At 42.1% G+C, this 57,044-nt stretch carries 66 protein-coding genes and 1 other annotated feature (1 of these 67 running past the window's edge); of the genes, 16 read left to right on the forward strand and 50 right to left on the reverse strand.

Annotated features, from left to right (window positions below; translation table 11 throughout):
• The 23 genes from lysA to MHH40_RS18080 form a co-directional block, all read right to left on the reverse strand.
• A partial coding sequence (gene lysA, locus MHH40_RS17970) for a diaminopimelate decarboxylase (RefSeq protein WP_340901456.1) occupies positions 1–894 on the reverse strand: 894 nt, incomplete at its 3' end.
• A 116-nt stretch (positions 895–1,010) separates the two neighbouring features.
• Positions 1,011–2,483, reverse strand: coding sequence for a spore germination protein (locus MHH40_RS17975; RefSeq protein ID WP_050943818.1), 1,473 nt, complete (start codon positions 2,481–2,483; stop codon positions 1,011–1,013).
• The gene (locus MHH40_RS17980) at positions 2,437–3,045 is read right to left on the reverse strand and encodes a stage V sporulation protein AE (protein WP_003216039.1); all 609 of its coding nucleotides are present in this window, start codon (positions 3,043–3,045) and stop codon (positions 2,437–2,439) included. Before MHH40_RS17980 ends, MHH40_RS17975 begins: the two co-directional genes overlap by 47 nt.
• 6 nt (positions 3,046–3,051) lie before the next feature.
• Entirely contained in the window at positions 3,052–3,402 is a 351-nt protein-coding gene (spoVAE, locus tag MHH40_RS17985) for a stage V sporulation protein AE (protein WP_003215479.1), read from the reverse strand.
• Positions 3,402–4,418 carry a stage V sporulation protein AD gene (gene spoVAD / locus MHH40_RS17990; protein ID WP_003215736.1) on the reverse strand — a complete coding sequence of 339 codons (1,017 nt, stop codon included), beginning with the start codon at positions 4,416–4,418 and terminating at the stop codon, positions 3,402–3,404. Before spoVAD ends, spoVAE begins: the two co-directional genes overlap by 1 nt.
• Before the next feature lie 12 nt (positions 4,419–4,430).
• Positions 4,431–4,883 (reverse strand): stage V sporulation protein AC, encoded by a 453-nt coding sequence (gene spoVAC, locus MHH40_RS17995; protein WP_003215687.1) that lies wholly within the window; start codon positions 4,881–4,883, stop codon positions 4,431–4,433.
• A gap of 19 nt (positions 4,884–4,902) precedes the next feature.
• Entirely contained in the window at positions 4,903–5,319 is a 417-nt protein-coding gene (locus MHH40_RS18000; RefSeq protein WP_044141069.1) for a stage V sporulation protein AB, read from the reverse strand.
• Positions 5,309–5,929: a stage V sporulation protein AA gene (locus tag MHH40_RS18005; RefSeq protein WP_034661143.1), complete on the reverse strand. Its 621-nt coding sequence runs from the start codon at positions 5,927–5,929 to the stop codon at positions 5,309–5,311. The genes MHH40_RS18000 and MHH40_RS18005 overlap by 11 nt, the downstream gene beginning before the upstream one ends.
• Positions 5,930–6,043: 114 nt before the next feature.
• The gene (gene sigF, locus MHH40_RS18010) at positions 6,044–6,811 is read right to left on the reverse strand and encodes an RNA polymerase sporulation sigma factor SigF (RefSeq protein WP_003215778.1); all 768 of its coding nucleotides are present in this window, start codon (positions 6,809–6,811) and stop codon (positions 6,044–6,046) included.
• 13 nt (positions 6,812–6,824) lie between these two features.
• Positions 6,825–7,265, reverse strand: coding sequence for an anti-sigma F factor (gene spoIIAB, locus MHH40_RS18015; RefSeq protein WP_012010447.1), 441 nt, complete (start codon positions 7,263–7,265; stop codon positions 6,825–6,827).
• Positions 7,262–7,615 (reverse strand): anti-sigma F factor antagonist, encoded by a 354-nt coding sequence (gene spoIIAA / locus MHH40_RS18020; protein WP_044141066.1) that lies wholly within the window; start codon positions 7,613–7,615, stop codon positions 7,262–7,264. Before spoIIAA ends, spoIIAB begins: the two co-directional genes overlap by 4 nt.
• A gap of 162 nt (positions 7,616–7,777) precedes the next feature.
• A complete protein-coding gene (locus MHH40_RS18025; protein WP_371475137.1) occupies positions 7,778–8,932 on the reverse strand; it encodes a D-alanyl-D-alanine carboxypeptidase family protein in 1,155 nt (384 codons plus the stop codon).
• A 157-nt stretch (positions 8,933–9,089) separates the two neighbouring features.
• Positions 9,090–9,902: a purine-nucleoside phosphorylase gene (locus tag MHH40_RS18030; protein ID WP_050943816.1), complete on the reverse strand. Its 813-nt coding sequence runs from the start codon at positions 9,900–9,902 to the stop codon at positions 9,090–9,092.
• 13 nt (positions 9,903–9,915) lie between these two features.
• On the reverse strand, positions 9,916–11,100 hold the full coding sequence (deoB, locus tag MHH40_RS18035) for a phosphopentomutase (RefSeq protein ID WP_003215717.1): 1,185 nt from the start codon (positions 11,098–11,100) through the stop codon (positions 9,916–9,918).
• A gap of 151 nt (positions 11,101–11,251) precedes the next feature.
• Positions 11,252–12,142: a site-specific tyrosine recombinase XerD gene (xerD, locus tag MHH40_RS18040; protein ID WP_003215982.1), complete on the reverse strand. Its 891-nt coding sequence runs from the start codon at positions 12,140–12,142 to the stop codon at positions 11,252–11,254.
• Between the two features lie 6 nt (positions 12,143–12,148).
• The gene (locus MHH40_RS18045) at positions 12,149–12,376 is read right to left on the reverse strand and encodes a YqzK family protein (protein WP_003215798.1); all 228 of its coding nucleotides are present in this window, start codon (positions 12,374–12,376) and stop codon (positions 12,149–12,151) included.
• Between the two features lie 118 nt (positions 12,377–12,494).
• A complete protein-coding gene (gene fur / locus MHH40_RS18050; protein ID WP_003215577.1) occupies positions 12,495–12,947 on the reverse strand; it encodes a ferric iron uptake transcriptional regulator in 453 nt (150 codons plus the stop codon).
• Positions 12,948–13,065: 118 nt separating this feature from the next.
• On the reverse strand, positions 13,066–13,713 hold the full coding sequence (gene spoIIM, locus MHH40_RS18055; protein WP_050943815.1) for a stage II sporulation protein M: 648 nt from the start codon (positions 13,711–13,713) through the stop codon (positions 13,066–13,068).
• Between the two features lie 116 nt (positions 13,714–13,829).
• A complete protein-coding gene (locus tag MHH40_RS18060) occupies positions 13,830–14,960 on the reverse strand; it encodes a S8 family peptidase (protein ID WP_080984737.1) in 1,131 nt (376 codons plus the stop codon).
• 109 nt (positions 14,961–15,069) lie between these two features.
• Positions 15,070–15,291, reverse strand: a complete 222-nt coding sequence (locus MHH40_RS18065; RefSeq protein ID WP_003215884.1) for a hypothetical protein — start codon at positions 15,289–15,291, stop codon at positions 15,070–15,072.
• A gap of 68 nt (positions 15,292–15,359) precedes the next feature.
• Positions 15,360–15,812: a GNAT family N-acetyltransferase gene (locus MHH40_RS18070; protein ID WP_340901443.1), complete on the reverse strand. Its 453-nt coding sequence runs from the start codon at positions 15,810–15,812 to the stop codon at positions 15,360–15,362.
• Complete coding sequence (locus MHH40_RS18075; RefSeq protein WP_050943814.1) at positions 15,799–16,980, reverse strand: TIGR00375 family protein; 1,182 nt, start codon at positions 16,978–16,980, stop codon at positions 15,799–15,801. Before MHH40_RS18075 ends, MHH40_RS18070 begins: the two co-directional genes overlap by 14 nt.
• A complete protein-coding gene (locus tag MHH40_RS18080) occupies positions 16,977–17,534 on the reverse strand; it encodes an NUDIX hydrolase (RefSeq protein WP_003215785.1) in 558 nt (185 codons plus the stop codon). The genes MHH40_RS18075 and MHH40_RS18080 overlap by 4 nt, the downstream gene beginning before the upstream one ends.
• Before the next feature lie 167 nt (positions 17,535–17,701).
• On the opposite strand from MHH40_RS18080, the gene MHH40_RS18085 reads away from it, so the two are divergent.
• Positions 17,702–18,625 (forward strand): aldo/keto reductase, encoded by a 924-nt coding sequence (locus MHH40_RS18085; protein WP_050943975.1) that lies wholly within the window; start codon positions 17,702–17,704, stop codon positions 18,623–18,625.
• A gap of 80 nt (positions 18,626–18,705) precedes the next feature.
• Here the strand turns inward: MHH40_RS18085 and MHH40_RS18090 are convergent, their stop codons facing one another.
• Positions 18,706–19,221: an antimicrobial peptide LCI gene (locus tag MHH40_RS18090; protein ID WP_233421703.1), complete on the reverse strand. Its 516-nt coding sequence runs from the start codon at positions 19,219–19,221 to the stop codon at positions 18,706–18,708.
• Entirely contained in the window at positions 19,184–19,405 is a 222-nt protein-coding gene (locus MHH40_RS18095; RefSeq protein ID WP_003215614.1) for a YqkE family protein, read from the reverse strand. Before MHH40_RS18095 ends, MHH40_RS18090 begins: the two co-directional genes overlap by 38 nt.
• Before the next feature lie 125 nt (positions 19,406–19,530).
• Between MHH40_RS18095 and MHH40_RS18100 the strand changes: the two genes are divergently transcribed.
• The gene (locus tag MHH40_RS18100; RefSeq protein ID WP_050943813.1) at positions 19,531–20,463 is read left to right on the forward strand and encodes an alpha/beta hydrolase; all 933 of its coding nucleotides are present in this window, start codon (positions 19,531–19,533) and stop codon (positions 20,461–20,463) included.
• Positions 20,464–20,489: 26 nt separating this feature from the next.
• Here the strand turns inward: MHH40_RS18100 and MHH40_RS18105 are convergent, their stop codons facing one another.
• The 3 genes from MHH40_RS18105 to MHH40_RS18115 form a co-directional block, all read right to left on the reverse strand.
• The gene (locus MHH40_RS18105; RefSeq protein WP_003215654.1) at positions 20,490–21,752 is read right to left on the reverse strand and encodes a response regulator aspartate phosphatase; all 1,263 of its coding nucleotides are present in this window, start codon (positions 21,750–21,752) and stop codon (positions 20,490–20,492) included.
• 305 nt (positions 21,753–22,057) lie between these two features.
• Positions 22,058–22,297 carry a YqkC family protein gene (locus MHH40_RS18110; RefSeq protein ID WP_003215790.1) on the reverse strand — a complete coding sequence of 80 codons (240 nt, stop codon included), beginning with the start codon at positions 22,295–22,297 and terminating at the stop codon, positions 22,058–22,060.
• A gap of 12 nt (positions 22,298–22,309) precedes the next feature.
• Positions 22,310–22,636, reverse strand: coding sequence for an iron-sulfur cluster biosynthesis family protein (locus MHH40_RS18115; RefSeq protein WP_003215572.1), 327 nt, complete (start codon positions 22,634–22,636; stop codon positions 22,310–22,312).
• Positions 22,637–22,848: 212 nt separating this feature from the next.
• Here MHH40_RS18115 and MHH40_RS18120 point away from each other — a divergent pair, with 212 nt between their 5' ends.
• Complete coding sequence (locus MHH40_RS18120) at positions 22,849–23,556, forward strand: expansin EXLX1 family cellulose-binding protein (RefSeq protein WP_050943812.1); 708 nt, start codon at positions 22,849–22,851, stop codon at positions 23,554–23,556.
• 17 nt (positions 23,557–23,573) lie between these two features.
• Here the strand turns inward: MHH40_RS18120 and MHH40_RS18125 are convergent, their stop codons facing one another.
• Both MHH40_RS18125 and MHH40_RS18130 read right to left on the reverse strand, forming a co-directional pair.
• The gene (locus tag MHH40_RS18125) at positions 23,574–24,548 is read right to left on the reverse strand and encodes a GNAT family N-acetyltransferase (protein WP_050943811.1); all 975 of its coding nucleotides are present in this window, start codon (positions 24,546–24,548) and stop codon (positions 23,574–23,576) included.
• The gene (locus MHH40_RS18130) at positions 24,545–25,024 is read right to left on the reverse strand and encodes a GNAT family N-acetyltransferase (RefSeq protein ID WP_034620502.1); all 480 of its coding nucleotides are present in this window, start codon (positions 25,022–25,024) and stop codon (positions 24,545–24,547) included. Before MHH40_RS18130 ends, MHH40_RS18125 begins: the two co-directional genes overlap by 4 nt.
• Positions 25,025–25,301: 277 nt before the next feature.
• Here MHH40_RS18130 and MHH40_RS18135 point away from each other — a divergent pair, with 277 nt between their 5' ends.
• From MHH40_RS18135 to MHH40_RS18150, 4 genes are all read left to right on the forward strand, one after another.
• Positions 25,302–25,751 (forward strand): YfmQ family protein, encoded by a 450-nt coding sequence (locus MHH40_RS18135; RefSeq protein WP_050943810.1) that lies wholly within the window; start codon positions 25,302–25,304, stop codon positions 25,749–25,751.
• Between the two features lie 150 nt (positions 25,752–25,901).
• Positions 25,902–27,134: a DNA polymerase IV gene (locus MHH40_RS18140; protein ID WP_050943809.1), complete on the forward strand. Its 1,233-nt coding sequence runs from the start codon at positions 25,902–25,904 to the stop codon at positions 27,132–27,134.
• Between the two features lie 15 nt (positions 27,135–27,149).
• Positions 27,150–27,494, forward strand: a complete 345-nt coding sequence (locus MHH40_RS18145) for a YolD-like family protein (RefSeq protein WP_050943808.1) — start codon at positions 27,150–27,152, stop codon at positions 27,492–27,494.
• A 188-nt stretch (positions 27,495–27,682) separates the two neighbouring features.
• Entirely contained in the window at positions 27,683–28,918 is a 1,236-nt protein-coding gene (locus tag MHH40_RS18150) for an MDR family MFS transporter (RefSeq protein WP_003215590.1), read from the forward strand.
• Between the two features lie 30 nt (positions 28,919–28,948).
• On the opposite strand, the gene coaA is transcribed toward MHH40_RS18150, so the two are convergent.
• Positions 28,949–29,908 (reverse strand): type I pantothenate kinase, encoded by a 960-nt coding sequence (coaA, locus tag MHH40_RS18155; RefSeq protein ID WP_034620396.1) that lies wholly within the window; start codon positions 29,906–29,908, stop codon positions 28,949–28,951.
• A 187-nt stretch (positions 29,909–30,095) separates the two neighbouring features.
• Here coaA and MHH40_RS18160 point away from each other — a divergent pair, with 187 nt between their 5' ends.
• On the forward strand, positions 30,096–31,424 hold the full coding sequence (locus MHH40_RS18160) for a CoA-disulfide reductase (RefSeq protein WP_050943807.1): 1,329 nt from the start codon (positions 30,096–30,098) through the stop codon (positions 31,422–31,424).
• A 66-nt stretch (positions 31,425–31,490) separates the two neighbouring features.
• On the opposite strand, the gene MHH40_RS18165 is transcribed toward MHH40_RS18160, so the two are convergent.
• Positions 31,491–32,267: an SDR family NAD(P)-dependent oxidoreductase gene (locus MHH40_RS18165; protein WP_050943806.1), complete on the reverse strand. Its 777-nt coding sequence runs from the start codon at positions 32,265–32,267 to the stop codon at positions 31,491–31,493.
• Between the two features lie 12 nt (positions 32,268–32,279).
• Entirely contained in the window at positions 32,280–33,230 is a 951-nt protein-coding gene (locus MHH40_RS18170; protein WP_050943973.1) for an MBL fold metallo-hydrolase, read from the reverse strand.
• Between the two features lie 169 nt (positions 33,231–33,399).
• Positions 33,400–33,611 (forward strand) — a binding site (T-box leader).
• Between the two features lie 41 nt (positions 33,612–33,652).
• On the opposite strand from MHH40_RS18170, the gene proC reads away from it, so the two are divergent.
• The gene (proC, locus tag MHH40_RS18175) at positions 33,653–34,480 is read left to right on the forward strand and encodes a pyrroline-5-carboxylate reductase (RefSeq protein ID WP_050943805.1); all 828 of its coding nucleotides are present in this window, start codon (positions 33,653–33,655) and stop codon (positions 34,478–34,480) included.
• A 152-nt stretch (positions 34,481–34,632) separates the two neighbouring features.
• Positions 34,633–34,905 (forward strand): antimicrobial peptide LCI, encoded by a 273-nt coding sequence (locus MHH40_RS18180; RefSeq protein ID WP_050943804.1) that lies wholly within the window; start codon positions 34,633–34,635, stop codon positions 34,903–34,905.
• Between the two features lie 157 nt (positions 34,906–35,062).
• Here the strand turns inward: MHH40_RS18180 and MHH40_RS18185 are convergent, their stop codons facing one another.
• Positions 35,063–36,676, reverse strand: coding sequence for a M20/M25/M40 family metallo-hydrolase (locus MHH40_RS18185; RefSeq protein ID WP_050943803.1), 1,614 nt, complete (start codon positions 36,674–36,676; stop codon positions 35,063–35,065).
• A 140-nt stretch (positions 36,677–36,816) separates the two neighbouring features.
• Between MHH40_RS18185 and namA the strand changes: the two genes are divergently transcribed.
• Together namA and MHH40_RS18195 are read left to right on the forward strand one after the other, a co-directional pair.
• Positions 36,817–37,833, forward strand: a complete 1,017-nt coding sequence (namA, locus tag MHH40_RS18190; protein WP_080984736.1) for an NADPH dehydrogenase NamA — start codon at positions 36,817–36,819, stop codon at positions 37,831–37,833.
• Positions 37,834–37,952: 119 nt separating this feature from the next.
• A complete protein-coding gene (locus MHH40_RS18195; RefSeq protein WP_003216052.1) occupies positions 37,953–38,717 on the forward strand; it encodes an alpha/beta fold hydrolase in 765 nt (254 codons plus the stop codon).
• A gap of 44 nt (positions 38,718–38,761) precedes the next feature.
• Here MHH40_RS18195 and MHH40_RS18200 read toward each other — a convergent pair whose 3' ends face one another.
• The gene (locus MHH40_RS18200; protein WP_050943801.1) at positions 38,762–40,069 is read right to left on the reverse strand and encodes an aminotransferase class I/II-fold pyridoxal phosphate-dependent enzyme; all 1,308 of its coding nucleotides are present in this window, start codon (positions 40,067–40,069) and stop codon (positions 38,762–38,764) included.
• A gap of 139 nt (positions 40,070–40,208) precedes the next feature.
• Positions 40,209–41,138: a ribonuclease Z gene (gene rnz, locus MHH40_RS18205; RefSeq protein ID WP_050943800.1), complete on the reverse strand. Its 930-nt coding sequence runs from the start codon at positions 41,136–41,138 to the stop codon at positions 40,209–40,211.
• A 221-nt stretch (positions 41,139–41,359) separates the two neighbouring features.
• Between rnz and zwf the strand changes: the two genes are divergently transcribed.
• Positions 41,360–42,835: a glucose-6-phosphate dehydrogenase gene (gene zwf / locus MHH40_RS18210; protein WP_003216112.1), complete on the forward strand. Its 1,476-nt coding sequence runs from the start codon at positions 41,360–41,362 to the stop codon at positions 42,833–42,835.
• A gap of 46 nt (positions 42,836–42,881) precedes the next feature.
• Here zwf and MHH40_RS18215 read toward each other — a convergent pair whose 3' ends face one another.
• The 9 genes from MHH40_RS18215 to MHH40_RS18255 all read right to left on the reverse strand — a co-directional run bounded on the left by MHH40_RS18215 (position 42,882) and on the right by MHH40_RS18255 (position 51,895).
• Positions 42,882–43,604, reverse strand: coding sequence for a GntR family transcriptional regulator (locus tag MHH40_RS18215; RefSeq protein ID WP_003215808.1), 723 nt, complete (start codon positions 43,602–43,604; stop codon positions 42,882–42,884).
• Positions 43,605–43,757: 153 nt separating this feature from the next.
• Positions 43,758–45,164: a glycoside hydrolase family 1 protein gene (locus tag MHH40_RS18220; RefSeq protein WP_050943799.1), complete on the reverse strand. Its 1,407-nt coding sequence runs from the start codon at positions 45,162–45,164 to the stop codon at positions 43,758–43,760.
• On the reverse strand, positions 45,148–46,494 hold the full coding sequence (gene celB / locus MHH40_RS18225; protein WP_050943798.1) for a PTS cellobiose transporter subunit IIC: 1,347 nt from the start codon (positions 46,492–46,494) through the stop codon (positions 45,148–45,150). The genes MHH40_RS18220 and celB overlap by 17 nt, the downstream gene beginning before the upstream one ends.
• 25 nt (positions 46,495–46,519) lie before the next feature.
• Positions 46,520–46,852 (reverse strand): PTS lactose/cellobiose transporter subunit IIA, encoded by a 333-nt coding sequence (locus MHH40_RS18230; protein ID WP_012010488.1) that lies wholly within the window; start codon positions 46,850–46,852, stop codon positions 46,520–46,522.
• 3 nt (positions 46,853–46,855) lie between these two features.
• Entirely contained in the window at positions 46,856–47,167 is a 312-nt protein-coding gene (locus MHH40_RS18235) for a PTS sugar transporter subunit IIB (RefSeq protein WP_003215713.1), read from the reverse strand.
• A gap of 144 nt (positions 47,168–47,311) precedes the next feature.
• On the reverse strand, positions 47,312–48,097 hold the full coding sequence (locus MHH40_RS18240; RefSeq protein ID WP_003215568.1) for an SDR family oxidoreductase: 786 nt from the start codon (positions 48,095–48,097) through the stop codon (positions 47,312–47,314).
• A 12-nt stretch (positions 48,098–48,109) separates the two neighbouring features.
• On the reverse strand, positions 48,110–48,958 hold the full coding sequence (locus MHH40_RS18245) for a GRP family sugar transporter (protein WP_199852778.1): 849 nt from the start codon (positions 48,956–48,958) through the stop codon (positions 48,110–48,112).
• 172 nt (positions 48,959–49,130) lie between these two features.
• A complete protein-coding gene (gene gndA, locus MHH40_RS18250; RefSeq protein ID WP_003215871.1) occupies positions 49,131–50,540 on the reverse strand; it encodes an NADP-dependent phosphogluconate dehydrogenase in 1,410 nt (469 codons plus the stop codon).
• Between the two features lie 98 nt (positions 50,541–50,638).
• The gene (locus tag MHH40_RS18255) at positions 50,639–51,895 is read right to left on the reverse strand and encodes a DNA polymerase IV (RefSeq protein WP_050943796.1); all 1,257 of its coding nucleotides are present in this window, start codon (positions 51,893–51,895) and stop codon (positions 50,639–50,641) included.
• 97 nt (positions 51,896–51,992) lie between these two features.
• On the opposite strand from MHH40_RS18255, the gene MHH40_RS18260 reads away from it, so the two are divergent.
• Both MHH40_RS18260 and MHH40_RS18265 read left to right on the forward strand, forming a co-directional pair.
• The gene (locus tag MHH40_RS18260) at positions 51,993–52,274 is read left to right on the forward strand and encodes a hypothetical protein (protein ID WP_050943795.1); all 282 of its coding nucleotides are present in this window, start codon (positions 51,993–51,995) and stop codon (positions 52,272–52,274) included.
• Positions 52,275–52,300: 26 nt separating this feature from the next.
• Entirely contained in the window at positions 52,301–53,122 is an 822-nt protein-coding gene (locus MHH40_RS18265; RefSeq protein WP_050943794.1) for a membrane protein insertase YidC, read from the forward strand.
• Positions 53,123–53,158: 36 nt separating this feature from the next.
• Here the strand turns inward: MHH40_RS18265 and MHH40_RS18270 are convergent, their stop codons facing one another.
• From MHH40_RS18270 to mce, 4 genes are read right to left on the reverse strand one after another with little or no spacing between them, the layout of a single operon-like run.
• Positions 53,159–53,623: a chemotaxis protein CheW gene (locus MHH40_RS18270; RefSeq protein ID WP_003215942.1), complete on the reverse strand. Its 465-nt coding sequence runs from the start codon at positions 53,621–53,623 to the stop codon at positions 53,159–53,161.
• 14 nt (positions 53,624–53,637) lie between these two features.
• A complete protein-coding gene (locus tag MHH40_RS18275) occupies positions 53,638–54,759 on the reverse strand; it encodes a M20/M25/M40 family metallo-hydrolase (protein ID WP_050943793.1) in 1,122 nt (373 codons plus the stop codon).
• Between the two features lie 16 nt (positions 54,760–54,775).
• Positions 54,776–56,245: an acyl-CoA carboxylase subunit beta gene (locus tag MHH40_RS18280; RefSeq protein WP_050943792.1), complete on the reverse strand. Its 1,470-nt coding sequence runs from the start codon at positions 56,243–56,245 to the stop codon at positions 54,776–54,778.
• Complete coding sequence (gene mce, locus MHH40_RS18285) at positions 56,232–56,654, reverse strand: methylmalonyl-CoA epimerase (RefSeq protein ID WP_050943791.1); 423 nt, start codon at positions 56,652–56,654, stop codon at positions 56,232–56,234. Before mce ends, MHH40_RS18280 begins: the two co-directional genes overlap by 14 nt.
• Before the next feature lie 114 nt (positions 56,655–56,768).
• On the opposite strand from mce, the gene MHH40_RS18290 reads away from it, so the two are divergent.
• Positions 56,769–56,849 (forward strand): hypothetical protein, encoded by an 81-nt coding sequence (locus tag MHH40_RS18290; RefSeq protein ID WP_257736823.1) that lies wholly within the window; start codon positions 56,769–56,771, stop codon positions 56,847–56,849.
• Between the two features lie 38 nt (positions 56,850–56,887).
• Here MHH40_RS18290 and MHH40_RS18295 read toward each other — a convergent pair whose 3' ends face one another.
• On the reverse strand, positions 56,888–57,044 hold the 3' end of the coding sequence (locus MHH40_RS18295) for a L,D-transpeptidase (RefSeq protein ID WP_012010502.1). Its footprint extends 353 nt past the window's final position; the window shows 157 of its 510 coding nt (coding positions 354–510); its start codon lies beyond the right edge, outside the window; it ends in the stop codon at positions 56,888–56,890.

The following is a 57,044-nucleotide window of genomic DNA, read 5'->3' on the forward strand; positions in this document are numbered from 1 at the left end:
GTCACCAACAAGAGAGCGGCCTGGCTCAATCCAAATCTCCGGTATATCAAACTCATAGCGTGTCACGTTCTCTTTTACAGCTTGGATAATTTTCTCGACGTATTCTGTCGCAGGAAGTGGTTCATCTTCTTCTGTATAACGGATGCCAAAGCCGCCGCCTAAGTTTAACACGGTCGAAATAAAACCAAATGATTCTCTCCATTCATCCAGCTTCAAAAAGATCTTGTCTGCTGCAAGGACAAAACCAGCTGTATCAAATATTTGTGATCCGATATGGCAATGAACGCCTAACAGTTCGATCACTTCTGATCCAAGCACTTGTTTCACCGCTTCATCTGCTTGTCCATTGTGAAGGTCAAAGCCAAATTTGGAATCCTCTTGGCCTGTTGTAATGTAATCATGCGTATGCGCTTCGACACCTGGTGTGATACGGAGCAGCACTTTCACCTGTTTTGACAGCTCTTGACCAAGCTCTTCAATGAGCTTCATTTCGTAGAAATTATCTACAACGATACAGCCGATCTCGTGCTCTAACGCCATTTTTAATTCATCTCTACTTTTATTGTTGCCATGGAAATGAATTTTTTCTACCGGAAACCCAGCGCAAATGGCTGTGTGAAGCTCCCCGCCTGATACGACATCAAGAGATAATCCTTCTTCCTTGGCAAGCTGAAACATCGCGATGGAGGAAAATGCTTTACTCGCATATGCTACCTGCGCTTTTAACTCTTCTTCTATAAATGCTTTTTGAAAGCTTTTTGCACGCTCCCGTATTAAAGCCACATCATATACATAAAGTGGTGTCCCATACGTTTCAGCTAAAGAAACGGCATCAACACCACCAATTTCTAAATGACCGAGTTCATTTTGTCTGCAAGTGCCGTGTAAATACAATGTCATTCCCTCTTTCTCCGCCTCGGCTGAAAAAAGACAGCTGCGTGAGCTGCCTTTTTGCCGTTTCTCAAAGTTAAAAATACAATATCACAATCTTCAGCCACTTTCAATGAGCGTTAAGAATTTGGCGGAATTTTTGATCTGTTTTGAGGGTGAACAATGCTTGGCCTTACTTTTGAGCCAGGAACAGACGTCCGAATCAGCACTTGCCACAAAGCCTTCCCGTTAAAAGGAAGAAATGGCCACATATAAGGCGTCTGCAATGAACGAATGGATGTTAAGTAGATGAGTAACAACGTAAAACCAATGATGAGTCCATTCAGCTTAAAGATCGCCACGAGCGCTAATATGATGAGTCGTACAATCTTATTGGCGACACTCAGCTCATAGCTTGGGGTTGTAAATGTACCGATTGCCGCTAGTGAGACGTATAAGATGACCTCTGGTGTAAATAAACCGACATCAATGGCAATTTGCCCAATTAAAACAGCCGCAATCAGCCCCATGGCGGTCGACAATGCAGTTGGCGTATGAATTGCAGCCATCCTTAAAAATTCTACCCCAAAATCAGCTAGAAATACTTGTAAAATCACTGGGATATGGGATGGTTTGTTAAAGCCAATATAGCTTAAATTATCTGGCAGAAGACTTGGTTCAAGGATAAACAGAAACCAAATTGGTAAAAGAAACGTTGAACATAAAATGCCTAAAAAGCGTACCCATCTTAGGAACGTACCAACTGCAGGTGCTTGGCGGTATTCTTCTGCATGTTGAACGTGGTGAAAAATGGTGGTTGGCGTAATGATGACACTAGGAGATGTATCCGTAATAATGATGACATGCCCTTCTAGTATATGGTTAGCAGCGACATCTGGACGCTCGGTGTAACGTACAAGGGGAAAGGGATTGTATCCTTGTTTAATAATGAATTCTTCAATCGTTTTATCAGACATCGTCAGCCCATCGACTTTGATTCCTGATACTTCTTTTTCTATAATATCTACAAGATCCGGGTCTGCAATATCTTCAATATAGCAAACACAGACATCCGCTTTTGAACGTTCGCCTACTTTGAGCATTTTGTATCGCAGCTTTTCATCCCGTACTCTTCTTCGAATCAGCGCTGTATTCACAATAATGTTTTCAACAAAGCCGTCCCTTGCTCCCCGGACAACCTTTTCTGTATCCGGCTCCTCAGGCATTCTGCCAGGATAGCTTCTAACATCAATGATAAATGCGTAGTTTTCACCTTCAACTACAACTGCCACAAGGCCCGACAGCACTTGGTCTACCGCTTCATCAAGTGTTTCAACCTTTGAGACCTGCTGATTGACAAGACGATTCTCAATCACACGGGCCATGTCATCTGATTCAGGTTCGTTGTCATTGATTTCAACTAGCTCTTTTAATAAGTAGATGACATACTGTGTATCACACAGTCCATTTACATAGTAAAGTTGGATTTCCTGATCGTGTATATAAATTTTCCGCACGCCAAGGTCAAAGCTGAGACCCATTCCGACATTTTCTTTAAAGTAATCTTCATTTTTCTTCGGATCTCGGTACACGTTTACCTTGTCTTTCTTCATGGAAACCACTCCTTTCTAAAATTAATTCAACTGCTTTCATTGTGATCGGAGATCCTTTGCTCAGATCATCTTTCCGTCCCATTTTGCCAATATCTCCAATTCCAACAACAAACGGCAGATCGAGCGAGTCAAGACAATACACGGTATCTCCGCTCATTTTATGAGGCTCCATTTCGGGAAGACCATGCTTGTCGACACCGTATTCTGTCAGTTCACCCTCCCGGTCAATGGAAACATGAACCTTTGTCCATTCAGCTTGATGCGTTTTGGATGCAACGGCGATCGCCCCAATGACTTCAATTTCAGGATGACGCGCCACATGCTTCATCGCTATCTCCCCTGTTCCTTCACCTGTCAGGCCAGAATCATCAAACATGACAAACACTGGATCATTCGGCGTTTTTAAAATCATCTGCACAAGTTCAGGTCCTGTTCGTTTGCTTGGATTTCCTTTTGAGCTGGAAATACATCGCCCACCGACATTTTTAGCAGCAAGCTCAATGGTTTTGGCAGCATATATATCTCCGTCTGTCACTAAAATGACTTTTCGTCTTTGCCCCATATTAGGTTATCCTTTCGGTTTAAAGATAAGAGCGATAATAAATGAGAATAGAATCGCAGCTGAAATTCCAGCAGAAGTTAATTCAAAAATACCGATCCCGATTCCGATGAACCCGTGTACATCTGCCTGATGCATCGCTCCATGAAGCAAGCTATGACCAAAGCTGACGATTGGTACGGTTGCGCCCGCACCCGCAAATTCAATAAATTTATCATAAATACCGAATCCGTCTAAGATGGTGCCCGCCACAACAAAAGTGGTCATGACATGTGCAGGCGTAAGTTTGAGTATGTCTAGTAAAAGCTGGCCAATGACGCAAATAAGTCCGCCTGCAACAAAAGCGATAAGATAATCCATTAGCTCTCTCCTCCTGCACGCTCAAATACGACACCGTGCGCAATGGTTGGAATGGTCTCTTTTTGCTGGACCATCATTGGACTTAGAAGCGCTCCGGTTGCCACAACGAGTACTCTTTGCAGATTTCCTGCTTTCATTTCTTGAAAAATGTGACTAAATGTCACAACAGCTGAACAAGCACAGCCGCTCCCACCAGCGAATACATTTTGATCGGGTGTATAGATGATTAAACCGCAATCATCATGCTTTCTCCCAAGCTGAATGCCTTCTTCCTTCAGAAGATCCTTTAAGATTGGTGAACCAATACCAGATAAATCACCTGTTAAAATCAGATCGTAATCGTCCACCGTTCTTCCGAGGTCTTCTAAATGCTGCTTGATGGTATCTGCCGCTGCCGGAGCCATGGCCGATCCCATGTCAAATGGATCTGTAATTCCAAGATCCATCACCCTGCCTACTGTAGCGCTTGTAATTTGAATTGGAGAGGTCTCCTGGCTAATAATAACGGCCCCGCTCCCAGTGACGGTACTTGTGGCTGTATCTGGCTTTTGTCCGCCGTATTCTGTTGGATTACGAAATTGGCGTTCTGCCGTTGCATTATGACTGCTTGTCGCTGCAATGGCTCTATTGGCAAAACCGCCATCAATGAGTGCTGACGCAATGGCGACCGATTCCATTGAGGTTGAGCATGCCCCAAACAAACATAGAAACGGGATTTTTAGTTCTCTCGCCACATAGTTTGCTGTGACGTTTTGATTAAGTAAATCTCCTGCCAGCAATAGATCAATATCGCTTTTTTGCAAATTTGCTTTTGATAAAGCACTGGATATCGCATCTTCCATCAGTTTTCTTTCAGCCATTTCCCAGTTCTTTTGATCACAATGCATTTCGTCATACGTTTTATCAATTAAATGACCAATCGGTCCTTCTTTTTCTTTCGGCCCTGCAGCTGTTCCCTCTGCATTGACGTAAAGCTTATGCTCAAAAACCCAAGATTGTTTACCTGTTAGTTTCACGTTTCATTCCTCCTACGAAAACATCTTTTCCAAGACGTATCGAATGATCCCTACGACATATGCCGAGACGACACCAAATACAATGACGTTCCCAGCGAGCTTAAACATATTTGTGGCAACCCCTAAAACAAGCCCTTCACTTCTATGCTCAAGGGCAGCACTTGTCATACTGTTTGCAAATCCTGTCACCGGAACAGCCGATCCCGCTCCGGCAAACTGGCCGATTCTATCGTAAATACCGATACCAGTTAATATAGAAGAAATTAAAATGAGGGTCGCCACTGTTGGGTTCCCTGCTGTTTTTTCATTAAAATCAAAAAAGTGAATATAGAAATGTTGCAGCCCCTCGCCTATGGCACAGATCAATCCACCAACAAGAAAAGCCTTGATGCAGTTGAGGACATAAGGAGGTTTAGGCTGATACGTTTTCACCTTAGATGGATAGTTCTCTTTTAAACTCGACACGGTTGTTCCCTCCAAATTTTTAAATATAAATCAGCCAATGGAATAGTGAACCAAATACTTTGCCTAAGACAATGGCCATGAGAAGCAAAACAATTTTCCCGTCCATTCCAATTCTTTTCGTTAATATAGGAAGTACATTTAATACTTCAGTCAGCGCAGCTGCAAGCATGCCGACGAAAATGCCTGCTAAAAGACCGATCGGGAGCGCCAGCCATTTGGATAAATGCAAATGCACCTCGCTCAAGGTTGCCCAGCCGCCAACGACCGCCCCGGTGATGACAGCTGCCTCGTATCCTTGTATGAAGCGCTGCGTTTTCGTTAATTGCATTAAACGAGGGATGATGCCAAGCACTGTGAGAAATGCCACAAAACCTGCTCCTACCGTTAAACCGCCGCCAAGTCCAACTAACGCGACAAAAAGCCACTTACCGATCATGGATATCTTTCATTGTCTCTTTATTTTCTTTAAGGGCGACATAATGATCGAGATCGAGCTGATATTTAAACATCTCCACTTCGAGCGGGCTTGGTTCTTCATTTAAACGCTTTTTAAATACATGATTGAAAAATAAAATCATGCCAAAGCCTAGTCCGAAGCTATATGGAATTTGCAATAAATAAGGATGCTCAACCGTTTTTCCTGTGATCATTTCATATAGGCGGATATGAACGAGCCGCATACTGACATCCTCGTGGAAATTCATAATGGCAAGCGCCGCTCCGACAAATAATAGGAGCCACACGAACACAAATAAAACGGGAGAAAGCTGGCGTTTGCCTGTATCAATTTCAACAATGGCTTCAGCGCCTCCGACGGTTTGAATGTCGATGTCTGGCCATGTTTTTTTGATCGTTTTGACCACATGCATGATATCAAGAACGGCGATGTGACGATCCTTTTTACTGACATGATATATCGGCATCTTGCTAAGCTTTTGTACAGCAAACTCATCACCAGTGATTTGGGCGATATCTTCTAAATAAATGAGCTGATCATTACCGGTCTTAATGCGATGGCGCAGCCGAAGAAAGATTTGTCCGTCCATCCAAGTCACTTCCTATACGATGGGTTAAAAATAGTATGTGGTGAAAAATGGTTCTCATACCGAGAGAACTTGATTTACCGGTAATTACCACACGAAAAAAGCCAGCCGAATTGGCTAGCTCTCTTTTTGATCCATTTGCATTTGGATTTGTTTTAAAATTTTCTTTTCGAGCCGCGAGACTTGTACTTGTGAAATGCCGAGTCTCTCCGCTACCTCAGATTGTGTTTGGTCTTTATAATATCTTAAGTACACAATGAGTTTTTCTCGTTCTTCTAATTCCTTGATCGCTTCTTTCAGCGCGATTTTATCAAACCATCTTTCTTCTGAATGATCGGCAATTTGATCAAGTAATGTAATCGGGTCCCCGTCATTTTCATACACCGTTTCATGAATCGACGACGGCGTTCGGACCGCTTCTTGGGCGAGGACGACATCCTCTGGTGTTATATCAAGATATTCGGCTATTTCCTGGACGGTCGGCATTCTTCCGTGAGACTTAGACAATTCATCTCTTGCCCGCCGGATTTTATTACCAAGTTCCTTTAGTGACCTGCTGACTTTGACTGTTCCATCATCTCGAATGAATCGCTGGATTTCACCAATGATCATTGGGACAGCATAGGTCGAAAACTTCACATCATATGACAAATCAAATTTATCAACAGATTTTAGCAGCCCAATACAGCCAATTTGAAACAAATCATCTGGTTCATATCCTCTATTTAAAAAGCGCTGAACAACGGACCAAACAAGACGCATGTTTTTTTCTACGAGGAGGTCTCTTGCTTGCTGATCACCGTCTTGGCTTTTTTTGATGAGCTCTTTGACTTCATCATTTGACAGCTGGGCTTTTTTTGCTTGCTTTTTTACCTCCACATCCATATGAGCAGCCCCTTTAATTACAAAGCGCTTTGCTTTTTGATAGATGCTTTGTTAAACGGATGGTTGTGCCCATTTCTGGAGATGAGTCTATCATGACATCATCCATAAAATTCTCCATAATGGTAAAGCCCATTCCAGAGCGTTCTAAGTCTGGTTTTGTCGTGAAAAGCGGCTGTCTTGCTTCCTCAAGATCTGTAATGCCCATCCCTTCGTCACGGATGGTGAGGTACACAACATGGTCATCAAGTGTGACTTCGATATGCACCTTGCCATCTGGATTCCCATCATAGCCATGGATAATGGAGTTTGTCACCGCCTCTGACACAACGGTTTTGATTTCTGTTAATTCATCTAATGTCGGATCAAGCTGGGCGATAAACGCCGCGACTGTTACCCTCGCAAAGGATTCATTTTGACTTAAAGCAGAGAAGGTCAGGTTCATTTCATTCCTCATGATGCCACCCCCAATGTTTGCAATGCCGTTTGCTCTGAAGGCTCCATACGGATGATTTTAAATAAGCCAGACATATCAAATAACCGGTTCACTGCTGGCGAAATAGCACAGACGACCATTTCTCCGCCAAGCTGTTTAATTTCTTTATATCTTCCTAAAATCACTCCGAGACCTGAGCTGTCCATAAACGTTAAATCAGCCAAATTGAGCACGATGTGGCGAATGTCCTCTGTTTCCAAATAATTCGTCACCTTTTGTCTCAATGTTTCTGCGGAGTGATGATCGAGCTCTCCTGTTAATCGAATGCAAAGTACGCTCTCTTTTACTTGAAAATGAATATCAAGGCTCATCTTTTTATTCCTCCTTGCTCTAATTTCGGATAAAGATTGTTTCTCTTTTTTATCAAGTAAATCCTTCACCATGACAAAACTAGTGACCATTCGTCACATTTAGATGTTCTTTTCTTCTTCCTCATAGCAAAAAGACTGCCTGTTTCAGCAGCCTTCTCCTTTTTATTTCCATTTCACAAATTCAGCCATCGCTCGTTTGAAGAATGTCCAAACGCCCGCTTTTTCCATTCCTTCTTTGGCTTGTACAGGGCTTTCATGCAGCACTTTTCCGTCTTTTTTCAAGACAATGGTTCCAAGTTCCGTTCCTTTTGAGAATGGGGCCGTAACATCCTGAGACAATTTGATTTCTTTTTTAATCTGATCCACATTTTCGCCTTTTTTCGTTAAAAGGGAGATTGGTTCAGAGGTGACAAGCTGAATTTTTTTCTTTGTCCCTTTGCTTACCTTGATTTCAGCTACATCTTGTCCTCGTTTGTAAAGTGGGTGTGTGGTGTATTGACTAAATGCATAGTCTAACATTTTGACCACTTGAGCGTTTCTGTCTTTCGGTGTACTTGCGCCGAAGACAACTGCAATGACGCGCATGTTTCCTTTTTTAGCGGTTGCGGTCAAACAGTATTTGGCTTCGCCTGTAAAACCTGTTTTCAACCCATCGACACCTGGATAAAATTTAATCAATCGGTTCGTATTCACCAGCCAGAATTTTTTATCGGTGTTTTGACGGAGATAGTCTTCGTAGACCCCTGTAAATTTGGTGATTTGTTCATATTTCAACAGCTCTTTTGCCATTTTTGCCATATCATGAGCTGAACTGTAATGGTCTTTTTCAGGAAGTCCTGTTGGGTTTTGAAAGACCGTAGAGGTGAGGCCGAGTTCTTTTGCCTTTTTGTTCATTTGCTCCACAAACTGTTCTTCAGATCCTGCAATATGCTCTGCCATGGCAACTGAAGCATCATTTCCAGACGCAATCGCAATGCCTTTCAGCATTTCTTTCACGGTCATTTCTTCTCCAGGTTCAAGGAAGATTTGTGACCCTCCCATTGAAGCTGCATAGTCGCTTGTTCTTACCTTGTCAGTCATTTTCAGCTTTCCTTGATCAATGGCTTCCATGATGAGAAGCATCGTCATGATTTTGGTCATACTTGCGGGTGCCAGCTTTTCATCGCTGTTTTTGTTGTAAAGCACTTTTCCCGTGTCACGTTCTATTAAGATGGCTGATTTGGCTTCGTGCACCAATTCTGATGTTTGTTTTTCTTCTGGTTTTTCAATCTTTTCTTTTGCTATCGCTGATGGTGAAACCATTGAGATAAGGATCATTAAAATAAACAATGCACATATATGACGTTTCAAGTGGCAGACCTCCATTATCGTAATCCTTTCTATTTTTTCCTCATCGAGGCTGTTTTATTCAGAGATCGTATGATTGCCATAAAAAAAGCCTTCTGTCGATAAACAGAAGGCTTCTTAAAACATGCTATGAGAGTTGTTTGACAATGTCTTTTACTAAATCAAGGAAACTCGCTTTCACTTTTTCGGTTACTTCAATGACTTCATCATGAGACAGCGGCTGATCTAAAATACCTGATGCCGCATTAGAAATGCATGAAATACCTAGCACTTTGATTCCTGCATGACGCGCAACAATCACCTCTGGGACCGTCGACATGCCTACAGCATCTGCGCCAAGTGTTCTAAGGAAACGAACTTCAGCCGGTGTTTCATATGAAGGACCTGTCATCCCTGCATAAACACCCTGCTGTACAGATATGCCTAACCGCTGAGCTGTTTCTTCTGCAAGTGCCAGCAAATCTTTATCGTATGGGGCAGACATATCAGGGAAACGAACGCCTTGACTGTCATTTGGACCAATTAATGGATTGGTCCCCATCATATTGATATGATCTGTAATCAGCATGAGATCGCCTGGATGGAATGAAGTATTCACACCGCCGGCTGCATTTGTCACGATGCATGTCTCAATGCCAATTTCTTTCATCACACGGACTGGAAACGTCACTTGCTTCATATCATATCCTTCATAGAAGTGAAAACGTCCTTGCATCGCACATACGACAGTGCCTTTCAGCGTCCCGATGACGAGCTGTCCTGCATGACCCTCTACTGTTGACACAGGGAATCCAGGAATATCTTCATATTTCAATTTGATTGGATTTTCAATCTCATCTGCTAAAATGCCAAGCCCTGAACCTAAGATCAATCCAACTGTTGGTACGTATGTCGATGCTTGTTTAATGTATGCCGCCGCTTCTGAAAACTGTGCTCCCACGAGATTTCCCCCCCTATTTGAGTTTAGATAAAAAGCTTGTGCCGTATTTTGGCATCGTTGTCTTGAAATTGTCTGCGACCGTTGCTCCAAGATCAGCAAAGGTTTTTGGAGTTGGCAGTTCATTTGCTCCTTGATGCTTTTTGCTGTAAGCAATGAGCGGAACGTATTCTCTTGTATGATCTGTTCCGTGATGAACCGGGTCATTTCCATGATCTGCTGTAATGACAAGAAGATCATCCTCTTTTAACAGGTCAAACACTTCAGGAAGACGGGCGTCAAATTCCTCTAGTGCTTTTCCGTAACCCTCTGGATCTCTTCTATGTCCGTAAAGGGCGTCAAAATCAACAAGGTTTAAAAAGCTGAGTCCCGTAAAGTCTGTTTTAAGTGTATCAACCAGCTTGTCCATTCCGTCCATGTTCGATTTTGTTCTGAGAGAAGAGGTGATTCCTTCTCCATCATAAATATCAGAGATTTTGCCAATCGCAATCACATCAAGCCCATCATCTTTCAGCTCATTCATCACTGTTCGGTCAAATGGTTTTAAAGCATAGTCATGACGGTTCGGTGTTCTGACAAACGCACCAGGCTCCCCGACAAATGGACGAGCGATAATGCGTCCAACCATATATTTTTCATCTAATGTGAGCTCACGTGCAATTTCACAAATGCGATAAAGTTCATCTAATGGCACCACTTCTTCGTGCGCAGCAATTTGCAGCACAGAATCCGCAGATGTATAAACGATTAGATCGCCTGTTTTCATGTGCTCTTCGCCAAGCTCGTCTAAAATTTCAGTACCAGACGCAGGTTTATTTCCAATAATGCCTCTGCCTGTTTTTTCTTTTAGTTCATTTAGTAGTTCATCTGGGAATCCGTCTGGAAAAACTCTAAACGGTGTGTCTATGTAAAGACCCATGATTTCCCAGTGTCCAGTCATTGTATCTTTCCCATTTGATGCCTCTTGCATTTTTCCATAATACGCAAGTGGTTTCTCATCCGCTGGAATTCCTTTGATTTCTTTAATATGACTCAGCCCAAGCTTCGCCATATTTGGCATATGAAGCCCGTTCATTTTTTCAGCAATATGTCCTAGTGTATCTGCACCTACATCATTAAATTCAGCAGCATCAGGTGCTTCCCCAATTCCTACTGAATCCATTACGACGAGGAAAATGCGTTTATACTGATAATCAGGCATTAAAAAGCGCCTCCTTCAATATTCTTGTCTTTTAACCTTTCAAAAAGAGAGGTCTGACATCTCAAGTATAAACCGTTTACAAGCCGGTTGACAACCATAAACGGTGCAAACATGAAAAAGCATGACACACGTTCACCGTGTCATGCTTTACTTATGCCCTTGGATGGAATTTGTGATACACATCTTTCAGTCTTGTTTTCGTCACATGTGTATAAATTTGTGTTGTCGAGATATCGGCATGTCCGAGCATCTCCTGCACAGCTCTTAGGTCTGCACCGTTTTCAAGCAGATGCGTGGCAAATGAATGCCTGAGTGTATGGGGTGTGAGTTCCTTTTGAATCCCTGCTTCGAGAGCTCTTTTTTTCAGATTCTTCCAGAAACCTTGCCGCGACATTTTTTTCCCGTGATGATTGAGAAATAAGGCATCTGCCGGCTGTTTTTTTAACAGCTTGCTTCTTCCCTTTTCGAGATATTCTTCAATCGCACTTGCAGCTGCTTCACCAATTGGCACAATCCGCTCTTTTCTTCCTTTACCGAAACAACGGATAAAGCCCATTGTGAGGTGAACATCGGCAAGGGTCAGATCCAGCATTTCACTGACGCGAATGCCTGTCGCATATAAGAGCTCGAGCATTGCTTTGTCACGGTAGTCAAATGGAGTGTGCTGATTTGGTGTATCAAGCAGCTTTTCAACTTCCCCTAGTGAGAGAACTTTCGGTAATTTCCGCTCTGTTTTTTGCGTTTCAATGTTCCATGACGGATCATCTGTTGTCACTTTTTCCCGGAGCAGAAATTGGTGGAAGGACCGGATCGAGGAGAGATGCCGCACTGACGTTTTGCTCGATTTCCCTTCCTCTTTTAGCTTTTTTAAATAATGAATGATATGCAGGCGTGTGACATCTTTTATATCCGTCAGCTGCTCATGTGTCATTAAAAAAGACAAGTAGTTCTGTAAATCTCGTTTATAAGAAACAATGGTATTTTCAGAGAGTCCTCTCTCTACTGTCATAAAATGAATAAAGTCGGATAATTGATCGTTCAATGATTTCTACTCCCCGTTTTGATAAAAATAAATCAATCGGTCTTGCCAGTTGTCTTGATTCGGCTGATCCATTTCCATCACTTTAATTGCTGCACCCTCTGGTTTATCATAACGATGGTAGCTTTCATATTCTGAATTTATCCATATCATAGCATAATAGAACAGGACGGTAAAACCAGTGAACAAGATAAATACCTTCATCACTTCACCTGTTGTTTTGAGCCATTTTCGCATGATTCTCATGTCCTTTCTCGAGCTTCTCATTACTTCAGCATATGCCAGGTGGGACAAGGAATATACAGCGAAAATGCAAAAAACCTCTTCATCTTAAATGAAAAGGTTCCAATTCGGATTATTTGCCGGATTCATCATCATGACACCGGTGGCAAATACCATGGAATGTCAATCTATGATCCTTAATTTTAAATTTCCAGTCACGTTCAATAATCTCTTCAACATCTTCTAATAAATCATCTTCTATCTCATCGACTGTCCCGCATTCCATGCAGACAAGATGATGATGGAAGTGAGCGGCTCCTTCTTTGCGAAGATCATATCGCGAAACGCCGTCTCCAAAGTTAATTTTATCAACAACTTTCAGTTCAGTTAGCAATTCTAACGTTCGATAAACAGTAGCAAGACCAATTTCAGGAGACTTCTCTTTTACGAGGAGGTATACATCTTCTGCACTTAAATGGTCTTCTTCATTCTCAAGCAGTACTCTTACTGTTGCTTCACGCTGTGGCGTGAGCTTATAGCTGGAAGAATGAAGCTGTTTCTTAATTCGATCAATCCGATTTTCCATTGACTTTCCCTCCTACGCCACATTACTTGATCATTATATCAAATGATGTGCTGGGAGCCAACTATAATCATTTTAAATTGATAAATAAATTGATTATTATTTAATAACAATTATAAAATCATAAGAAAAGAACACCTGCCAGCTTTTTCATGAGCATGAAGGAGACGTACGATTCAAAAAAGGACGAAAGTGCAGCAAGTGCTAAAATCATCAGTAGAACAGATGCATACCGGGCGAACCACTGCACAGGTGCTTGACTGATGGTTTTTTTCATGAACAGCTGCCCAATGAGACGGATGGAAAACGCAATCGCACATGTCCCAATCACTAAATAGGCTGGAATAAGTAATATGTTTTGCGGAAGAACCGATACGAACGAAAGGAAAAAACCACTCAGCCCCATTTGATTTACTAGAAAACCAACTGTAAACCCAACGACAATTCCCTTTAAAAAGATCATGAGAAAGATGAGCGGCAGGCCAATGATAGATATCCCTAGTATCCACATAAGACCTAAATATTTCATATGATGCAAAAAGCTTTGCAAAAACATTTCTTTTGACTCTGCTGCTTTCTCATTTGTCAGCTGACCAAAAAATTGATTTAAATAATAGAATAAATCCTCTTTCTGACTAATTGTCATACTATTGACGATGATGGCCCCAAAAATCACGCCCATTAAAAAGAGTACAGAGACAAACAAATAAATCGATAGATGGTCTTTTACGTGCTGAAGAAGATGTTCCTTCCAAGACTTTTTCCGCATGCGTCTTCCTCCCAAATAGTAAAGGTTACTAGATTCTATGAAAGAGATTACGAAACATGACAGTTTTATTGAAAGAAAAAAGAGAAAGCAGCCTAAACACTGCTCTCTCTTCTCATTTATCGTGCCGCTTTTTGTACGTTCACAAGCCCGGCACCATAGTAAAAAGGATCTCCAAGCTGTGTAGCCGTTTTTGAAAGTCTCTCGCGCACTTCATCGTTTGTCAGATTCGGATGTTTTGATAGAATGACAGCCGCAGCTCCTGCTACATGCGGTGATGCCATGGATGTCCCGCTCTTGTAGCCATATTCATTATGAGGAATGGTACTGAGCGTTGAAACGCCTGGTGCTGAAACTTCCACTTCTTCGCCTACAGATGAATCAAAAGCTCTTTGTTTTCTTTGGTCAACAGAAGCAACCGCTATCACTGAGCTGTATTTAGCTGGATAGTCAACCGTGTTGAGAGAGCCATAACTTCCTTCATTCCCAGCAGAAGCCACAATGAGAATACCCTTGTCATATGCTCGATCTACCGCTTCTTTCAGCGCTTCAGATTCACTTGCTCCTCCCATACTAATATTGATGACATCTATGTCATTCTCAATGGCCCATTCAATTCCTTTAATGATCCAGCTATAGTAGCCATCACCATTTTCATCTGCCACCTTGACCGCATAGATTGAAGCTTTTGGCGCAACACCAACGACACCTACCTTATTATCTAACGCTGCAATTGTGCCCGCCACATGCGTCCCGTGTTCATGCGGGTCAACAAGCGGATCTGACTCTGTTGGAACAAAGCTGACTCCCCCGGTGACATGTAGATCTTCATGTTTGCCATCAATGCCGCTGTCAAGAACGGCTACTTTTACATTTTGTCCAGCGTATCCCCGTTTATGTACCTTTTGTGCTTTGATGCTTTTGATGCCATATGGGATCGTTTGACCGCTTGTTTTTGCCTTTTGGTCCTCCTCAATGAAGGTCACTTCTTTTGCCTGATTTAGTTTCTTTTTCGATGCCTCATTCAAGGAAACTTTCATCATATCTATCTGCTCTATGGATTCTTTTACATGTCCACCAGCTTCTTCAACAAGCTGTTTTTGTGTATGATCTTGAACGGAAGAAGAAAAGCCGATCATGTACTCTTTTTTCGCTTGCTCCTTTGCAGAAATATGTGAGGCGCCGAACGTGACCGATGCCAGCATCATACTTGCCATACAAAGCCCTGCTCCAATTGACTTGATGTTCACAATACTCACTCTCCCTTTCATCTTTTTGTCATTTAACTACATTTTTAGACAAAAAGAAACGACCGTTTGTCCTATTTTTTAAAATTTTTCCATTTATTTGAATTGGTTGTCACAAAAAAGCAAAATAAAAATGCTTATGATCCTCTTGATAGTGATCATAAGCATTCCTTCTTTTATGTTTTTTCATCATGTGCTGCAAGGCTTCTTGTTTTGTTTTTGTTTTTCTTTCATGTGTACTAAAGTGCGGCATGTTTCCTCTCGACAGTTCCGGGTTTCGGCTGTGCTGCCTTTCAATATGTTCTCGTTTTTTCTTTGCATTGCTTTTTCCCATTTGGCAAAACCCCTTTCGTTGACGTTATGATACACGATGTGACATAAAAAAGATAGACGTATACACGCCTATCTTTCTGTTTTCACCATATCAAGATGGGGAATTCCATCTTCATCATAACAATCTGAAACGGCCTTAAAACCAAAGGATTCGTAAAACGACTTCAGGTAGGCCTGCGCCTGAATTTTGACACTTGCTTCACCTAATTCACTCAGCTTTTCCAAAGCCTTGCTAAGTAGCATTTTTCCATAGCCTTTTTTTCGACCTGCCTCTGTCACAAGAACGCGGCCAATGGACGCCTCTTCGTACATGATTCCGCTTTGAAAAATTCGGCAATAAGCCACAATCGTGCCGTTCTCTTTTGCCATCAGATGAAGCGCTTCTTGGTCCCGGTGATCAATTTCAGGGTAAGGGCATGTTTGTTCAACAACAAATACATTGACTCTTTCCATTAAGATTAAGTAAAGATCCTCTTTTGTCAATTCTTCAAACGTTTCACATGTCCAGTTAACTTGATTCATGATTGATATCCACCTTACCGTACACGCCGCCCCCGCCAGCGATCAGTTCGACTTCACCTTTTCTTGCTTTGATGATGTAATTGGCTGTTTTTTCTGGCAGGACAGCTTTTAGTTCTTGTTCTGTAGCTTGATGAAGGATATTCATCTCTGTGTGAAACACGGCTTTTAGCTTCTCCAGCGTTTTGGCTCCAACACCCGGAATAAATTGAAGCGGAAGCTGATGAACATAAGGAGGTCTTGTTCCATTGTCACTTTCCTGGTCGGCAAGCTCCTTTAAACGCTCACTCACTCCTTTTGTCATCCGTGTATGTCCGCATGCGTGGCACTTTTCTTGATCTAGCGCGTGAGGTCTTACTCCGCACTTCTCGCAGGTTGTATGATAGTACTTCCCAAGACGCGGGGCGAGCCCATAATTTCCTATGATGGCTCTCCCCTCTTTCCCTTCAAGGGCTAGTTTGAATTCGGCAAAAGAGGCATGGTCCATGCGGATTTTTGTATATTCTCGCGCGATTTTCCCTAAAGAATGAGCGTCTGAATTCGTTAAAAATGGATAACGGTTCAGTTCGCTTAACTGGGACGCCATTGACGTATCGCAGCTAAGTCCTAGTTCAACAGCATCAATGAGGTCCGGATCGAATACTTCCGTTAAAGACGTGCTGACTCCTTTGCCAAATAAGCTTTTATGCGGCGTGAAAATATGAGCAGGAATAAATAAGCCTCCTAGCTCCTTGACCTTATGCTGAAGTGTTTTCCCATCCACATAGAGGCGCTGTGAACTTAAATGCACATTTTTCATATGTAGCGCGAGCCATGCGGAGAACTCAGTCATTTTGCGCAGTGTGGGCATAAATGCAAGCACGTGAATTGGACCTTTTGAATGGTTATCGTTAATTTCTAATTCACATCCTAAAAGCAGCACGGTCTGTTCAAATGATAGACCGCCATCACTTAGTTCAGTGTACTTGCCTTCTTCTACACCCTCTATTAATTCTTCTAGGACTTCTGGAGATTGTGCATCAATCACACCAATCATCCCCATCCCTTTACTTTGCGTTGCTTCAATGAAAATTTGGTCAATTGTCAGTGACCTTGCACCTGTAATTTTAACAGCTCTGCCTGTTCTTGTTCTGCCGATATGAATATGGATGTCTGCAAAAAACTCCCTCATTTTGTTGACTTAAGTACCTCTTGCAGTTGTAAGTACTGTATGGCATAGGCTGTTTTTGCATCATAAATATGCTGCTTTTCAATGAGGTGCAAGGCTTCTTCTAATGAAACTTCCATCACTTCAACAAATTCATCTTCATCCAGCTCTCTTTTTTCTTCAAGCTGAACTAGCTGATCTGCAAGATACATGTGGACGATTTCATCTGCAAAACCTGGTGATGTATAAAAGGCTGTCAGCTTTTGAAGCTTCTGAGTGGTGTATCCTGTTTCTTCTTCTAATTCTCGTAGTGCTGTATGTGCCGGCTCTTCCCCTGGCTCTAATTTACCAGCCGGAATTTCAACGATGGCTCTCTCTAGTGCTTTACGGTATTGCTTGACCAAGATGATTTTATTTTCGTCTGTCCGAGCAATGACGGCTACTGCACCAGGATGTTTGATGATTTCGCGTTTGCCTTGTTTTCCATTTGGCAATTGTACATCTTCAAGAACCAAATCAATGATTTTTCCGTTGTATAATTCTTTAGTCGATAATGTTTTTTCTTCAAAGTCCTTCAATTTTGTCAGCTCCTCGTTCTACTTTCACTTTTTACTTCATTCATTTTAACATAGATGATTTAAGAGAAGCGAAATGCGGACGCTTGCTTCAATGCGCCACTTGAAGTCACCTAGCTTGAATTCCAGATTTTTTTCACTTAATGTGAAGGAATAGGAGTGTGATGGAATTGAAAAAAAGACGAATTGGTACAACGGATCTTTTGGTGAGCGAAGCGGCTCTAGGATGTATGTCCCTAGGAACAGAAAAAGGAAAAGCGCTCTCTTTATTAGATGAAGCCATTGATCTTGGAATTAATTATTTGGATACAGCCGATTTATATGATTTTGGGACAAATGAGGAAATTGTCGGGGAAGCGATTAAAAACAGGCGGCAAGATTTAATTTTGGCCACAAAAGGCGGCAACCGCTTTGAAAAAGGCAAATCTGGCTGGGACTGGGACCCTTCAAAGGCATACATAAAAGAAGCCGTAAAACAAAGCCTCAAGCGGCTGCAAACAGATTATATTGATTTATACCAACTGCACGGAGGCACGATCGATGACCCTATCGATGAGACGATTGAGGCTTTTGAAGAATTAGTGGAAGAAGGCGTTATTCGCTATTATGGCATCTCTTCTATCCGTCCAAACGTCATTAAAGAATACGCCAAAAAATCAAACATCGTCAGCGTCATGATGCAATATAGTTTACTCGACCGCCGTCCAGAGGAATGGTTCTCTCTTCTTGAAGAACAAGGCATTAGTGTTGTGGCAAGAGGACCTTTAGCAAAAGGGCTTTTAACCGAAAAACCACTTTCACAAACAAGTGCAGCGATTCAAAAAAACGGATATCTTCAATATTCATTTGACGAGCTACAGCAGATCATTCCTTCTTTAAAGAAAGTCGCTTATGACCTATCACTCACAGAGCTCTCCATTCAATATTTGCTTCAGCATTCTGCGATCAGTTCCGTTGTATTTGGCGCAAGCTCGGTGGAACAATTAAAAGAAAATGCGGCAGCGGCCAATGCACGTTCTTTAAGTGACCAAGAAGTAAAAGCATTGACTTACTATACAAAACCATCTGTGTACGAGGCGCACCGGTTTAAATGAGATAAAAAGAGATCATCTGATGTGATCTCTTTTTCATATTCGACAGGCAAAAGCAAGGAGGGGCTAAAGGCCCCGTTGTCTTATCTTGCACTTTCGTAATATGCATAATTTCCAGATTTGCCTTTAAGATAAAATGTCGTACCAAAACGACTGAAACTATTTGCAAAAGAACCATTATCCGAATACATACATAATCGATTACTTGCGTTTTTAAAAGGAGTTACAGAACAATCTACAATTGAAGTAGCCTTTGTACGCAAATCCGCATTCGGTAATTCATTTGTAGCAAGAGCTTGTCCCGAAACAGGTAAAAGCAATCCTAAAGATAAAGCGACTCCAGCCATTGTTTTTCTCATTTTCATGTAAATCATCTCCGTTCCCAAATATTGTAATACACCTTCATTATAAGTAGTACGACCTTCTATCAAAAGGGTCTTAAATACTATATTTGTTATAAAAAGGGATTTGAATGAAGGAGGAATCGAAGGAACCGGAAGCACTTGCGTGTTGATCAACCTCAATGATGACATAAAAAAGGAAGCATCAATGCTCCCTTTTTTAGCTTTTATATTTTCTCCAGTCCAAATGACTTTCATCTAGCAGCTCGGAGAAGCTTTTGTTTTTTTCTTTTTCTTTCTGCTGCCGAAGGAGGTCTTGTCGTTTTTGTTCTTCTCTTTTTTCTGTCTCGGCGGCCAGATTCTGCTTCATTTGAAGGAGCTGCTGTTTGAGATTTTCGTTTATGCCGTCCTTTAATTTCGCTTGATCATTGTTCTTTTTCATTGTGCCTCTCTCCTTTTGCCTCTAAGTGTATCATCCGTTTTATTTCCTGAGCAAGAGTCACGCCAATCTCCCAACATGTGGTATGATCGTCATAGGAAAAACCTCGGAAAGGAAGAATCAGCTAGATGAAAAAATGGATCGCTATACTTGCCTTCATATTATGTCCGCTCGTTGCAATCGGCATTTTTTTCACCAACAAAATGATGTATATTCGAAAATTAACAGATGAAGAGCTCATCAAACGAGAATCAGATGAAGGGCATTATCATCATGAAGAGTTTCAACAGCTTAACAAAGAGAAAGTGTGTATTCCTTCAGCATTTGGTTATGAGCTTCATGGCTATTTTGTGCCGCATCCGCATTCTCATACAACACGCACCATTGTACTTTGTCATGGCGTCACAGTCAGTTTAATAAATTCCGTTAAGTATATGAAATTATTCCAAAAGCTTGGATGGAATGTGATGCTTTATGATCATAGACGACATGGAATGAGTGGCGGGAAAACCACGAGTTATGGATACTACGAAAAAGAAGATTTAGCGAAGGTCGTGAAGTGGCTTAGACAAAAACTTGGGGAAAATGCCATTATCGGTATACATGGAGAATCTATGGGGGCAGTCACGACTTTGTTATATGCCGCAAAGCCGGAAGCAAGCGCCAATTTTTACATAGCTGACTGTCCTTTTGCTTCTTTTGAGGATCAGCTTCTCTATCGATTAAAAACAGATTTTCGTCTTTCAGGTCAATGGATTCTTCCACTAAGTGATCGAGTGTTAAAATGGCGGGATGGATACAGCATTCGGCAAGTGTCACCGCTTGATGTGATCGATCAGGTGAGAGAACCTGTGCTTTTTATCCATAGTCTTCATGATGACTATATTCCATGCGAGCAGAGTCAGCAGCTATATGCTCGAAAAAAAGGTGATAAACAGCTATTTATAGCGCCGCACGGGGCACACGCGATGTCTTTTAGTGAAAATAAAGAAGCTTACGAACAAGAAGTTCAAGTATTCCTTCAACCATTTGAATCAAATGAAGATAAAAGAGGAGAATGAACAGCGGTTCGTCTCCTCTTTTTGAGCTAACTTATGCGATAGTCACTACTGTTGTATGGTGTCTGCCCGCCAGTTCCATATGACTCTCTTCCGATTGCTGCTGACTCATGACCGATAATCCTGCAGTTGCTGCCAATAAAAGAACTATCAAACTCGTTTTCATATAAATGACCCCCATTTTGAATTTTTGATATGGCTTGAATCTTCCGTTCGTAAAACCGTGTCGATGCTTCATACAGTCCAAGCTCATTGTAATAATGAGCCGCATCAAGTGCCAATTCCTCAATGTCTGGGTATAAGCGCTTGTCCTCGAGCAGGTCTAATGTATCGTCTATGATCGTTATTTCTGCATCAACGTATAATGCTTTTAAGAACTGAAATTTGCAGATGTAAATTTCATCTTCTAATTCACAGGCTTTCATAATACCTTTTTGATAGAGGGTTAACGACTCTTCTATTTGTTTTTGTTTAAACAGGATTTGGGTGAGCATAAATAGTGGGTCTAGAGAGCGATTAAGATGGGTTAAATTCTCCTTTTCAAACACTTCAAGAGAGTCTTTCAGATAACGGCTTGCTTCCGCAAGATCGTTCATTTGGTAATAACAGTTACCTAAGTTGAAAAGGGCCGAACCTATGACTCGAGGGTTTCCAATCGATCGTGCTCGATTTAGAGCATTTTTAAAGTAGGGCAATGCATGTTCATAGCATTTCAAATCATCATAGTTTGCACCGATGACAAATTCACAGTGGATGATTCTCAGCGTGTACGTTCTGTAGGCAGAGTACGTATTTAACGCTTGCAAGGCATAGTGCATCGAAAAGTGGGTTTGTTTCATGTGGTAGTATATTTCAGCTAATTTAAAGTAAAATTCTGCTCTTTCTATATCATCTGATATGAGATTGAGCTTTTTTTCTGCTGAACGGTAATAGGCAATGGCACTTAAATAGTTTTGCTGTTCAAACTCAAACATTCCTGTGAAAAAATGAACATAGTATTCAAGCATGTCCGTTAATTTCGTTTGCGAATGTTCGATCGTTTCTAGCAGGTTTTTAATTTCTTCATCATTTGAGGCTTTCTTTGCCGGTTCAAAATATTCAAGCATCACCTTATGGCGAAAATCCATCAGCTGGTAAAACAGCAACAAGTTTTGATCTTGCTCCATCTCCAGAATTTCCTGCTCGATCTCGGCCTTCAGCTTCTCTGCTTTCATGACATGAAATCCGCAAATCTGCCTATACCATTCGTTTATTTTAATTCCAACCTGAGGCGATGACAGCTTGAGCTTCAATTCACTTTAGCACCTCCCTTCTCATATACGATACATGTTGTATTCTATCATATTTCCTCGAATGGAAGAAATATGAAATGTCATTTTTCGCAAAGTTTTCGGTATCCCGCAATAACCGCTTCCATTGCCTATTTTTCGGCATTTATATCCACGATTTTTTCATGTCTATTTTTCTCGTTTTGTCGAATTGGTTGTTATAAAACAGTTTTTTTGCGTTGCAAAAGATCATTTTTCAGATTAGACGTTCCCAGCTGCTTGGTGAGATGATGAAGGCACGAAAAAAACCCTTTTGTCAAAAAGGGCTTTTATAATACATCTGTTACCTGTTCCATATTCTCTTTGATCCAATTGACAGCTAATTCGAGCGTTGGGAATTCTTCCGTTTCAAATGTGACTTCATCCTGAAGAAGCCAAACATCCTTTTTCACCGAATCCATTCCACCTATTGACCAGTGCAAAAGGGTATAGGGATGATTGTTATTTAAAAACGACACCCATGTTTTATTTTGTGCCGTGTTTTGTATCACTCTAAGCTTCTGATCCACTACGTTTCCACCTTACTTTACAAGTATGCCCATTCTTGGACTGAGTATTTGCTGAGGACTTTTCAGCATCAATGTATTGGCTTTTTCATTAAAATCGATGGTCATTTCCTCATCAAAGAATACCTTCTGTGCAATGTGTATATATAGTTTTAAATGTTGGCTATTTTTAAGTTGTTCCCATTCACCTGTTCTTTCACTTGTTAACCAAAGCATTGGTACGCCACTCACTGCACAGCCACAACCTTCTGAATCGTAGCGAAGCAGTAATTCCTTAGTTTCGTTTCCTGTTTGCTGTTTTTCTATATATGTTTTAGCCTGTTCTGTGATGTGAATATACATGGCGAACATCCTTTTTAAATTGATGCTTACATTGTAACACATAAAACACCATAAAACATGACACACGACTAAATCCGAAAGTCATATTCTTTGAAATACACGCTCTTCTCACTATGATTATATCTATCTATTGGCTCTTTTTGCTTCTTGTTTTTTAGAATTATACTTATGACGCTACCAATTTTAAAAGAATAAACAGGAGGTTTTAGATCGTGAAAAAAAGATTATCTCTCTGCTTCATCGGGGCACTGATATTGATGTTGAGTTTCGCTGTGCCAAACATGAAAGCGGCATCTGTCCTTGATGAAGTACGAGAAAGCTATGCGACTTATACGGGATCTGGTTACTCAGGGGGCGCCGCATTATTAGATCCTATTCCATCTGACATGAAAATTACGGCTTTAAATCCCCATGACTATAACTATAAAGGGATAAATGCGGCACTTGCAGGGGCTTACCTTGAAGTAAAGGGTCCAAAAGGAAAAACCGTTGTGTATGTAACCGATAAATATCCAGAAGGAGCGAAAGGAGCTCTTGATCTTTCTCATAATGCCTTTGCCAAAATCGGCAATATGGCAGATGGGAAAATCCTAATTAGTTGGAAAATTGTAAAAGCACCGATTAGCGGAAATGTAGTTTACAGAATAAAAGAAGGTAGCAGTAAGTGGTGGGCTGCGATTCAAGTGCGCAATCATAAATATCCGATTATGAAAATGGAATATTACAAAGATGGACAATGGGTGAACATGGAAAAGACAGACTACAACCATTTCCTTGGATTTAATATGGGGTCTAAATCTCTTCCTGTTCGAATCACAGATATCCGCGGGGTCATCGTAAAGGATAAATTACCCGCTCTTCCATCTACTGCTGCTTCACAGGCCTATACTGTAAAAGGCAATGTTCAGCTTCCTAATTAACGAGGAAAAGAGGTAGCTTATTTAAGAGCTTCCTCTCCTCCTTCTCTATCCCAGCGATATGCCTCATTTTCTATTACTTTTATGATGTCATTCTTTCCTGCCATATAGCTTTGTATATCTTCCCGATACTGATTTGCTAATTGTTCCTTGACAGACGCATACGCTACAGCTCGTTCTGGATGGGCCCTTAAGTAATCTCGAAACAATAAATGCCTTTTCACATCAGGATGATTTCTCTCATAAATATGGACATGATGCGTACGATTCAAGCCACCCTTTTGAAAAAAACGTCTCCCTTTTATGCCATTTTCACCGAGCGCTTGATATCCAAGATGTTCAAAGCTCTCTCTTTTTCTATCGATCTCTTTTATATGACTTACTTCTATTAAGATATCAATAATGGGTTTGGCAACAAGTCCTTCAACTGACGTACTACCAATATGATGTCCTTCTATCCAGCTCTTTTGAATGATTTGCTTGAGTCGCTGCTTTTCTTGATGGAATTCTTCATGCCATTCTTTTTTGAATTCGACAACCGCAACCTTTCGCCTCGGTGTCCATTTCATTTTTGATAAGGTGAGCTCTTTTGCAACATGAATCACATTTGTTTCAACAAATCCTAACTTTTCGTATAGCCTTTTTGCAGGGGTGTTTTTTTGCCCAGTGGTCAGTTCTATAGGGACATTTTTCTCCATAATTGTAGACATAAGTCTTGTTCCAATACCCTGCTTTAGCGCTTTGGGATGCACAGCCAATCGACTAATGATCAAATAATCTTTCTGCTCTTCATAAGAGGCAACACCTAGTAAGATTCCCTTTTGCTCAAAACCAATAAATTGCTCTTTTGCTTTCATTACATCTTGAAAGGTCTCTTTTAATGGCGGAAGATCGGCATAGCCAATTTGTTCAGCTTCTTGTTGGTATGCAGCTAGTTGAATATGTAAGATCTGCTTTGCTACATCTCCTATTGTTTGATCTAAATTGACAATCATGACATCGCCTCTAACTTTTTCACAAATAAAACACGGTCTTCATTTATTCCTTCATATTCTGAAAACACGGAGATTCCTTCTACAGTTTTATCCCCTTTTTCAATTTGAAAGCCCAATTTTGCATGATAGGCAATTGATACTTTATTTACAGGTGCTGTTACCACTTTAATGGTTGTTCTTCCTTCCTGTTTTGCCACATCATAAAAGGCTTGATACAGCATTTTTCCGATCTTTAATTTCCGGTGATCTGGATGTACCCCAACAAAGTGAATATACGCTTCATCTGAACGAGATTGCGATAAAAAACCGACTAAAAAGCCAATCAGTTCACCTTTTTCAACGACGACAAAACTTGTTTGCTGAAAATGTTCAAAAAATAGCTTCGGCAATGTTGCGCGCAAATCTTTACCTCCCCACCAGCTTTGGATGACGGATGTGACGGCGTAAAAATCTGACGGCTTCACTTGACGTATCATGATGACCTCGCCCCTTTTCATTTTTGGCTTACCGCTCTCTTTTTTTACAAAAAACTGTTGTTTCAATAGTCTACCTGTCCGATTAATTGTTTGTAAAGATTACGTGGCAGCCTTTTTTCCTTTCAGCTTTGTTGATTTCGTTCTTTCGCCGTCATCTCCTTGTAAATCTTCACACTTATTTCAAAAAGTTCACTTTTTGTGCGAAAGTTTCATTCTTTTGGTATGTTAAGATGGTTCATATAGGAAATGTAACAAATGTTTATTGGAGATGATGATATTGGTTTGGATTGTTACTTCACTTGTTGTGTTTAGTCTTTTAAAGCTTCTTGTCACTTCGCTGCCTTCTGGTGTTGTGGAACGCCTTTTTAGTCGTTATGCAGTGCATGCAAAAGTAACAAGTGATCAAACAACGATCATGTTTGAAGATCGTCCGCTCAATGATCAACAAACATCTGAAATTATTCAACATTTTAATGATGCGATCTTTATTGAACGCTATTATATTTATCCTGGTGATGAAGAGCGCTTTCTTCATCCGCAGGAAGGGCCGGCGCCTCTTACCATGCAAACAAAGCTTGGCAAGCATGATGTGACCCTTTATCTGTATCATTACGATGACCACGTGGATGTGGTGCGGCAGTTTACACATAAGCCTAAGAAAAAACTGATGGCCTATCGTTTGCGTTCTGAGCCCCTCCAAACATCCCACAACTTGGCACATGCTTAAAATATGTTGCATCAAATGAGACGAAGTGTCTTCCACTTCGTCTTTTTTTGTATGGATTTATACTCTTTTCTTTGAATGATTTACCAGTATCAATTTCGCCTCCTGACGGTTAAAATAGAAACAGAACATACGTTCTAAGAGGTGAAAATAATGAATGAACGAGCCATTCTGCTTGTGGATATGCAATCGTTTTATGCGTCAGTCGAAAAAGTGGAGGCTCCCCACTTGAAGGATGTGCCGCTCATCGTCTCTGGAGATCCTGAGCGGCGGAGCGGAGTCGTACTTGCCGCCTGCCCGCTCGCTAAAAAACGGGGCGTCCAAAATGCATCCAGATTATGGGAAGCACAGGAGAAATGCCCTGAAGCTGTCGTCGTACGCCCTCGTATGCAGCGCTATCTTGATATCTCTGTCATGATCACAGAGCTGCTTGAACAATACACAGATCTTGTCGAACCATATTCAATTGATGAACAATTTCTCGATATTACAGGCAGCCTGACACTACTCGGTTCTCCCCGTGAGATCGCTCAAAATATACAAACAACCATTATGAACCAGACGGGTATTTACGCACGTGTTGGCATCGGTCCTAATAAAGTGCTCGCTAAAATGGCCTGTGACCATTTTGCTAAAAAAAACACATCTGGCATCTATGAACTTCGCGCAGACAGTGTTGCGGCTGATTTATGGCCGCTTCCGATTGGAAAATTATTTGGCGTTGGTAAACGAATGGAGCGCCATTTAAAACGAATGGGTATCAGTACCATTGGGACGCTTGCTGCTTATCCGTTAGACCGGCTTAAAAAACGCTGGGGAATCAACGGAGAGCTTTTGCAGCGAACAGCTTTAGGACATGATCCCTCTCCGGTCACCGTTCACACACATAATGAGCAAAAAGCGGTGGGACATCATATGACTCTCCCCCATGATTATGCGTCTTTTGAGGATATCAAAGTCGCTCTTCTTGAATTGAGCGAAGAGGTGGCAAGACGTGCACGCTTTAAGCATTATCTTGGGCAAACAGTGTCTGTTGGCGTGAGAGGCGCTGATTTTTCTCACCCGACCGGATTTCATAGACAAATCAAGCTTCATTCACCTACACAGTACGGGACAGATATTGCAGAGGCAGCCATTCAGCTATGCCAGCAGCACTGGGATGGTCAGCCCATTCGCAGTGTCGGTATTACTCTCTCACAGCTGCAGTCTGACAGCCAGTATCAGCTAACTTTATTTGATCATCATGTTCAAAAAGACAAACTCAGCAAAGTATTTGATGCGATCCACATAAAGTATGGACCTGCTGCCCTGCTGCACGCTTCGTCACTGACAAGCGCAGGGCAGGCGTATCATCGCGCCGAAAAAATTGGCGGACATTACAAATAACGGAGGCGAACAGCCATGAATCCCAATAAATTAACACCTGGATACAACCTCATGTGGGAATCAAGCCGAATGATGCTTCCAGAGCACCGGGAGCAGCTGCTTGCTCAAAAACGGCAGAAAAAAAAATACACCCCTCCCCCGCTGAGCACCGATCAACTGGAAGAAATGAATTTTTTGATCACACAGTCGATTACTGAGGATCAAGCGATTTGCGTGACATATGCCGCAGCAGATAGAAAAGAGCAGTTTTGGGGCTGGGTCAAAGCCATTCATTATGAAACGCAGCGCATAAAAATCGTCAATGATGAAGATGTTCTCAACCTGTCCTTGCAGCAAATCGTCGCGATCGACCTTGATTAAATGGGGTCAAATGACCGCGCGAATCAGTGGCATAAAAGCACCAGCAGAAAAAAGCACGCGTCTCCAAATACGAGCCAATCAAACTTCTCTGCCATATGGCGGATGTCCCCTCCATCAAATTGTGTATTTAATTTGCACAATTTTTCATGTATGATTGGAACATCTTACAAACTCAGGGGAGAAACAGCATGAAAAATAACTTACGTACGCTACATCCGCTTAGTTGGACGATCATCATTGGCACCATATTTGGCCGAATGGCGACGTCCATGAGCATTCCTTTTTTGGCCGTTTATTTAACACAAGTCAAAGGCGCCTCAGCTTCTTCTGCTGGATTAATCATTGCCGTTAGCTCTCTGATTGGGATCGTTGCGAGTTTTTACGGTGGATATATTTCTGATCGTATCGGAAGAAAAAAGGTCATGCTTCTATCAATCTTCGGTTGGACACTTGTCTTTGTTGGTTTTGCATTTGCAGATGCCATTTGGGTCTTCTTTATCATGAACGCTTTAAACGGACTGTGCCGGGCACTGTTTGAACCAACATCTAAGGCGCTCTTATCTGATGTCACCCCGTCAAGTATTCGGTTGTTTGTGTTTAATTTACGTTATACAGCCATTAACATAGGGGTCATCTTCGGTCCGCTGCTTGGCTTATATCTCGGGTCATCGAAAACAACCTTTCCATTTCTCGTCGCTGCCTTCATTTATTTGTTATACGGATTAACGCTGGCCTGGCAATTTCAGAAACATCCAGTTGCTGCTCCAGAAAACACGAAACAAATTGGGGTCAAAAAAGCCCTTTCCATTATCCAAAAAGATACGGTCTTTAGCATTATCCTCATCGGCGTTACCTTATGTTCGTTCGGGTATTCGCATTTGAGCTCAACGCTGCCTCAATATTTATCCGCTTCGCCTATGATTGAGGATGGTCCGAAACTGTTTGGATACCTTTTATCTTTAAATGCAGTTGTTGTCATTGTCGTACAATATCCGCTCATCATGATCGCCAAACGCTACTCCACCATTTTGTCGCTCACCACTGGGAATATTCTTCTTGCGGGCAGTTTGTTTGCCATTGCTTTTTCACAGAGTCTCGGCATGCTTGCTTTCATCATTGTCGTGTTTACAATTGGGGAGGTTCTGCTGTTTGCGATGATGGATCTATTTGTAGACAATGTGGCAAAGCCAGAAGTAAAGGGGTCGTACTTTGGCGCGATGGGATTTTCTCAGCTCGGCAGCGTCATTGGACCATTTGTCGGCGGACTGTGCATTGACTATTTTGGCGCAGCCCATCCCTTCTCCATTTTTTCAGTCTTGTCGATCATCACCATCGCAGGTGTTCCGTTCCTACTCATTGGATACTACCGCCTGAAAAAGCGATCCGCAGCTGCCATCGCTGTGAAAGTCAGTGGAGATCATTAAAAAAACCGCTCTCGTTTGAGCGGTTTTTCTTTATACTCGGCGGATAGCAATCTCTTCCACCTTATGCTGATCACCTTTTTTCAAAATGAGATCAGCTCGATATTTTGTCGGTAAAATATTTTGATATAAATTAGGGCGATTGACGGTATTCCAAATTGTGCTTGCCATGTGATCTGCCTCTTCATCCGTCAAATCTTTGTATTGATGAAAGAAGGATTCAGGATCTTGGAAAGCTGTTTCCCTCAGCAAACGGAACCGTTCTTTATACCATGATTGAATTTGCGTTTCAGCAGCATCTACATAAATCGAAAAATCAAAGAAATCTGATACAAACACACGCGGTTCATCCTTCAGATCATCCAGCGCTGGGGATTGCAGCACATTGATTCCTTCAATAATAACAATATCGGCATCCTCCACCGTTTCATACACACCATCAAGCCGGTCATAGGTCAGATGCGAATATACCGGGGCATGCACGGTTTGTTTCCCTGATTTTAATTCGTTTAAAAAAGACAACAAGGCTTTGACATCGTAGCTTTCTGGGAAGCCTTTCTTTTCCATGAGTCCTCGATCCTTTAATTCTTTTTGAGGATACAAAAAGCCATCTGTTGTCACAAGACTCACTTTCAGTCCATCTCCAAGCCTCGATAAAAGCGTTTCGATGATACGGGCCGTTGTGCTTTTCCCGACAGCCACACTTCCAGCAATCCCAATTAAAAAAGGAATTTTCGCATGATGTGGGTAGTTTAAAAAGGCATTCACATGCTGATTTTTTTGTTTTTCTGCAAAGACATGCAATGTCAGAAAACGAATAAGTGGTATGTAAATATCCTGAACTTCTTCAAGCGATAAATAGTCATTTAATCCTTGAAGTGCTCTTGCTTCCTCTTCTGAAACAGATACCGGCATATATTCTCCAAGAGCAGACCAAGCCTCTCTTGTATGACGTGTATATAAAGTATTAAAATCTAGTCGCGTGTCACTCAAAGTCTTTCCCACCAATCTTCACTAAACTCGTAACCAAAAAGACGATAATCCGATTGTAGCTTAAAATGAAGGCGCTGTCTTTATTTTTCCACTAAAGTTTGCTTCTTTTGCGAAAAAAAGCATTAAAAAAAGGAAAATGAGGGTAAATAAGAGTATTCAGTTCGATAGATAGAAGGGAGCACACCAAATGAAATATGTGATAATTGGCGGAGATGCAGCAGGAATGAGCTGTGCTATGCAAATATATCGAGAGGATCCAGATGCACATATTGTCGCTTTTGAAAAAGGAGAGATTTTCTCATATGGACAGTGCGGCCTCCCCTACTTGATCGGCGGTCTCATTGATCACCACAGCAAGCTGATTGCACGCAGCGCTGAAACATTTCGCGACAAATACGGAATTGATGCTAGATGCTTACACGAAGTGACCTCCATTGATCCAAAGCAAAAAACGGTGTCAGGTCATCATACGAAAACAAAAGAACCCTTTACCGAAAGCTATGACCGCCTCTTAATTGCGACAGGAGCAAGCCCTGTTAAACTGGATTTAAACAATCAGCCGCTAGAAGGCGTACACGTATTAAAAACCATTCCGCATGCGCTGTCCATTTTAGACCACTTAAAACAAGATATCACACATGTCACGATCATTGGCGGTGGATATATCGGCTTAGAGATGGCTGAAAATTTAAAAGCGCTGGGAAAAAAGGTACATATCATTCAGCGGGGTTCAACACTTGGTCCGGGCTTTGACCCCGATATGGCAAAGCACCTGAAAGAAGAGGCGGGTGCCCAAGGCATTCACGTGACACTCGGGGAAACCGTGCAGACATTAGAGGGCGAATCACATGTCACAGCTGTTCAAACAGACAAACAAACCATAAAAACAGATATGGTTATCATGGCCATCGGCGTCACCCCGCAAACCTCTTTTTTAGACAAAACAGAAATCAAACGGCTTTCAAATGGCGCCATTGTTGTAAATGAATACATGCAAACCAATGTAAAAGACATCTATGCTGCCGGGGATTGCGCAGCCACTTATCACCGCATCAAACAATCACTCGATTATATCCCGCTCGGCACAACGGCGAATAAACAAGGAAGAATCGCTGGTTTTCATATGACGGGAACAGACCGGGCGTTTCAAGGGGTGATTGGAACTGCCGTCATGAAATTTATGAGCATGACAGCGGGACGAACGGGCTTATCTGAAAAAGAAGCACAAGCAGCTGACATTCCTTTTTCCACCATCACCATTGACAGTACGGATCACGCTGGATATTATCCAGATGCGCAGAAAATGAAAATCAAACTGATTTACAGAAGTGATGACTACACCTTGCTCGGTGCCCAAATCATCGGAAGAAACGGTGTAGATAAACGGATCGATGTGATGGCAACTGCTCTTTACCAACAGCTAACCATAACAGATCTTGAAGATTTAGATATTAGCTATGCACCGCCTTTTAACAGTGTGTGGGACCCGCTTCAGCAAGCAGCAAGGCGGAGATAAAAAAACGGTCACAATGGCAGCTTACTTCAAAAAAAAGAAACCAGTTCACAACCGGTTTCTTTTTTGTTATTTTTTCATCATCGCTTTGCGTGCTACTTTTTCAAATAAAAATGGGAATAATTGATACAATTTACTGCCAGCGTTCATCCATCCAGGCAGATTAATCTCTCTTTTTTTCGTCATCATAGCGGATACGACCTTCCCAGCCACCTTGTCCGCACTAAGCATCATGAATTCCACATTCTTCACATATTCACCGCTGCGATCGGCGATGGTAAAGAAGTCAGTGGCAATCGGGCCTGGATTCACTGTGGTGACGTGAATGCCGATGTCTGACAGCTCCATTCTGAGGCTGTTTGAAAAGCCAAGGACGGCATGCTTGGATGCGGAATAAATGGCTGATTTCGGGGTGGCAATCTTTCCTGCCTGAGAGGCAATATTGATAATATGTCCATGTCCTCTTTGTTTCATCTCTGGAATGACCTTTTTCGTGCAAGCGATTAAACCAAACACGTTTACTTCAAACATCGACACCATTTCCTCAATGGACGCATCTTCAACGAGATCGAACGCACCGAAACCGGCATTGTTCACCAAAATATCAACAGCCCCCACTTCTTCATATGCGCGATCAATGTCCTCAAGGTGACTGACATCTAGCTCCACGATGTGACACACCCCGCCAGCACTCATAATCTTTTCTTTTACACCCGTCAGCTTTTCAATTCGTCTTGCTGAAATCATGATCTCTGCGCCTTCTGCTGCTGCCAAGTACGCCATTTTTTCACCAATGCCGCCAGATGCACCTGTAATCCATATTCTCTTTCCTGTTAATCGCCCCATGCGTTTCACTCCTTAGTTTGCCCTGTAGTAGAGAATTCCATCTTTTTGCACTTCTTCAATTTGTCCAGCCTCTAAGAGGACATCAAGCTGCCCAACTGTCTCTGACATCGTTAAAAATAAGGCCTCTTCGTACAGCACTGGAAATAGCTTGCGGCAAAGATGAAAGGCAGTCATTTCTTTTCGTTTAAGCAGCTGATACATCGTATTTGCCCGTTTTTCTTGTTTCTTAAATCTTTCTTCGATCAATTCATGATGAGACGTGATGAGCTGCCCGTGTCCTGGATAAATCGTCTTGATCGGCAGATGAAGTAATCGATTTAGTGATGCTTTATATTGAAGCAGCGATTTTTGGCGTTCCTCCCCCTCATACGGCGCTTCCATTAACGGGTTTGAAGAAATAGTCGTCAAAAGAAGGTCTCCACCAATGAAGTGGCCCGTTGTTTCATCTAGAAAGGAAAGATGAGATTGTGCATGTCCCGGTGTTTCCATGATGAAAAAATGTTCATGCCCTTTCAACCGATCGCCTTCTTTGATGACGTCATCTACATGTGCAGTACAGGAATATGTATACGATTGTTTCACGATTCTTTCACACTCATCAGGGCGAAGCGGCACACCTAACTGCTGAAAAAGGTGTTTCGTAAAAGCAATTTGACGCTCTTTAAACTCAGGGTCCTGGCTAATATACGGCTCATTTAACTCATGTCCGATCACACGGACATGAGGTTTCATCAAATTTAAAAGACCGACATGATCTGCATGATGATGGGTCAACACCACTTGATCAATATCGTCAATTGATAAACGATGCTCATGTAATTGCGTGACAAAGGCGTGCTCCGCCTCTTCTGTCATCGGCCCGCAGTCCACTAAGGTCACAGCTTCTCCTTTTAAAATATATGCATGTACATCCCCAACAGCAAAAGGGGTCGGGATAGATAATTGAATGATGTCTTCTTTCACTTTTTTATGCCATCTCCTGCTTTTTGACTCATGATTCATTGTCACTTCGTCTTCTTTATTCATTGTATCCTGCAAAGGGCAGACTGTCATGCGGTTTAGGCGGTCAATTTTTTTATCTGTCCCTATTGACACAAACTTGTCCATCGTTGCATAATGAACAACAAATATAAAATGCGTGATGACAAGGATTAGTAAGCAAAATAATGATGCAAGAGAGTGAGGTCCGCCGGCTGTAAGACCTCACCATCCTCTTATTTGCTGAACCTGCCCTTTGAGCTGTTAGGCAAACCTAAACGTTTCCCGCGTTAAGGGTCTAGAGCTGAGTATGCATATTTGCATGCTAATTGAGGGTGGTACCGCGAAAAACCTTTCGTCCTTTTCAGGCGAGAGGTTTTTTTATTTTCTACAAGGAGGAGCGGCTTATGAGTAAAATTGGATTTATTGGTGCAGGCTCAATGGCAGAGTCGATGATGAAAGGTTTATTAAAAAGCGGCATCATGTCAAACGAAGATATTATTGTCACAAACAAAACGAATGAAAAACGTCTAGAAGAATTAAAGGTGCGTTATGGGGTCAAAACGGATTTCTCTCGTTCTTTTATTTATGAAGAAGCGGATATTCTCGTATTTGCTTTAAAACCGAAAGATGCTGAAAGCGGGATATCTGAAGTTCGGCCTCATTTACAAGGGCAGCTGATCATTTCTATTTTAGCAGGCATCTCAATTGAAACGATCCAACACTATGCTGGCGAGAAGACTGCGGTGGTTCGTGCGATGCCAAATACATCAGCCGCCATTCAGCAATCAGCAACAGGCATTGCCGTCAGTCAAGAAGTGACAGAGGATCAAAAGAATAAAGCAATCGAGCTGTTTGAAACGATCGGTCATGTGACGGTATTAGATGAATCACAGCTAAATGCTGTTACAGCTATTGCAGGAAGCGGTCCAGCCTTCATTTATCATTTGATTGAAGGAATGGAGCGAGGCGCTTCGGAACTTGGGATGGACCAAGCAACAGCGAAGCTGCTCATCTGCCAAATGATTGCGGGCGCCGCAAACATGCTTGAAAGCAGCGGTAAAGAACCTGCTGAACTGCGCAAAGAAATCACAAGTGAGGGCGGAACGACAGAAGCCGGCCTGAACACACTTGCTGCCTATCAATTTGAAGAAGCCGTTGTCGATTGTGTCAAAACCGCAACAAAACGTGCAGCAGAATTAAACGAAATGTTTTCAGCAAGCACGTATAAATGATAGAGAAAAGTACCTGTTTTGATGACAGGTGCTTTTTATTTTTATCTAATGAGTGATTTTTCACAAATAATTAACAAATATTAACAAGGAATATATTACCTTATGTAGAATTACTTATATGTACCACAAAATGAGGAAGAGGAGTGTTTTAAATGAAATTAGTTAAGGTTCTTACTGGATCCGCATTGTCACTCGCTTTACTTTTTTCCGCAGCACCGGCATTTGCTACAAGTGCACATTCTAATGCAGAGGATGTCCACGTTACAAGTGATTTTAAAGCTCAACTTTACACATGGGATATTACCAACTCTACTGGTATTTTTGCCAATTCATTCGAACAAGATGGAATTAAGTGGTATTTAAAAGGCATCACTAAAAATTCTGATGGAACTTGGACAGCTCATTATGAGGGTAGACGAGTATAATTCTAATTGGGAGCCTATGGCTCCCTTTATCTATTTTAAAGTAATGAAACATTCTCTCCACTTCTTCTTTCCTCATTAACCTTCATTTACTCTACATCCTCGACTCAAAAGCACATAAGCTTTCAAAGGCTCTAGAGATCTCATACATAAACAAGACTTACTTTTTCTCTAACAAAGCATGAATCGCTGATTCTAGTAATTCTGGCAAAATGCCGAATGAGAACGGGATGTGCAGCCGCTCTGTCCATTTGTGCGGGTCCTTTCCTAATGGACCCACGTTAATAACTGGAACGTAAAGTGCTCCCTTTTCTCCTTCTGGTAAAGAATAGCCTTTTTGGTAAAGCGGCATATTGGTCGTGTAATGACCTACTTCCTGTTTTTCGAGCTGTAAGTAACTTAAATCAGATAATCCCGGGAAATATTTCACTTCTTCTATTTCAAGTCCATAACTCTTCTTTGCTTCTATTTGAATCCTCTTTAAGGTTGCTTGGATATGCGGATCTTCCGTTGAGGAAACCGCTGGATAAAATGGTGGACTATAAAATAGAACAATGAGCGGCCCATCTTCCTTACAAAGCGTCGTCAGCTCAGAGACTATTTTGGTTGAAAAATCACGATCTCCAAGCTCACCCCGATTGGCGAACGCATAGTTTACAATGCGTTCAACCTCCTGTTTACCTGAGCGTTCAGCAGCTTTTTGATACAGCTCATGATACGTGAGAACGGTAATCCTCGTATCAATCGGTATAAAAGGTTTAAAGCGCTGAAATTCTGCTGTTTTTTGTTTAATATCAGCTTCGATTTGGTCTGCTGCTTGTTTCGCCGTGTCATAAAGAAGCCCATGCAGTTCTTCACTTGAACGATTCATCATCAGCACATTAAATAAAGAAACAGCTGTGTGAGGTGTTTGAACGGAATAGGCTTCTTTTAAATCCTTTTGCATTAAGTTGGTTGGGGGCGGCGTGACTTCACCATCTACTTCCTCACAATAATCACTATTCAGCTCTAACAGCCGATTTAATGCAGATACCATAAAATTCGCATTTAAGCCTGAGAACGGCTCTCCTACATGTGTTTCAATTCCTTTGCAGAAAAATCCGGCCAGCACCTTCCCTATACTGCCTGTATACATATAATAATGTTCATCACCTGGATACTTTTCAAACATAGGCTCACTGTTTAAGCACGCGGTATAGTCAAGGTCATGCCTTTCCTTAAGCTCCTTTAGTTTTGGAACAGCTTCAAGCATTCCTTGAGAATTCACTTCTTCATCCGGGACTGTGACGAGTAGGACATTTCCATCAAATGTCTCTGTCATCGCTCTTTCAAGCATAGACAGCTGTACAGTAAGACCTGCCTTCATATCCATGGCACCTCTTCCAAATAACCAGTCACCTGAAGCTAGATCTTCTCTTGCTCTTTTTGGGAGAAGCGCACTTTTTTGAGAAAATGATGCCATTAACTCTTCAGGCTTGCATGCCATGTTTTGAAATTCACCGTAATCTTCTGTATCGACGACATCGAAATGACTAAGCAGCAAAACGGTACGAGAAAGCGAACTGCGCTTTACAAGCGCCGTTAAATAATACCGGCCATCTTTCATCGGATGCAAAGCCAAATGATCAGGATTCTGCTTGTAATAAGGCCGTTCCCTCAGTAAATAATATAAATATTCAGCTAACGCCACTTCTCCAGTTGTACCCGATATGCTTTCATACTGCATAAGAGCTGTGAGCAGTTCCTTTCGTTCACTCTCTGTTTGCCATTTCATTCGTTCTCCCCCTTTGCTTTCTCTATTTCTCCATTATACAAAAACGTGTATAAAAGCTATATTCTTTGAGCACCTTTTATGACGAAAGTTTGAATGGCTGTTATAATCGGCTATACAATTCTATGAGGAGGCGAAGGTATTTGGAAACCAAACTCTTTTCACCTTGGACATTAAAAGGTGTTACGCTGAAAAACCGCATCGTAATGTCCCCGATGTGTATGTATTCATCCTATGATCGTGATGGGAAATTACAGCCTTTCCACTTTACACATTATATTTCCCGTGCCCAAGGTCAAGCTGGCCTGATCATGGTGGAGGCAAGTGCCGTTTCCCCCGAGGGAAGAATTAGTGATCAAGACCTCGGCATTTGGAGTGATGAGCACATTGAAGGCTTCGCTTCATTAAACGAACAAATCAAAGCATACGGAACCAAGACAGCCATCCAGCTGGCTCATGCAGGACGTAAAGCTGAACTAGATGGTGACATCCTGGCACCATCTAGCCTTCCATTTGATGAACAGTCTAAAATCCCTACCAAGATGTCCGTCGATCAAATCAAAGATACCGTTCAGGCGTTTCAGGATGCAGCTGTCCGGGCAAAAAAAGCCGGCTTTGACATCATTGAAATTCATGGGGCGCATGGCTATTTGATTAATGAATTTCTTTCACCGCTGGCAAATCACCGAACAGATGATTATGGCGGTTCACCAGAGAACCGTTATCGTTTCTTAAGAGAAGTCGTCGATGCAGTCAATGAAGTATGGAACGGACCATTATTTGTCCGCGTGTCTGCCTCTGACTACACGACAAAAGGACTTGATATTGCCGATTACATTGGCATTGCTACATGGCTGAAGGAACAAGGTGTCGACTTAATTGATGTCAGCTCAGGCGCTGTCGTACAGGCAAAAATCAGCACATTCCCTGGCTACCAAGTCATCTTCGCAGAAAAAATCAAAGAAGGTGCCGGTATTCAAACAGGTGCTGTCGGTCTGATCACATCTGGTGTACAGGCAGAGGAGATTTTACGAAATCAGCGTGCAGACTTAATTTTTATAGGTAGAGAATTTTTACGGGATCCATACTTTCCAAAAACAGCTGCCCAAGAGCTTCGTACATCCATCGAAGGCCCGCGTCAATATGACCGCGCTTGGTAAAAATGCATAGGAAAAAGGTGTCTATTTTTTGAAACAGGCATCTTTTTTGTTTTTAAGAGAAACATATCTGCCTTTTGTGCCGTCTTTTAGCTAAAGAACCACTTAGAGGAGATGGAAGAATGAACTCGGCAATGATTGAAAGAATGTATCATATAGATGGACATCATTTTTATACAAAACATCGTCAGGGCAAAAGGCAAGCCACCATTATCTTTGAAGCAGGCTACGGCATTTCGGGTGATACGTGGTCGAATATGGCCCGTGATATTGATCCTGAGCTTGGCGTTTTCTTATATGATCGATTAGGAAATGGAAAAAGCAGTGACAGTAGTGAAGGAAGAACATTGCATGATCTTGCAGATGATTTAGATGCACTGCTAGAAGAAGCCAATATTCAGCCGCCCTTTCTCATTGTGGCTCACTCATTTGGCTCTCTTGTCAGCCGGTTATGGGCAAGCCGCAGAGGAGATGAGGTCATTGGCATGGTGCTGTTAGACCCGGCAAGTGAGGAGCAAGAGCAGGTCATCCTCCCTCTTTTATCAAAGGAAGAACGCACCTCATATATGGCGCAATTTACAGCAGAATGTACGCATGAGGACTTTCAGCAAATGCTCAGCACAATAAAAGAGGAACAAACCCATTATGGGATGATGCCGCTTCTTGTCATTTCATCAGGTAAGAGCCGATTGTTTCATCCAGCGCACGAGGCTTGGCTCAGACTTCATAAACGGATGCTGTCGTTGTCATCCCAAAGCGGATGGATTCAAGCGCAGAACAGCTCGCACTATATTCATCATGATGAACCGCATATTGTGCAGCTTGCAATCTATGATGTATGGTGCGCAGCGAAGCAACCTGTTTCCTATTATCAAACAGCCAATTAAAAACAAAAACTCCTTGACTAGTTTTGCGTCAAGGAGTTTTTTCTTTATGCCGTTGGAGCTGACTGGCTTTTTTTAGACAGCAGCTTTTCAATGCTGACAAGCTGAACACATAATGTAAAGATGTCAATCGCTTGCTCTAGTTCTTCAAGTGATGGGAACGTTGGCGCAATGCGAATGTTACGATCAAGCGGGTCTTTTCCATAAGGATAAGTCGCGCCTGCACCTGTCATGGTCACACCAGCTTCTTTTGCCTTTTGCACAACAGCTTTTGCACAATGATCGAGCGTATTTAAACTAATAAAATATCCGCCATTTGGCTTGTGCCATTCTGCAATGTCCTTCCCGCCAAGTGTTTCATCAAGAATAGAAAGAACGAGGTCAAACTTTGGCTTAATGATCGCAGCATGTTTTCTCATATGTTCCTTCAAGCCTTCTGGATTCTTGAAGAAACGAAGGTGTCTTAATTGATTGATTTTGTCTGGTCCAATCGTTTGAATCGATAATTGTTTTTGAGTAAAGCTCACATTATCCGGGCTAGATGCCATGAGTGCAATACCTGAGCCTGGGAATGTAATTTTAGAAGTAGACGCAAACATAAACACACGATTTGGATGCCCTGCTTCCTCTACTGCTTGAAAAATATCTTTTAACGTATCAGGCGTATCAGTTAGGTGATGGACTGCGTATGCATCATCCCAAAAAATGCGGAAGTCGTCTGCTTTTGTTTTCATCGAAGCAAGGCGGTCAACCACCTCGTCTGAATACGTAATGCCATCTGGGTTGCTATATTTTGGTACACACCAAATGCCTTTAATCGCTTCATCCTCTGCGACCAATTTTTCGACCTGATCCATATCAGGTCCATCAGCTTTCATATCTACCGTGATCATCTCTATGTTAAATAGCTCACAAATGGAAAAGTGACGATCATATCCTGGGCTTGGTGCAAGGAATTTCACCTTTGGCAGCTTTCCCCAAGGTGTTTTGCTGTCATATACGCCGTGGGTCATGGCACGGGCAATGGTATCATGCATCATATTAAGGCTGGAATTACCGCCGATGATGATTTGTTCTGGCTTCAGATTGAGTACATCTGCAAAAAATGTCTTCGTTTCAGGAAGTCCTGTCAAACCGCCATAGTTACGCACATCTGTGCCATCTTCAGCCGTCATCGCATCCTTTGATGTCACAACATCGAGCATGCCCATAGACAAATCGAGCTGTTTTGGTGAAGGTTTTCCTCTAGACATGTCTAAGTGTAAGTTTTTACTTTTATACGTTTCGTATTCATTTTGTAGTGCTGCATATAGGTCATTTAATTCTGCTTCACTTAACGCTGTAAAACCGCTCATCTTTGATTGTGCCTCCCGTATTCTTCATAGTTTCATTCGTCATTTGTTTTTTCTTCACCATTTTACCACTACCTGAAAAAGAGAGTCATTATAAATATCAAAAAAATCACACAACTTTTTTTGACGATTCATCCAATTTTTACAGGGTGCGGTCAATGGAATAAGAAGAGAAATCCTGCGCAGCTTCTGTCAGCGGGAATATATCGCGGGCCTCTTTCAATAGTTGTTTTAGTGCCTCTTCTCCTTGGTAACGTGCACTAATATGGGTCAAAATTAATCTTTTTGCGCCTGCTTCCTGCGCTGTTTTCGCTGCTTGTTCTGTTGTGCTGTGATAATAATTGTAGGCTAGATCAGCATCTTCTTTACCGAATGTTGCTTCATGGACTAACACATCCGCATCCTTGGCAAGCCTTGTTATATTCTCGCATAAACGGGTATCTCCTGAAAATGCAACGATTCTCCCTTTTTTAGGGGGTTCCAAATAATCGGTTCCATCAATGATTCTTCCATCTTCGAGTGTCACGGTTTCCCCATTTTTTAACTTCTGATACAAAGGTCCAGGTTTTACACCGATTTCTTTTAGGTCTTCGGCTTTTAATGCACCTGGTACATCTTTTTCCACTACCCGATAGCCGTAAGCTGGAATACCGTGAGATACTCGTCTTGCTTCTACTTGAAAGGTATCATCTTCAAATACGATCCCTTCATCTATCTCTATAATATGCAGCGGATATGTCAAATGCGTTTGTGTAGCTGAAAGTGTTGCGCTCACAAACGCTTTGATGCCCTTAGGTCCATAGATCGTTAGTTCATCCTCTCCGCCTTGGAAGGATCTGCTGCCGAGCAGTCCTGGGAGACCGTATACATGATCACCATGCATATGAGTGATAAATATTTTCTCAATTTTTCTCGGTTTAATCGTTGTATGTAATATTTGATGCTGCGTCGCTTCTCCGCAATCAAAAAGCCACACTGCTTTTCTTTCTTCTAAAAGCTTTAGCGCAGTGCAAGTGACGTTTCTAGTTTTCGCAGGAATGCCTGCACCAGTTCCTAAAAAGAGCAGTTCCATTACTTTTCCTCCTAAAGCCGGTATACAATATCTTCATTCATATAGAATACATGAAGACAAGGTAAATGTGAATTCAGCGGAATTTTCGAAAAAAGTCAAACGAGAGCTGAAAAAGTCGAATCAAATGTTTGCTTTACGAACAATGAACCTTTAAAATAAAGAAAATGTACATACATTCTCGGTTATTACAACAATGCTACGAATAAAGTGAGGTACTTTTCGTGAATACAGAAACTAACAATCCAAAAGCAGTCATTGTCATTTTTGGCGCAACAGGAGATCTTGCCAAACGCAAGCTCTACCCTTCTATACATAGACTTTATCATAGCGGAAAACTTGGCGATCAATTCGCCGTGGTCGGTGTTGGACGCCGTCCGTGGTCTCATGAGGATCTAAGAGCTGTGGTGAAAGAATCTGTTTCTTCTGATGATGCAGAAGCGAAAATAGAGGAATTCAGTTCACATTTTTATTATCACGACTTTGACGTATCAAGCCCTGCTTCCTATCAATCGCTTAACACACTTCTAGCAGGCCTTGAAGATACGTACAGTATCCCAAACAACCGGATGTTCTATTTAGCGATGGCACCGGAATTCTTCGGAACGATTGCAAAGTTCCTAAAAAGTGAAGGTGTATCAAAAACAACTGGCTGGTCAAGACTTGTCATCGAAAAACCATTTGGCCATGACTTGCCAAGTGCGAAAAAGTTAAATGAAGAAATTCGAGATGCATTCTCTGAAGATCAAATTTATCGTATTGACCACTATCTCGGTAAACAAATGGTTCAAAACATTGAGGTTATCCGTTTTGCAAATGCCATCTTTGAACCACTTTGGACAAACCGATATATCTCAAACATTCAAATTACATCTAGTGAATCATTAGGGGTTGAAGACCGGGCCCGCTATTACGAAAGTTCAGGTGCACTAAGAGACATGGTCCAAAACCATATGCTTCAAATGGTTGCACTTTTAGCAATGGAGCCGCCAATTAAGCTGAATACCGAGGAAATCCGCAGTGAAAAACGGAAAGCATTACGCGCTCTTCGTCCTTTCTCTAAAGATGAGGTCGATCAATTCTTTGTCCGCGGACAGTATGATGCTGGTACGGTTGATGGCGGCATGGTTCCTTCATATCTTGAAGAGCAAAATGTTGACCCGAACTCAAACACGGAAACATTCGTTGCAGGGAAGCTGCTCATTGATAACTTTAGATGGGCCGGCGTGCCATTTTACATTCGTACTGGAAAACGTTTAGAAAAGAAATCTACTCAAATTGTTGTTCAATTTAAAGACATTCCAATGAACCTGTACTATGGTAACGGAAATTCCATGCATCCAAACTTACTCGTCATTCACATTCAACCAGATGAAGGCATTACCCTTCACCTGAACGCTCGCAAGCTTGATGGCGGTACATTTGCAAAGCCGATTAAGCTCGACTACCAAACAAACTATAACGACATCATGAACACACCAGAAGCCTATGAAAAGCTGATTCATGACTGCTTGCTAGGCGATGCTACGAACTTTGCTCACTGGGATGAAGTGGCGCTTTCTTGGAACTTTGTGGATCCGATTTCTGAGAAATGGGCAGAAAACAAAACATTAAAACCAAATTATCCTGCTGGTTCTATGGGACCGAAAGAAGCCGATCAGCTTCTAGAAAAAGATGGGTATCATTGGTGGAATATATAAAATGATATAAAAAAGAGCAGTCTCCCTTGGGGGTTCTGCTCTTTTTTTAACGTCCTGTTTTCGTAATTTCAACCGTTGAAAAGTCGAACTTATCATAGCGATGATGACTAAAGGAGTACTCAAACGGCCGGCCTGTGTTTAAATAAGCAACCTGCTCGACCTCTAGCACAGGATCCGTTGGGTCACAGCCTAAATATTGCTGGTCAAGCTCATCTGATTTAGCCGCTCTAATTTTCTTATGCGCTCCTGCCACTTTTAAATTCAAATCATTTGATATGTAGCCATAGATTGATCCCAATAGAACCTCTTCATCTATTCCCTTAATAAGATTGACGGGCATAAACGTTTTTTCTAATACGTATGGCTCCTCGTCCACAAGACGGAGACGGATGATGTCATAAATGGGTGTGGTGGAGTCTATGGATAGGTGGGCTGCCACCTCTTTGCTTGGAAAATGGACATCAAAGTGAATGATTTGAGTCGTGACGTTTTTATCCGCCATGACTTTTGTGAACCCTTTATTTTCATGTCCCGATACATTAATAGCCCCTTGATTGAGCGCTGCCTTCACAATAAATGTACCGTGACCTCTTTTTCTAAAGAGCAGACCTTCTGCTACGAGAAGATCGAGCGCACGCTTCATCGTCATTCGGCTGCATTGAAATTCAGCGGCAAGCGAGTTTTCATCTGGAATGGGTTGATCTTCTGGATAATATGCTGTTCCTATTCGTTTTCTGATTTCTTCTGAAATGAGTTCGTACTTTTTCATCTCACACCACCAACTGACTTGTTTTTTCATAGCTTCCTCTCATTCTACACTAAGCCTAGTGAGCTTAAAAGGTACCAGCCATTTTTGTTTCATCCACTTACCATCACATAAGAAAAATACTTGCCCTTTTCAAGGAAAGAGCAAGTATCTTGATTAAAAACCGTTATTTTCTGATACCGATTGAAACCAGTATCCACTTTTCTTAATTGTACGTTTTCCGTCTTCTTGAAGATCAACTGAGACAAATCCATAGCGATTCTTATAGGCATTCGACCATGACCAGTTATCCATAAACGTCCACAGATGATAGCCTTTTACATTACTTCCTTCTTGAATGGCTTGATGCACCCATTTAAGATGCTCAGAGATAAAGTCAATGCGGTAATCGTCATGAATCATTCCTTCTTCATCCTTAAACCGCTCTTCTCCTTCGACACCCATTCCATTTTCAGAAATAAAGCATTCAATATTATCATAGTCTGTTTGGACTTTTTTCAATATATCATAAATGCCTTTTTCATAGATTTCCCACCCGCGATACACATTCATTTTTCTTCCCGGCATGTCAAACGCATCAAAATAATGATTTGGCATAAATGGGGCATTTGGATGCGGCATATGCTCTTTCGCCTTCACTCTTCTTGGCTGATAATAGTTGATTCCAAGGAGGTCGACGGTATTCTCTCGAATGAGCTCAAGGTCTCCTTCTTCCATACTCGGCATAAAGCCTTCTTTCTTTAAGACCTCTACTAGTTTCTCTGGGAAATGTCCCTTCACCGCAGGATCTAGGAATGACCGGTTAAAGAAGGCATCCGCCATCTCAGCTGCTTCTACATCGCGTGGATTCTGGCTTCTCGGATAAGATGGGGTAAGATTGAGGATGATGCCAATCTTACCGCCTTGCTTCAGCTTTTTATAAGCCGCAATCGCCTTCGCATTTGATAAAAGTTCATGATAACCGACCTGTACAGCCTTTTGGAAATCAACTTCGTTTGGATAATGAAAGTTATACATATATCCGCCCTCTACAGGAACGATCGGTTCATTATGGGTAAACCATTTTTTCACCCGGTCGCCAAATAATTGAAAGCACAATTCTGCATAGCTCACATAATCATCTACTACCTGTCTGTTGACCCAGCCGCCTTTTTCCTGAAGTGCCATCGGCATATCGAAATGGTACAGGTTCACAAACGGTTCAATATCATGTGCAATCAATTCGTTGATCACATCATTGTAAAAAGATACTGCTTCTTCATTGACCGCACCTGTCCCTTCAGGCAAGAGACGTGACCATGAAATGGACAATCTGAATGAATTGTGCCCAATTTCTTTCATCAGACGAATATCCTCTTTATATTTTCGGTAAAATTGAGATGTCACGTTCGGTCCTACGCCATCAAAAAAACGAGTCGGCTCTTGCTCAAACCAATGATCCCAAATATTCGGTCCTTTTCCATCACCAGGGACGCTGCCTTCTGTTTGCGTGGCAGAGGCAGAAGATCCCCACCAGAAACCTTCTGGGAATGTATATGATTGCTTGTTATTTTCCATCGACATGTATTGAGTCTCCTTCACCTTTGATGTTGGTTGTCTTCGTTTTTTCCGTTGTGGTTATTTTTTCATTTTTCACATTCATACGGTCAATAAACTTCAGGAACGGGAACCAAATGACAAACACGATCATCAGATTAAACAGCTGAAGCAGACCACCCGCCAGTGAATTGGTTGCCATTATTCCGCTTATAAAGATCGGCACGGTCCAGGGAATATTCACGCCAGTCGGCGGTGGTACAATGCCTGATGCCATCGCAAAATAAGAAATACATGTAATAACCATTGGCGCCAAAATCCATGGAATGAGAATAAGCGGGTTCATGACAATCGGTAAACCGAAGATAATCGGTTCATTGACGTTAAATAATCCTGGTCCTAGGCCGAGCTTTGCTACCTGTTTTAATTGCTTACTTTTCAGGAAAATTAAAATCGTAAACACAACTGCTAGCGTCATACCGGTTCCGCCCATGCCAACCGTATAAATTTCGATAAACTGCTTGCTGATGATATTTGGAACCTCACCAGTTTTTGTATAGCTCTCTAGGTTTTGAATGGACAACGTATTCCAAATGGGGTCCATGACAGAGTTGATAATAATTTGGCCGTGAAGCCCAAAGAACCAAAGAATTTGTATAAAAAAAACAGCGATCAAGGTCGGAATGATACCGCTTCCAAGTCCGACAAGCGGTGCCTGAATCGCATGATAAATCAGGTCATGCATATTTGTTTTGAAGCCTTGTGTAATGATGATATTGATCAGTAAAAAGGTTGTGAGTGTCAAAGTAGCCGGGATCAGTGCAGCAAAAGACTTAGCAACAGCTGGCGGAACCCCCTGCGGCATATTGATGACAAATTTCTTTTGGACAAAATAACGATAAATTTCAGCAGACAAAAAGCCTGTGATCATGCCAAGGAACATCCCCTTTGCTCCTAAACGATCGACTGGAATCACGCCTGCAATAGATGCACCGCCTTCTTGTTCTAGTAAAAATGGTGTCAGAAGTAGGAAAGAGGCTAATGCAATCACTCCGCCAAATACTGCTTCCACATCATAGCTTTTCGATAAATAGTAGCCAATCCCAAATACAACAAACACACTCATAATGCTGATGGTCGCACTTGGCGCGATATTCAGTGCAGACTGGACGCCTTCCAGTGCGGTTTGACTCATGATTTTATCTAAAAATGGCAAATTCATTAGCACAACCATAATGGAACCAAAAATAGTAAGCGGGAACGCAAGCATAAAGGCATCCCGTAATACACCTAAATAGCGGTTGTTGTTCAGTCTCCCAGCAATTGGAACCAAAATAGCACTTATTTTATCAAACATTGGTTTCCCCCCTTGTTTACACCCTTTATTGTTTAAGTGATTGGAAAATCGGCAGGAGCTCTCCCACAAGCTCCTTGATCGTCATAGTCGACATTAAGTGGTCTTCGGCATGCATGAGCAATAAGGAGAAAGGCGTTTTCTCCCCGCCTGCCTCTTGCTGCACGAGTTGAAAATGGATGCCATGTGCATGACGTAAATCTTCTTCTGCTTCTTTCATAAGACCAAATGCCTCATCTTCTTGACCTTCTCGAAATTGTTTAAGAGATTGAAGCAATTTGCTGCGTGCATTACCGCTGTGTAAGATCAATTGAAAACTGACTTGTTCCTCCGTGAGCCCTTCAAGTGTTTTCTTTTCCATTCTTTACGATTCCTCCATCAATGTAACGGCTTGTTCATACGCTTTTTGTCCATCGGCAAGCCCGTACGCCTGCATATCGATGACCTCTACTGCAATCCCGTATTTTGTTGCTTCTTTTTGAAGATCCCCTTTTAAAAAGCTCATTTGCGGTCCAATTAACACAACATCCGCATTCGCCATTTCTTTTCTCGCTTGATCTTGCCCAACTGCCCAAATTTCTGCCTCGTCCCCTATTGAGTCGGCATGAGCCTTCATCTTTGTAACTAGTAAACTTGTAGACATTCCTGAACTGCATGCTAATAAAATACGTTTCATTTCTCTCACCCCATTGTTGTAATAAAAGCGCTTCCAGTTAATATTATATATTTTTATTTTTAAATGTCTAGACATTTATATCTATTTGTCTGTATTTTATATAAAAAAAGAGCGTATGTGTGTGTACGCTCTTTGCCTTTCTTCTTATCCTTTTCCTGCTTGGAAGCCAGGATATTTTGTCATGCCGCCGTCCACATAGAGTGTCAAGCCTGTGACGTAGCTTGCCTCTTTTGACGCCAGCCAGACAGCACATGCTGCCACTTCTTCAGGCTTTCCAATATAACCAATGGGGATCAGCTCGATCACACCTTTTTTCAATGCGGGATCATCGAATTTTTCAGCATTGATCGGGGTATCGATGGCGCCTGGTGCAATACTGTTTACACGAATTTTTTTAGGGGCATATTCTAGTGCCAGTGTTTCTGTCAGCAGCTTGGCGCCCCCTTTACTTGCTGCATAATGCACGAAATGAGGCCAAGGGATTTGCTGGTGAACAGACGACATATTGATGATTGATCCTTCTATTCCGTGATCTGTCATATACTTCAGTGCATCGCGGCAGCCGAGAAACATACCCGTTAAATTGGTCGACATGACTTTGTTCCAATTATCTAGCGTCATTTCGGTAGAAGGCACTTCATTTTCAATGCCTGCGTTATTGATCATGACATCAAGACTGCCAAATGTATCAACGGCTTTATCAATCATCGCCTGCATATCCTCTTCCTTTGAGACATCTCCCTTGATTTTCACAGCCTGTCCGCCATTTTTTTGAATATCCGCAATGGTCTCATCTGGACTTTCTTGATCTGAGAAATAATTGATCACCACATTGGCTTTTTCTTGTCCAAACCGGCGCGCCATCGCTTGACCTATTCCTGTACCAGCTCCTGTAATCAGGACTGTTTTCCCTTCTAAATCTGGATACATTCGTTTACCCTCCTATTTTGTAAAACCTAGCAGCACGCCGCCTGCAATGATCATCAAGCAGCCTGCAATGACAAAGCTTGTTCTGGATGCTTTCTCTTTTAATAAGTAAATGCCGCCTAATGTCGAGATAACGATCCCTGTCTGCGACATCGAAAAACTTACGGCGACACCAATGAGCGGAATAGCCAAAAGAAGTCCGAGATTTCCTGTCGACCAAACAAGGCCGGCAATGATATTTCTAAACGTATATTTACTAAACGGGTGCTGCTTGAGACTAATCGCCAAGGATGAAAGCAGCATGCCGACCGATTGCGGAACGAGGGCAGACCAGCCATCAATATGAAACCATCTCAAAATAACAACATATCCGACATAGCCAACGGTTGAGATGAGCAGAATCATGATCCCTTTTTTGAAATTGCCTCCACCGTTCCCGCCGCCATTCTTTTTTTGACCGAGCGATGTCAGCACAACACCTGCAATAATCAGTAAAATGGCACAAGAACCAATGAGTATGACCGTCATCGTTTGCCATTCTTTGAAGACTAAGACGCCAAATAAAGTAGTGCTCACAAGCTGCATGCCCGTTGATAAAGGAACCGCCTTCGAGACTCCGAGAAACGCAACACTTGAAAGCTGATTCATTTGTCCAATGCTCCAAAAGATGCCTGAAATGACAGAAACCGCAAAAATAAGCGGTGTCAGCTCTGGCATTTTGATAAAGAAGGCTGCAATTGAAAAGAGAAATGCGCCAAGCGTTATACCGAGGGTTTGCTGGTATGCATTCCCGCCAAGTTTGACACTGATGAGAACAATACTTCCCCAAAATATCGCTGGGAGAAGTGCATATAAAATGCCCACTTCGACCCCTACTTTCTTTTCTTTTTTACATAGCATCCCTCTTTTTCGCATTTTTAGCCGAAAAGATGTAAACACAAAAAAACCTTACCAAAGGGTAAGGTTTCAGATTGTTGACAAAGGGCTAAAATGTTCTTAATTTTAGCCCTTTGTCTTCTTTTCAGTCGTTCTATATTTATTTCATCCATTCTGTATGGAAGATGCCTTCTTTATCTGTGCGCTCATACGTATGTGCACCGAAATAGTCACGCTGCGCTTGAATTAAGTTCGCTGGCAGGACGGCTGTGCGATAGCTATCGAAGTAAGCAAGTGCACTTGACAATGAAGGAACAGGAACTCCTTGCTCCACTGCAAGTGAAATGACTTTACGAAGAGATGATTGATAGCTTTGAGCAATATCCTTAAAGTAAGGATCAAGCAATAGGTTTTTCAGTTCTGGGTTACGGTCATATGCTTCTTTAATTTGTTGTAAGAAGGCTGCACGAATGATACATCCACCACGGAAGATCATTGCAATTTCACCGTATTTTAAATCCCAGTTATACTCATCAGATGCTGCTTTCATTTGCGCAAAACCTTGTGCATATGAGCAGATTTTACTCATGAATAGGGCTTTTCTAACCGCTTCGATCAGCTCTTGTTTATTCTCTGCTGATTGCGCTGGCTTAGGACCTTCGATTAATTGGCTTGCTTCAACACGCTCATCTTTCATTGCTGAAATGTAGCGCGCGAAAACAGACTCAGTAATGATTGGAAGCGGCACACCTAGATCAAGAGAACTTTGGCTCGTCCATTTTCCAGTTCCTTTTTGCCCAGCTTTATCTAAGATGACATCCACAAGCGGCTGGTTTGTTTCTTCATCCACTTTTGTGAAAATATCAGCTGTAATTTCGATTAAATAGCTGTCAAGCTCGCCTTTATTCCATTCTGAGAATACTTCATGAAGCTCCTCTGCTGACAATCCAGCCACATGCTTCAAGATAAAGTATGATTCAGAAATCAATTGCATGTCTCCGTACTCGATGCCGTTATGGACCATTTTGACATAATGTCCTGCTCCATCTGGGCCGATATACGTTGTACATGGCTCGCCATCTACTTTCGCAGAGATCGCTTCTAAAATTGGTTTCACTAGCTCATGCGCTTCTTTTTGACCGCCAGGCATGATCGATGGACCTTTTAGCGCACCTTCTTCACCGCCAGAAACACCTGTACCAATGAAGTGGATACCACTTTCCGCAAGCTCTTGATTACGTCTTTGCGTATCCTTGTAATATGTATTTCCACCATCAATTAAGATGTCACCTTTTTCTAGGTGAGGAAGTAATGATTGAATGGTTGCATCCGTTGCTGCACCAGCTTTTACCATTAAAAGAATTTTACGCGGTGTTTCAAGCGACTGAACAAATTCTTCGATGCTGTATGTGCCTACAACGTTTTTCCCTTTTGATTCTTGAAGAAATTCTTCCGTTTTGCTGCTAGATCTGTTATAAACGGACACGGAGAACCCGCGGCTTTCAATATTAAGGGCAAGGTTTTTCCCCATAACGGCTAGTCCAACCACACCGATTTGTTGTTTTGACATAATTCTGACGTCCCTTCTAACACACTATATTGATTACTGCTGAAATGATGTACCCTTTGAAATTACCACAACACCACCTCTTTTATCAAGTTTTCAGGCTAGTCATTTCCTTTTTCGTCCTGAAAAAAGTCTTTATTAAAACTTGTTCCACTTGTTTTGCTCTCTTTTTCCTTGATGGTCATCCCTCTTTGAACGAGTGATTTTCCATACTTTTCTTTCAGTCCTTCTAAAACGGTTTGAAGAGGCTCTTCTTTTGCATCTTCTGTATAGGAAAATAAATCAAGCTGTTTAACGGCTGCTTTTCGTTCTACAAGGTCTGTCCCCGTCACACCTAAGAGTCTCACAGGCTGATCATTCCAATGTTTAAGGAATAACTGCCTTGTTGCCTCAAATAAGTCTTCCTTCCGATCGGTCGGATTCGTGAGGGTGACACTTCGCGTGATATTTTTCCAGCTTGCGTACCGAATCATGATGAGCAGCCGATTGGCCATCACTTCTTTTCTCCTTAACCTTGCACTCACAGATTGTGACAGCTTATCAATTAACGCGACAAGTTCATCTGGATCGTCAGAATCATGAGGAAGGGTTGATGAATTACCGACAGATTTAAATTCGTATATCCTTTCTGGGTCCACGATGCCGTCATGTTCACCATTCGCCTTTTGCTTTAATCTCGGTCCATTGATACCCAGTAATTCCTTTAGTGTATACTCATTTGCTTTCGCTAAGTCTTCAATGGTATGAATGCCAATCGTTTTCAATTTATCAGCCGTTTTTTGTCCAACTCCGTGCATGTCACCCGCTGGCAGCGGCCATAGCATTTGGGGTACATCTCGTTTACGCAAAATGGTGATGCCCATTGGTTTTTTCCAATTAGACGCCATTTTCGCTAAAAATTTATTCGGTGCAATGCCAATACTTGAAGGAAGCATGAGCTCCTCTACAAGCCTCGTTTGAATATCATGAGCCGTTTTCACCGCATGCTCGGCATATGGCGTATGCGTTAAATCAATATAGCCCTCGTCAATGGATACGGGTTCGACTAAATCGCTGTATTCTCTTAGTATCGTAAACATCTCTTGTGAGGAGCTTCGGTACCGGTCAAAGTTTGGTGTACGGACAATCAGCCCCGGACAAAGCCGCTTCGCTTCCCATAACGGCATCGGGGGCTTTACACCTAGCGCTCTTGCCTCGTAGCTGCACGTGACCACAATCCCTTTACGCTCTTTCGCATTTCCGCTAATGGCTAAAGGTTTCCCTCTCAAAGAAGGATCATACGCCATCTCGACTGATGCATAAAAACTATTCATATCAATATGAAAAATGATTCGACCCTTCCTTTGAGAATCAGCCATTTGCCTGCCTCCTAAATCTATCGACTTGATGTTTGTTCCAATAGACATTTCATATGGTGTATAGTACACTGTGAGTAATGAAATGGATGTGATAATCATGATTATTGATACATTCAATGAAGTCTTTTTCCTTGTTGAATTCTTTACGATTATTCTTCCAGCGCTGACGGCCATCGGCATTGCTTTTTTATTAAAAGACTGCCGTATGAACGAACACCTCGGTGGACATCGTTTGGAAGAGTTGGACGCATCTTTATTGAATCGAACAGACTTTCTGTTTATCATATATGATCGCATTACAACTTGGATTAGTAAAGTCATTCGAATGAAACAATCATCAAACGATGATGAAGACCATTCGCTTCCTCTCTCTAATTAATTTTTTAAAAATGAGGAGGAAACGAATTGAAACGTTTATTAACGATTTGTACGACTTTATGTTTAATGATGATTGCCTCACCTGCTTTTGCAGCGAGTGGGCAAACGAATACGAGCTCTGATGGGTTTTTCCATCATTATTTTGTCCAGCCTTTTTCTGAGCTGATCATTTGGCTTGCGAACTTCTTCCATGATGATTATGGTTTATCGATTATGTTCGTGACCTTGATCGTCCGTCTGCTAATTTTCCCTCTTTTTGCGAACCAATTTAAGAAGCAAAGAGTCATGCAGGAGAAAATGGCACTAGTGAAGCCTCAAATTGACGAAATTCAAAACAAATTGAAGAAAACGAAAGAACCTGAAAAACAAAAAGAACTACAAATGGAAATGATGAAAGTATACAAAGAGAACAATGTGAACCCGCTGGCAATGGGCTGTCTGCCTATGCTGATTCAAATTCCAATTGTTCTTGGCTTTTACTCAGCGATCCGCTCAACACCTGAGATCGCAACACATTCGTTCCTATGGTTTAACTTAGGACAAACCGATCTATTGGTCGCGATCTTTGCAGGCGCTATGTATTTCTTGCAATTTTATGTTACGCAAAGGTTTGCGAAGCAATCAGGCACCCAGACAGAGGCTGCGCTGAAGCAAGCCAAAGTGATGGGCATGATTTTCCCAATCATGATGCTGTTTATTTCAATCAATGCACCCGCTGCCCTTCCTTTATACTGGATGACAAGCGGATTATTACTCACAATCCAAACGATTATTTTAAATGTCATGTACCAAAAATCAAAATCAAAAAAAGCTGAGGCAAACGACCAAGCTAGCCCAGCTGCTGAATAAAAATAATCCCCTTATCATTTGATAAGGGGATTATCTTTATGCCAATTCTTCTTTTAACCGTTCTGGCAATTGATCGAGATCCTCAATTCTCCCAAGGAACTTATTCGGGTCCACTTGTAAAATCATCTTGTTCTCTCTCTCCACAACGCCGAAAAAATATTCAGAGGCTTTCGTGTTCATATGAAATGGCTTGATCTCGCTTAGCTCGATATCAATAATATCTTTTGCATCCGAGACAAGACAGCCTACCATTTGTCCGTTTAATTCAAATAGCAACACCTTGGACTGTTCGTTCACATCAAGAGGCTTTCCGTGAAGCATCACGCCTGTGTCACTGACAGGAATGACCTCTCCCCTTAAAGACATGAGTCCTTTTATTTCTTTAGGAAGGTTCGATACTTCTTGTAAATAAGGGACCTTCTCAATCGAACGAATATGCTCTACACTGATGCCAAAATCCTCTTGCCCCACTTGGAAAATAATGATTTTTTGCGTGCTCACAGAGTCTCCTGCCTTTACGATGGATTTGTCGTTTCTTCGATAATGGCGAGAACCATTTCAGCTGTTTTGACTAATTCTTCAATCGGCATTTTCTCATTTTTCGTATGAATATCTTCATATCCAACAGCTAGGTTGACAGTTGGGACGCCGTTTCCTGCAATGACGTTTGCATCACTGCCTCCGCCGCTCGTCTGTAGTTCTGATGGACGGCCAATTTTTGCAGCCGCTTTTTTCGCCACTTCTACGACTTGATCGCCGTGAGAGAATTTGAAGCCTGGATACATGATGTCAATGTGTACATCGGCACTTCCGCCCATTTCTTTAGCGGTTTTTTCAAAGGCTTCTTTCATCTTCGCTACTTGGGCTTCCATTTTTGCAGGTTCTAAAGAGCGTGCTTCCGCAAGGATATCGACTTGATCGCACACAATATTCGTTTGCGTTCCGCCTTCAAAACGACCGATATTCGCCGTTGTTTCTTCATCAATTCGGCCAAGCGGCATACTAGCAATGGCTTTTGATGCAATGGTAATCGCAGACACACCTTTTTCAGGCGCGACACCTGCGTGAGCTGTTTTCCCGTAAATGGTTGCGCGTACTTTTGCCTGTGTTGGCGCTGCAACGATAATGGTTCCGACCTTGCCATCTGAATCAAGGGCATAGCCGTATGCCGCTGTCATCAACTTCGGATCTAACGCTTTTGCTCCGACAAGTCCTGATTCCTCACCTGCTGTGATGACAAATTCAATCGTTCCATGCGGTAAATTCTTCTCTTTCAGCACACGGATCGCTTCAAACATTGCCGCAAGTCCTGTCTTATCATCAGCACCAAGAATGGTTGTTCCATCTGTTTTCACATAGCCGTCTTCAATGACTGGTTTTACGCCATTGCCCGGAACAACTGTATCCATATGAGACGTGAAATAGATGGTATCAGCCTCTTGAGTGCCTTCCAGTGTACAGATGAGGTTGCCTGCACCGTGGCCTGTTTTCGCTTTTGAGTCGTCTTCCACCACTTTTAGTCCAAGCTGCGAGAATTTTTCTTTTAAGACTTCCACAATTTTCTCTTCGTGTTTTGTTTCCGAATCAATCTGAACTAGTTCTAAAAATTCGTCTAGTAAACGTTTTTCATTGATCATGATGATGCTCCTCCTCTTATAGCGGCATGTTGCCATGCTTTTTTAACGGTCTATCTTCTTCCTTCCTGCGAAGCAAATCAAATGAGCGAATCAATCGTTCTCTCGTTTCAGACGGCATGAAAATATCGTCTATCAGCCCTGCCTGAGCCGCTTTGAATACACTTGGCTCCGTTTCAACCTTGCGCGAAGCAGGATGAACGATTTCGTCAGCGAACGTTTTCCCCATGACATCAATTTCTGCCGCTGGCCATGCATAAACAAAGTCAGCGCCTAATCCCTTGCTATTCATTGCGACATACGCACCGCCATACGCCTTTCTTAAAATCACCGTGATTTTTGGAACGGTCGCTTCAGCGTACGCATATAAAAGCTTTGCGCCGTGACGGATAATTCCCGCATGCTCGGCTTTCTCACCTGGTAAAAAGCCGGGGACGTCTACAAGTGTTAAGAGCGGAATATGAAACGCATCGCAAAATCGAATAAACCTGGCCGCTTTATCAGCAGCATCAAGGTCAAGGCTTCCTGCCAGCACCTTTGGCTGATTGGCAACTATACCAATTGAAGCCCCTTGTAATCTGGCAAACCCTGTGACGATATTTTTTGAGAAACAAGGCTGTGTCTCAAAGAATGAGCCTGAATCGATGATCGCTGTCACCACTTGTTTGACATCATAGGTGCGTGATGGATCCTTCGGCAAGATGTTGCCTGGGTCAGCTGCGTCTTGCTTACTCGTTTCAGCGTCCATGACAGTCTGTTGTTTCGTTGGTATGTACGTTAAAAGTGTTCGAACCGCTTTTAACACGTCTTTCTCATCTTTGCCAGTATAGTGCACATTCCCGCTTGTCTGATGCTGAACACTTGCACCGCCAAGACGGTCAGGACAGACCGTTTCTCCTGTTGCCTTTTCTATGACTTTCGGACCTGTTAAAAACATATGAGCTGTCTGTTCTGTCATGAACACAAAATCAGTCAAGGCAGGAGAATAGACTGCTCCTCCAGCACAAGAGCCTAAAATAACGGATATTTGCGGGATTTGACCTGAGTACAGCACATTCCGTTTAAAAATCTGTCCGTATCCTTCTAATGATACCACACCCTCTTGAATTCTCGCACCACCTGAGTCTTTTAGACCGATGACCGGCATCTGATTTTTAGCTGCGAGATCCATTAGAGAAGCAATTTTTTTGGCATGTATTTCGCCTAAAGACCCTCCATGCACTGTTGCATCTTGTGCATAAACACATACCGGCTTTCCATGAATGAGTCCAGTTCCAGTGACGACGCCATCACCGACATGCTCTGACATGCGGCCTGTTGCAAATCCTTGAATTTCCATGAAACTGCCCCCGTCAAGAAGTTCATGCAGCCGCTGACGAACCGTTAGTTTTCCTTTGTTCCGGTGCGCAGCTGCACGTTTCACGCCGCCGCCCATGAATGCTTTTTCGCGCCATTTAGCCAAGTCATTGAACGATTCATTCATTGCCATGTTCCTCTCCTTTCAAGGGCTCGCACAATTCGAATAACACACCGGACGTTTCTTTCGGTGAAATAAAAGCAATCCGCTTCCCGCTCGCGCCTATCTGTGCTGATTGTTGGAGAAGCTCCACGCCAAGATGATCAAGACAGTTAAGGTCCGCCTGTATGTCACCTGACTTTAGCGCAATATGATGGAGTCCCTCTCCTCTTTTTGTTAAAAAGGTATGTAGTTTGCTGCTACCGGACATCGGTTCAATTAATTCAATGTGCACATGATCAAGTGAAGCGAAGGACGCTTTAATCTCCTGCTCAGGAATCTCTTGTATGTCTGAAAAATGCCAGTTAAACAGCTGTTGAAGAATTCGAGATGTGTTTTTTATAGAAAAGACCGCAATGGCAATATGGTCGATTTGATTCATCCGTTCACTTCCTTTGTTGATCACTTGTCGCATTTGAAAAAACGAGCTAGAATAAAGAAAGGTGCGTTCGTCGCAAAAAATCTTCGGTTATAGGGGTGCGATATGTCTCAGAAAATGATGAAATTCATGGTATTGCTCATGATTAGCCTGCTGCTAATATCTTCACTTTTAGCAGGAGCCGCAACCTTTTTATAAGGTTTCAATAAAAGCAGACAAGCAGGTGATTCGTTCAATCAACGAATGGCCTGTTTGTCTTTGGCAAGCTTTTCAAATGAATCGGTTGATGTTGTAATCCACACTTTTGTCCCAACCGGAAGCTGGTCAAATAGAAGCTCTACATCTTGATTATGAAGTCTCACACAGCCTGCCGTGATAAATTTCCCTATCGAT

This window comes from Bacillus sp. FSL K6-2431 (genome assembly GCF_038005165.1).
Lineage (GTDB): Bacteria > Bacillota > Bacilli > Bacillales > Bacillaceae > Bacillus > Bacillus pumilus.

What these genes read in the sequence shown, in the direction of transcription:
- MHH40_RS18000 (WP_044141069.1), bottom strand. Translation starts at nt 5,319, where the DNA reads ATGATCGGTAAGTGGCTTTTTGTCGCGTTAGTTGGACTTGGCGGCGGT.
- mce (WP_050943791.1), bottom strand. Translation starts at nt 56,654, where the DNA reads ATGAATCAAATCGACCATATTGCCATTGCGGTCTTTTCTATAAAAAAC.
- rnz (WP_050943800.1), bottom strand. Translation starts at nt 41,138, where the DNA reads ATGGAACTGCTCTTTTTAGGAACTGGTGCAGGCATTCCTGCGAAAACT.
- spoIIM (WP_050943815.1), bottom strand. Translation starts at nt 13,713, where the DNA reads ATGCGGAAAAAGTCTTGGAAGGAACATCTTCTTCAGCACGTAAAAGAC.
- MHH40_RS18065 (WP_003215884.1), bottom strand. Translation starts at nt 15,291, where the DNA reads ATGGGAAAAAGCAATGCAAAGAAAAAACGAGAACATATTGAAAGGCAG.
- MHH40_RS18095 (WP_003215614.1), bottom strand. Translation starts at nt 19,405, where the DNA reads ATGAAAAAGAACAATGATCAAGCGAAATTAAAGGACGGCATAAACGAA.
- sigF (WP_003215778.1), bottom strand. Translation starts at nt 6,811, where the DNA reads ATGGATGTGGAGGTAAAAAAGCAAGCAAAAAAAGCCCAGCTGTCAAAT.
- MHH40_RS18180 (WP_050943804.1), top strand. Translation starts at nt 34,633, where the DNA reads ATGAAATTAGTTAAGGTTCTTACTGGATCCGCATTGTCACTCGCTTTA.
- MHH40_RS18075 (WP_050943814.1), bottom strand. Translation starts at nt 16,980, where the DNA reads ATGAGGGAGTTTTTTGCAGACATCCATATTCATATCGGCAGAACAAGA.
- MHH40_RS17980 (WP_003216039.1), bottom strand. Translation starts at nt 3,045, where the DNA reads ATGGGGCAAAGACGAAAAGTCATTTTAGTGACAGACGGAGATATATAT.
- MHH40_RS18200 (WP_050943801.1), bottom strand. Translation starts at nt 40,069, where the DNA reads ATGAGCGGTTTTACAGCGTTAAGTGAAGCAGAATTAAATGACCTATAT.
- fur (WP_003215577.1), bottom strand. Translation starts at nt 12,947, where the DNA reads ATGGAAAATCGGATTGATCGAATTAAGAAACAGCTTCATTCTTCCAGC.
- MHH40_RS18150 (WP_003215590.1), top strand. Translation starts at nt 27,683, where the DNA reads ATGAAAAATAACTTACGTACGCTACATCCGCTTAGTTGGACGATCATC.
- MHH40_RS18230 (WP_012010488.1), bottom strand. Translation starts at nt 46,852, where the DNA reads ATGGAAAAGAAAACACTTGAAGGGCTCACGGAGGAACAAGTCAGTTTT.
- MHH40_RS18195 (WP_003216052.1), top strand. Translation starts at nt 37,953, where the DNA reads ATGAACTCGGCAATGATTGAAAGAATGTATCATATAGATGGACATCAT.
- MHH40_RS18240 (WP_003215568.1), bottom strand. Translation starts at nt 48,097, where the DNA reads ATGTATCCAGATTTAGAAGGGAAAACAGTCCTGATTACAGGAGCTGGT.
- MHH40_RS18280 (WP_050943792.1), bottom strand. Translation starts at nt 56,245, where the DNA reads ATGGCAATGAATGAATCGTTCAATGACTTGGCTAAATGGCGCGAAAAA.
- MHH40_RS18125 (WP_050943811.1), bottom strand. Translation starts at nt 24,548, where the DNA reads ATGATTGTCAATTTAGATCAAACAATAGGAGATGTAGCAAAGCAGATC.
- MHH40_RS18290 (WP_257736823.1), top strand. Translation starts at nt 56,769, where the DNA reads ATGATGAAATTCATGGTATTGCTCATGATTAGCCTGCTGCTAATATCT.
- MHH40_RS18260 (WP_050943795.1), top strand. Translation starts at nt 51,993, where the DNA reads ATGATTATTGATACATTCAATGAAGTCTTTTTCCTTGTTGAATTCTTT.
- MHH40_RS18220 (WP_050943799.1), bottom strand. Translation starts at nt 45,164, where the DNA reads ATGTCGATGGAAAATAACAAGCAATCATATACATTCCCAGAAGGTTTC.
- MHH40_RS18090 (WP_233421703.1), bottom strand. Translation starts at nt 19,221, where the DNA reads ATGAAAGTCATTTGGACTGGAGAAAATATAAAAGCTAAAAAAGGGAGC.
- MHH40_RS18145 (WP_050943808.1), top strand. Translation starts at nt 27,150, where the DNA reads ATGAATCCCAATAAATTAACACCTGGATACAACCTCATGTGGGAATCA.
- MHH40_RS18160 (WP_050943807.1), top strand. Translation starts at nt 30,096, where the DNA reads ATGAAATATGTGATAATTGGCGGAGATGCAGCAGGAATGAGCTGTGCT.
- celB (WP_050943798.1), bottom strand. Translation starts at nt 46,494, where the DNA reads ATGTTTGATAAAATAAGTGCTATTTTGGTTCCAATTGCTGGGAGACTG.
- MHH40_RS18100 (WP_050943813.1), top strand. Translation starts at nt 19,531, where the DNA reads ATGAAAAAATGGATCGCTATACTTGCCTTCATATTATGTCCGCTCGTT.
- MHH40_RS18115 (WP_003215572.1), bottom strand. Translation starts at nt 22,636, where the DNA reads ATGTATATTCACATCACAGAACAGGCTAAAACATATATAGAAAAACAG.
- MHH40_RS18070 (WP_340901443.1), bottom strand. Translation starts at nt 15,812, where the DNA reads ATGAATCAAGTTAACTGGACATGTGAAACGTTTGAAGAATTGACAAAA.
- MHH40_RS18045 (WP_003215798.1), bottom strand. Translation starts at nt 12,376, where the DNA reads ATGCGAAAATGGCTCAAAACAACAGGTGAAGTGATGAAGGTATTTATC.
- spoIIAB (WP_012010447.1), bottom strand. Translation starts at nt 7,265, where the DNA reads ATGAGGAATGAAATGAACCTGACCTTCTCTGCTTTAAGTCAAAATGAA.
- MHH40_RS18215 (WP_003215808.1), bottom strand. Translation starts at nt 43,604, where the DNA reads ATGAAAAAGTACGAACTCATTTCAGAAGAAATCAGAAAACGAATAGGA.
- gndA (WP_003215871.1), bottom strand. Translation starts at nt 50,540, where the DNA reads ATGTCAAAACAACAAATCGGTGTGGTTGGACTAGCCGTTATGGGGAAA.
- MHH40_RS18165 (WP_050943806.1), bottom strand. Translation starts at nt 32,267, where the DNA reads ATGGGGCGATTAACAGGAAAGAGAATATGGATTACAGGTGCATCTGGC.
- MHH40_RS18235 (WP_003215713.1), bottom strand. Translation starts at nt 47,167, where the DNA reads ATGAAACGTATTTTATTAGCATGCAGTTCAGGAATGTCTACAAGTTTA.
- MHH40_RS18185 (WP_050943803.1), bottom strand. Translation starts at nt 36,676, where the DNA reads ATGAAATGGCAAACAGAGAGTGAACGAAAGGAACTGCTCACAGCTCTT.
- proC (WP_050943805.1), top strand. Translation starts at nt 33,653, where the DNA reads ATGAGTAAAATTGGATTTATTGGTGCAGGCTCAATGGCAGAGTCGATG.
- MHH40_RS18005 (WP_034661143.1), bottom strand. Translation starts at nt 5,929, where the DNA reads ATGGACGGACAAATCTTTCTTCGGCTGCGCCATCGCATTAAGACCGGT.
- deoB (WP_003215717.1), bottom strand. Translation starts at nt 11,100, where the DNA reads ATGCCTGATTATCAGTATAAACGCATTTTCCTCGTCGTAATGGATTCA.
- MHH40_RS18025 (WP_371475137.1), bottom strand. Translation starts at nt 8,932, where the DNA reads ATGATCCTTATCTCAATGGTTTCACCATCAGCGATAGCAAAAGAAAAG.
- MHH40_RS18275 (WP_050943793.1), bottom strand. Translation starts at nt 54,759, where the DNA reads ATGATCAATGAAAAACGTTTACTAGACGAATTTTTAGAACTAGTTCAG.
- MHH40_RS18140 (WP_050943809.1), top strand. Translation starts at nt 25,902, where the DNA reads ATGAATGAACGAGCCATTCTGCTTGTGGATATGCAATCGTTTTATGCG.
- MHH40_RS18255 (WP_050943796.1), bottom strand. Translation starts at nt 51,895, where the DNA reads ATGGCTGATTCTCAAAGGAAGGGTCGAATCATTTTTCATATTGATATG.
- MHH40_RS18130 (WP_034620502.1), bottom strand. Translation starts at nt 25,024, where the DNA reads ATGATACGTCAAGTGAAGCCGTCAGATTTTTACGCCGTCACATCCGTC.
- spoVAE (WP_003215479.1), bottom strand. Translation starts at nt 3,402, where the DNA reads ATGGATTATCTTATCGCTTTTGTTGCAGGCGGACTTATTTGCGTCATT.
- MHH40_RS17975 (WP_050943818.1), bottom strand. Translation starts at nt 2,483, where the DNA reads ATGAAGAAAGACAAGGTAAACGTGTACCGAGATCCGAAGAAAAATGAA.
- spoIIAA (WP_044141066.1), bottom strand. Translation starts at nt 7,615, where the DNA reads ATGAGCCTTGATATTCATTTTCAAGTAAAAGAGAGCGTACTTTGCATT.